The sequence below is a fragment of the Actinomyces sp. oral taxon 171 str. F0337 genome, from assembly GCF_005696555.1.
GTDB lineage: Bacteria > Actinomycetota > Actinomycetes > Actinomycetales > Actinomycetaceae > Actinomyces > Actinomyces oris_E.
Genome location: NZ_CP040005.1, coordinates 1,143,633 through 1,201,303, shown reverse-complemented (window position 1 = coordinate 1,201,303; position 57,671 = coordinate 1,143,633). Strand labels below are relative to the sequence as shown.

The 57,671-nt window shown below is 67.9% G+C and carries 46 protein-coding genes (2 of these 46 cut by a window edge); 24 read left to right on the top strand and 22 right to left on the bottom strand.

The window, feature by feature from the left end:
* From FBF36_RS05310 to FBF36_RS05300, 3 genes are all read right to left on the bottom strand, one after another.
* On the bottom strand, window positions 1–1,707 hold the 5' portion of the coding sequence (locus FBF36_RS05310) for a hypothetical protein (RefSeq protein ID WP_009394891.1). Its footprint begins 3 nt before the window's first position; 1,707 of the gene's 1,710 nt are visible here — the first part of the coding sequence; its start codon is at window positions 1,705–1,707; its stop codon lies beyond the left edge, outside the window.
* A complete protein-coding gene (gene nadD, locus FBF36_RS05305) occupies window positions 1,697–2,380 on the bottom strand; it encodes a nicotinate-nucleotide adenylyltransferase (protein ID WP_034491657.1) in 684 nt (227 codons plus the stop codon). Before nadD ends, FBF36_RS05310 begins: the two co-directional genes overlap by 11 nt.
* Window positions 2,381–2,559: 179 nt before the next feature.
* Complete coding sequence (locus FBF36_RS05300) at window positions 2,560–3,561, bottom strand: ROK family protein (RefSeq protein ID WP_225792472.1); 1,002 nt, start codon at window positions 3,559–3,561, stop codon at window positions 2,560–2,562.
* Between the two features lie 386 nt (window positions 3,562–3,947).
* On the opposite strand from FBF36_RS05300, the gene FBF36_RS05295 reads away from it, so the two are divergent.
* From FBF36_RS05295 to FBF36_RS05250, 10 genes are all read left to right on the top strand, one after another.
* A complete protein-coding gene (locus FBF36_RS05295) occupies window positions 3,948–4,724 on the top strand; it encodes a DeoR/GlpR family DNA-binding transcription regulator (RefSeq protein ID WP_138137246.1) in 777 nt (258 codons plus the stop codon).
* 110 nt (window positions 4,725–4,834) lie between these two features.
* Window positions 4,835–6,127 (top strand): glycosyltransferase family protein, encoded by a 1,293-nt coding sequence (locus FBF36_RS05290; RefSeq protein WP_009394900.1) that lies wholly within the window; start codon window positions 4,835–4,837, stop codon window positions 6,125–6,127.
* Window positions 6,124–7,410: a glycosyltransferase gene (locus FBF36_RS05285; RefSeq protein ID WP_009394901.1), complete on the top strand. Its 1,287-nt coding sequence runs from the start codon at window positions 6,124–6,126 to the stop codon at window positions 7,408–7,410. Before FBF36_RS05290 ends, FBF36_RS05285 begins: the two co-directional genes overlap by 4 nt.
* On the top strand, window positions 7,410–8,579 hold the full coding sequence (locus FBF36_RS05280) for a glycosyltransferase family 4 protein (RefSeq protein ID WP_009394903.1): 1,170 nt from the start codon (window positions 7,410–7,412) through the stop codon (window positions 8,577–8,579). Before FBF36_RS05285 ends, FBF36_RS05280 begins: the two co-directional genes overlap by 1 nt.
* A gap of 50 nt (window positions 8,580–8,629) precedes the next feature.
* Entirely contained in the window at window positions 8,630–10,405 is a 1,776-nt protein-coding gene (locus FBF36_RS05275; RefSeq protein WP_034491666.1) for an ABC transporter ATP-binding protein, read from the top strand.
* A complete protein-coding gene (locus tag FBF36_RS05270) occupies window positions 10,402–11,622 on the top strand; it encodes a phosphotransferase (RefSeq protein ID WP_009394907.1) in 1,221 nt (406 codons plus the stop codon). The genes FBF36_RS05275 and FBF36_RS05270 overlap by 4 nt, the downstream gene beginning before the upstream one ends.
* A gap of 32 nt (window positions 11,623–11,654) precedes the next feature.
* Window positions 11,655–12,725 carry a phosphotransferase gene (locus FBF36_RS05265; protein WP_138137243.1) on the top strand — a complete coding sequence of 357 codons (1,071 nt, stop codon included), beginning with the start codon at window positions 11,655–11,657 and terminating at the stop codon, window positions 12,723–12,725.
* Entirely contained in the window at window positions 12,722–14,047 is a 1,326-nt protein-coding gene (locus tag FBF36_RS05260; protein WP_009393642.1) for a UDP-glucose dehydrogenase family protein, read from the top strand. The genes FBF36_RS05265 and FBF36_RS05260 overlap by 4 nt, the downstream gene beginning before the upstream one ends.
* A gap of 74 nt (window positions 14,048–14,121) precedes the next feature.
* Entirely contained in the window at window positions 14,122–15,651 is a 1,530-nt protein-coding gene (locus FBF36_RS05255; protein ID WP_034491089.1) for a sensor histidine kinase, read from the top strand.
* A complete protein-coding gene (locus FBF36_RS05250) occupies window positions 15,648–16,307 on the top strand; it encodes a response regulator transcription factor (protein WP_009393645.1) in 660 nt (219 codons plus the stop codon). Before FBF36_RS05255 ends, FBF36_RS05250 begins: the two co-directional genes overlap by 4 nt.
* Before the next feature lie 68 nt (window positions 16,308–16,375).
* Here the strand turns inward: FBF36_RS05250 and FBF36_RS05245 are convergent, their stop codons facing one another.
* Window positions 16,376–16,885, bottom strand: coding sequence for a ubiquitin carboxyl-hydrolase (locus FBF36_RS05245; RefSeq protein ID WP_075376477.1), 510 nt, complete (start codon window positions 16,883–16,885; stop codon window positions 16,376–16,378).
* Between the two features lie 194 nt (window positions 16,886–17,079).
* A complete protein-coding gene (locus FBF36_RS05240) occupies window positions 17,080–18,375 on the bottom strand; it encodes a glutamate-5-semialdehyde dehydrogenase (RefSeq protein ID WP_009393652.1) in 1,296 nt (431 codons plus the stop codon).
* Window positions 18,376–18,489: 114 nt separating this feature from the next.
* On the opposite strand from FBF36_RS05240, the gene FBF36_RS05235 reads away from it, so the two are divergent.
* Entirely contained in the window at window positions 18,490–19,644 is a 1,155-nt protein-coding gene (locus FBF36_RS05235; protein WP_034491092.1) for an AAA family ATPase, read from the top strand.
* Between the two features lie 632 nt (window positions 19,645–20,276).
* Here the strand turns inward: FBF36_RS05235 and proB are convergent.
* The 5 genes from proB to FBF36_RS05210 all read right to left on the bottom strand — a co-directional run bounded on the left by proB (window position 20,277) and on the right by FBF36_RS05210 (window position 27,218).
* Window positions 20,277–21,365, bottom strand: coding sequence for a glutamate 5-kinase (proB, locus tag FBF36_RS05230; RefSeq protein WP_009393654.1), 1,089 nt, complete (start codon window positions 21,363–21,365; stop codon window positions 20,277–20,279).
* Window positions 21,366–21,452: 87 nt separating this feature from the next.
* Window positions 21,453–23,060 (bottom strand): GTPase ObgE, encoded by a 1,608-nt coding sequence (gene obgE / locus FBF36_RS05225; RefSeq protein WP_009393655.1) that lies wholly within the window; start codon window positions 23,058–23,060, stop codon window positions 21,453–21,455.
* Window positions 23,061–23,145: 85 nt separating this feature from the next.
* A complete protein-coding gene (gene rpmA / locus FBF36_RS05220) occupies window positions 23,146–23,403 on the bottom strand; it encodes a 50S ribosomal protein L27 (RefSeq protein ID WP_075376472.1) in 258 nt (85 codons plus the stop codon).
* A 69-nt stretch (window positions 23,404–23,472) separates the two neighbouring features.
* Complete coding sequence (gene rplU, locus FBF36_RS05215; protein ID WP_009393422.1) at window positions 23,473–23,793, bottom strand: 50S ribosomal protein L21; 321 nt, start codon at window positions 23,791–23,793, stop codon at window positions 23,473–23,475.
* 182 nt (window positions 23,794–23,975) lie between these two features.
* Window positions 23,976–27,218 carry an Rne/Rng family ribonuclease gene (locus FBF36_RS05210; RefSeq protein WP_138137241.1) on the bottom strand — a complete coding sequence of 1,081 codons (3,243 nt, stop codon included), beginning with the start codon at window positions 27,216–27,218 and terminating at the stop codon, window positions 23,976–23,978.
* A 611-nt stretch (window positions 27,219–27,829) separates the two neighbouring features.
* Between FBF36_RS05210 and FBF36_RS05205 the strand changes: the two genes are divergently transcribed.
* The 5 genes from FBF36_RS05205 to FBF36_RS05185 all read left to right on the top strand — a co-directional run bounded on the left by FBF36_RS05205 (window position 27,830) and on the right by FBF36_RS05185 (window position 36,404).
* On the top strand, window positions 27,830–29,401 hold the full coding sequence (locus tag FBF36_RS05205; RefSeq protein ID WP_009396671.1) for a cytochrome ubiquinol oxidase subunit I: 1,572 nt from the start codon (window positions 27,830–27,832) through the stop codon (window positions 29,399–29,401).
* A 21-nt stretch (window positions 29,402–29,422) separates the two neighbouring features.
* Window positions 29,423–30,556: a cytochrome d ubiquinol oxidase subunit II gene (cydB, locus tag FBF36_RS05200; protein WP_009396669.1), complete on the top strand. Its 1,134-nt coding sequence runs from the start codon at window positions 29,423–29,425 to the stop codon at window positions 30,554–30,556.
* 66 nt (window positions 30,557–30,622) lie between these two features.
* On the top strand, window positions 30,623–32,386 hold the full coding sequence (gene cydD / locus FBF36_RS05195; RefSeq protein WP_138137239.1) for a thiol reductant ABC exporter subunit CydD: 1,764 nt from the start codon (window positions 30,623–30,625) through the stop codon (window positions 32,384–32,386).
* Window positions 32,387–32,445: 59 nt separating this feature from the next.
* Complete coding sequence (cydC, locus tag FBF36_RS05190) at window positions 32,446–34,296, top strand: thiol reductant ABC exporter subunit CydC (protein ID WP_009396665.1); 1,851 nt, start codon at window positions 32,446–32,448, stop codon at window positions 34,294–34,296.
* Window positions 34,297–34,310: 14 nt separating this feature from the next.
* Window positions 34,311–36,404, top strand: a complete 2,094-nt coding sequence (locus tag FBF36_RS05185) for a GAF domain-containing sensor histidine kinase (RefSeq protein WP_009396663.1) — start codon at window positions 34,311–34,313, stop codon at window positions 36,402–36,404.
* Between the two features lie 49 nt (window positions 36,405–36,453).
* On the opposite strand, the gene FBF36_RS05180 is transcribed toward FBF36_RS05185, so the two are convergent.
* From FBF36_RS05180 to coaD, 6 genes are all read right to left on the bottom strand, one after another.
* Complete coding sequence (locus FBF36_RS05180; RefSeq protein ID WP_138137237.1) at window positions 36,454–37,113, bottom strand: response regulator; 660 nt, start codon at window positions 37,111–37,113, stop codon at window positions 36,454–36,456.
* 90 nt (window positions 37,114–37,203) lie between these two features.
* Window positions 37,204–38,244, bottom strand: coding sequence for a bifunctional DNA-formamidopyrimidine glycosylase/DNA-(apurinic or apyrimidinic site) lyase (mutM, locus tag FBF36_RS05175; protein ID WP_009396657.1), 1,041 nt, complete (start codon window positions 38,242–38,244; stop codon window positions 37,204–37,206).
* Entirely contained in the window at window positions 38,244–39,038 is a 795-nt protein-coding gene (gene rnc / locus FBF36_RS05170) for a ribonuclease III (RefSeq protein WP_009396655.1), read from the bottom strand. Before rnc ends, mutM begins: the two co-directional genes overlap by 1 nt.
* Window positions 39,038–39,616, bottom strand: a complete 579-nt coding sequence (locus FBF36_RS05165; protein WP_009396654.1) for a YceD family protein — start codon at window positions 39,614–39,616, stop codon at window positions 39,038–39,040. Before FBF36_RS05165 ends, rnc begins: the two co-directional genes overlap by 1 nt.
* Window positions 39,617–39,787: 171 nt before the next feature.
* A complete protein-coding gene (locus FBF36_RS05160; RefSeq protein ID WP_009396652.1) occupies window positions 39,788–40,339 on the bottom strand; it encodes a hypothetical protein in 552 nt (183 codons plus the stop codon).
* Window positions 40,336–40,923, bottom strand: coding sequence for a pantetheine-phosphate adenylyltransferase (gene coaD / locus FBF36_RS05155; protein ID WP_009396650.1), 588 nt, complete (start codon window positions 40,921–40,923; stop codon window positions 40,336–40,338). The genes FBF36_RS05160 and coaD overlap by 4 nt, the downstream gene beginning before the upstream one ends.
* Before the next feature lie 133 nt (window positions 40,924–41,056).
* Here coaD and FBF36_RS05150 point away from each other — a divergent pair, with 133 nt between their 5' ends.
* The 6 genes from FBF36_RS05150 to FBF36_RS05125 all read left to right on the top strand — a co-directional run bounded on the left by FBF36_RS05150 (window position 41,057) and on the right by FBF36_RS05125 (window position 47,266).
* A complete protein-coding gene (locus tag FBF36_RS05150) occupies window positions 41,057–42,055 on the top strand; it encodes a LacI family DNA-binding transcriptional regulator (RefSeq protein ID WP_075376463.1) in 999 nt (332 codons plus the stop codon).
* A 382-nt stretch (window positions 42,056–42,437) separates the two neighbouring features.
* A complete protein-coding gene (locus FBF36_RS05145; protein ID WP_034492437.1) occupies window positions 42,438–43,688 on the top strand; it encodes an ABC transporter substrate-binding protein in 1,251 nt (416 codons plus the stop codon).
* An 86-nt stretch (window positions 43,689–43,774) separates the two neighbouring features.
* On the top strand, window positions 43,775–44,605 hold the full coding sequence (locus FBF36_RS05140; protein ID WP_009396644.1) for a carbohydrate ABC transporter permease: 831 nt from the start codon (window positions 43,775–43,777) through the stop codon (window positions 44,603–44,605).
* Complete coding sequence (locus tag FBF36_RS05135) at window positions 44,595–45,431, top strand: carbohydrate ABC transporter permease (protein ID WP_034492434.1); 837 nt, start codon at window positions 44,595–44,597, stop codon at window positions 45,429–45,431. Before FBF36_RS05140 ends, FBF36_RS05135 begins: the two co-directional genes overlap by 11 nt.
* A gap of 3 nt (window positions 45,432–45,434) precedes the next feature.
* On the top strand, window positions 45,435–46,763 hold the full coding sequence (locus FBF36_RS05130; RefSeq protein WP_318655713.1) for an alpha-L-fucosidase: 1,329 nt from the start codon (window positions 45,435–45,437) through the stop codon (window positions 46,761–46,763).
* Window positions 46,764–47,008: 245 nt separating this feature from the next.
* Entirely contained in the window at window positions 47,009–47,266 is a 258-nt protein-coding gene (locus FBF36_RS05125; RefSeq protein WP_009396636.1) for a hypothetical protein, read from the top strand.
* Between the two features lie 136 nt (window positions 47,267–47,402).
* On the opposite strand, the gene fucP is transcribed toward FBF36_RS05125, so the two are convergent.
* Genes fucP through FBF36_RS05105 form a run of 4 tightly spaced genes read right to left on the bottom strand, consistent with a single transcriptional unit; the run spans window position 47,403 to window position 52,527 of the window.
* Window positions 47,403–48,731 (bottom strand): L-fucose:H+ symporter permease, encoded by a 1,329-nt coding sequence (fucP, locus tag FBF36_RS05120; RefSeq protein WP_009396634.1) that lies wholly within the window; start codon window positions 48,729–48,731, stop codon window positions 47,403–47,405.
* Window positions 48,731–49,159: an RbsD/FucU family protein gene (locus FBF36_RS05115; RefSeq protein WP_009396632.1), complete on the bottom strand. Its 429-nt coding sequence runs from the start codon at window positions 49,157–49,159 to the stop codon at window positions 48,731–48,733. The genes fucP and FBF36_RS05115 overlap by 1 nt, the downstream gene beginning before the upstream one ends.
* Window positions 49,160–49,215: 56 nt before the next feature.
* Complete coding sequence (locus FBF36_RS05110) at window positions 49,216–50,739, bottom strand: FGGY-family carbohydrate kinase (protein WP_225792470.1); 1,524 nt, start codon at window positions 50,737–50,739, stop codon at window positions 49,216–49,218.
* A gap of 12 nt (window positions 50,740–50,751) precedes the next feature.
* On the bottom strand, window positions 50,752–52,527 hold the full coding sequence (locus FBF36_RS05105) for an L-fucose isomerase (RefSeq protein ID WP_009396630.1): 1,776 nt from the start codon (window positions 52,525–52,527) through the stop codon (window positions 50,752–50,754).
* Between the two features lie 208 nt (window positions 52,528–52,735).
* On the opposite strand from FBF36_RS05105, the gene FBF36_RS05100 reads away from it, so the two are divergent.
* Both FBF36_RS05100 and rsmD read left to right on the top strand, forming a co-directional pair.
* Entirely contained in the window at window positions 52,736–53,404 is a 669-nt protein-coding gene (locus FBF36_RS05100) for a class II aldolase/adducin family protein (protein ID WP_009396628.1), read from the top strand.
* 50 nt (window positions 53,405–53,454) lie between these two features.
* Window positions 53,455–54,015 carry a 16S rRNA (guanine(966)-N(2))-methyltransferase RsmD gene (gene rsmD, locus FBF36_RS05095; protein WP_138137231.1) on the top strand — a complete coding sequence of 187 codons (561 nt, stop codon included), beginning with the start codon at window positions 53,455–53,457 and terminating at the stop codon, window positions 54,013–54,015.
* Window positions 54,016–54,051: 36 nt separating this feature from the next.
* On the opposite strand, the gene FBF36_RS05090 is transcribed toward rsmD, so the two are convergent.
* Together FBF36_RS05090 and FBF36_RS05085 are read right to left on the bottom strand one after the other, a co-directional pair.
* Entirely contained in the window at window positions 54,052–56,310 is a 2,259-nt protein-coding gene (locus FBF36_RS05090; RefSeq protein WP_009396625.1) for an ATP-dependent DNA helicase RecG, read from the bottom strand.
* Window positions 56,311–56,477: 167 nt separating this feature from the next.
* On the bottom strand, window positions 56,478–57,671 hold the 3' portion of the coding sequence (locus tag FBF36_RS05085; RefSeq protein WP_138137229.1) for a DAK2 domain-containing protein. 768 nt of this gene lie beyond the right edge of the window; 1,194 of the gene's 1,962 nt are visible here — the last part of the coding sequence; its start codon lies beyond the right edge, outside the window; its stop codon occupies window positions 56,478–56,480.

The window sequence follows — 57,671 nt, the reverse complement described above, 5'->3', positions numbered from 1 at the left end:
GACGAGCTGACGGATCCACTCCCCCGCACCGCTGGTGGCGGCCATGGCGCTCGTGCTGTCACCGATCTTGCCGTTGGCGATCAGCAGAGCCAGGACCACGCCGATGATGAGCAGCAGGAGGACGATGATGAGTGCGGCCATGAGCACCTTACCGATGCGCGAGGAGGAACGGGGCTGCTCCATCGGCAGGACGTGATCCGGGGAGGGAACCCTCCCGGTCACCTCGTTGACGGGGGCCAGGTAGGGCTCCTCGGGCGCCTCAGCAGCCGGGACCGCCACGGAGTCCCACTCGGAGGCCCCGAGCGGGCCGTTGCCGTTCTCGGCCTCGTCGCTGTAGAAGGCGTAGGGACTGACGGCCTCACCGGAGACAACGGTGGTCTCAGCCGCGCCGGCCACGATCGTCTCCTGGAAGCTGTCCGCCTGCGAGGGCTGATGCAGTGACCTCCACTGCGGAGCCCCGGGCGCACCGAGCTCGGGGGCCTGCTCAGCCTGAGACGAAGGCACCGACGTCGGCACCACCATGGTCTGTGCCTCGATGTCGATCTCGACCCCTGCGCCGTCCTGCACCATCGGTTCCTCGATAGAGGGGGAACCGTAGGCATCCTGACTGTCGACGGCCTCCGGGGCAGATGGTGAGCTGTCCACGGGCTGGACCGAGCTGAGCTCTCCCGTGGAGACGTTCACGGTGCGCACCCCCTGCGCAGCAGCGGGAATCCGCACGATGGGTCGGCGCACCGAGCCTGCGGAGGACGCCGACCCAGCACTCACACCGCTGCGGGCGGACTCGGAGTTCCGCGGGGCCCCGGCCTGCTCAAAGGCGGCGAAGTCGGCGGCACCGGATACAGTTGTGGAGACGGCAGGAACAGCGGAGGCGGCGGGGACGGCAGAGGCAGCGCTCACGGCGTCGGCCGATGAGGAGGAGGACCTCATGGAGGCCTCCTCATTGGCCTGGACCGTCGGCTCAAAACCCTCCCGGTAGTCGTAGGGACTGGTGGCGGGCCCCTCGGTCTCGGCGTCGTCGATCATCTCAACAGCGCCCTGAGGCTCGTTGCTCTGAGGGCTCTCCGGCTCGTCCTCCTCGGAGACAGGGCCTCCCTCAAGGCGGTCCTTGAGCGAGAAGCGGGTGGGCACCGGTGCCGGCTCGGAGCTGGCGTTCGCGGCCCAGTGAGCGTCGTAGTCAAGGGTGGCCACCGGCAGGTCGACGGCCTCCATCAGGCCTGTCTCGATCTCGGAGATCGCCACGGCCTCGGCGGCAGACAGCGAGCGCCAGCTCGGAGCGGAGACGGCCGGCCCTTCGGGCACGGACAGGTTCAGGGGTGGGTTCTGCCCTCCCTGCTCGAGATAGTCGACCCCGTCCACGACGGGAGGCTCGGTCGCCTCCCCCAGCCCGGAATCGACTTCATCACCCGACGTAGCGGAGGAACGGGAGGTGACCGACGCCGGATCGGCAAGAGGGTCCTGGAGCGCCTGGGCCTGCTCAGGGGTGATCTCGCCCGCCTCGACGGCAGCCCGCAGTGCCTTGGCCTCCTCACGCAGACGCCTCATCTCACGTCGGGTCAGGAGCGGCTGCTGGCCGGTCAGGATCGCCTCTCGCTCGGCGGCGCGCTCCGCCTGCCGGATCGCACGACGACTACCGCGTGGAGCGTGCTCATCCTGCGTCGGCTCCTCGGACGTGGGGGCATTGACGCCGGTCTGCTCAGTGCTCACCGTCGTTCTCCTTCCTCAGGGACTGCTCGCGGGCCACTCTCGCCGTCATCGACGTCGCCGACGCCGGCCGCAAGGCCATACGATAAAGCCCGTACTTGCGTATGTACTGCACGACACCGTCAGGAACCAGGTACCACACCGGGGCCCCTTCCCCGACTCGCTGACGGCAGTCCGTCGACGAGATCGCCATGGCCGGCACCTCCACCAGCGAGATCCGGTCACGGGGGACCCCGGAGTCACTGAGAACGTGCCCGGGACGCGTCACCCCCACCAGATGAGCCAGGTCGAAGATCTCCTCACTGTCCTTCCAGGTGAGAATCTGCGCCAACGCGTCCGCCCCGGTGATGAAGTACAGTTCCGCGCCCGGGTACTCAGCCGCGATGTCATGAAGGGTGTCGATCGTGTAGGTCGTACCACCCCGGTCGATATCGACCCGGGAGACTGTGAATCTCGGGTTGGAGGCCGTGGCGATCACCGTCATGAGGTAACGGTGCTCGGCCGGGGAGACCTTGCGCTCCTTCTTGAAGGGCTGGGCCCAGGTGGGCACGAAGATGACCTCGTCGAGAGCGAAGACGTTCTGAACCTCGCTGGCCGCGACCAGGTGTCCATGGTGGATCGGGTCAAAGGTTCCCCCCATGATGCCGATGCGAAGCGGACGAGCAGACAGGGTCACGCGCTGCGCCTCGCTTCTCTCCTGGGGGACACGATTGGTTCTCCTCAAACCGGCTTGGACAACTGCAGTTGGCGAACATACTGCCACGGCCTGCCCCCATTGTGGGTCTCCGCAACGCCATAAGCGAGTTGTCAGCCAACGGCGCAGAGACGCAAGGCAGTATTCGGGTGACCGTCAGACTACTTCCAGTCGGCGAGTGCGCGTCCTGCTGCTCCCAATGCCGGCGCCGACACCCCGAGCCGGGCCGCCACCAGCCGCGGTGCTGGCAGGTCGCCCACGAGGTCAGCCACCCGGCGTCGCAGAGGCTCAAGGAAGACAACCTCATCGGCCCGCATCAGCTCGGAGTTGACGACGATGTCGAGAGGGCCGAGCAGACCGACACCGTGAGCGACGAGCTCCGCCAGAGAGTCCAGACCGGTGTCCCAGACGCGACGCGCCTCCCGGTCCCCCGAACGCATCGCGCCGAGGAGAGCCTTCAGACCCGAGGCGCACTGAGTGGACGGCTCGTGGGAAGCATCATCGCGGCTGCGAGAGGTCGCCGCGACAGCGCCGGAGAAGGAGTCACCGGAGTCAAGGAAGCCTGCGGAGTCATCAACCATGCCGGCGGTGCGTCGCCTCACCATCGCGCCGACGGAGGCGACATCCTCCAGGCGGGCCCTCTCCCCGCTCCAGTCCGGATCGGGAACCAGGATCCGACCGACCTGACCGGCCCAGCCCTCACCCAGCACCAGGGCACCGCCCAGCAGGACGGCGGAGGAGATCCGCTCGCCAACCGCCAGATAGAGGCAGTCCCTCCCGGCCGCGCCCCACTGGCTCTCAGCCCAGGCGCCGCAACCAGCGTCCTGATAGAGCATCACCTCAAGGCCTCCGGAGAGCCCGGACGGCCCAGTGACCCACGACGACAGCGACTGCCTCACAAGACTCGCCAACGGGACGTCCTGCAACCCAAGGGTCTCACTGCGACGGACGCGCCCCTCGTCCTCGTCGACGACGCCCGGCACACAGACCCCGACGACGAGGGCCGCCGCCCCGGACGCCTCACCGCTGGGGTCGTCGGCGACGCCCGTGCACAAGGCTTCGATCGCGCTGCCGATCTCCTGGGCCAGTCGGTGAGCGTTGTTGGAACGACACTCCTTGGGCACTGGGCGTTCCAGGGAGGAGATGACGCTCCCCCCCACCATCTGCAACAACCGCGGTGATGCCGTCGGCACTGACGTCGACCCCTATGGCGACGACGCCCTCCTCGCGGTGGAGGCGCTCGGCAAGGTCAGCGGGAGATCCCATGTTTTCTCTGTTCTCGGGGGCGGGGCGGCGAGCCCACGGGACCACCACCCCACGCAATGGCGTGATTGATGTCGACGACAGTAGCAAGGTTTGTATCGCCATGTATCGCTCTCGGGAGGCAAATACGAGCACCACTGAACTATGCTGACGTCAGTACGACGACTACCTGCCGCACGGTCACTAGGATAAGGCAAGTAGTTGATGAACAAATCACATATGCGCTCCTTCCCCGCCCGCCCCCTCTCCGTCCCGCACCACCCCCTTGAGCCCCAGGAGGATCGAGATGTCTCGGCATGATCGCCATTCGGCCATCCTCGACATCGTCATGGACGAGGGCAGCGTCCATATCGATGACATCATCACGCGGTTGGGGGTCTCGGCGGCGACCGCACGGCGAGACCTCGACCATCTGGCGGACCAGCAGCTGATCAGCCGCACCCGAGGCGGCGCCATCGCCAACCCCACCTCCACCGAGCCGCCTCTACGTTATCGCACCTCCAAGATGGCCGATGAGAAGACCCGTATCGCCAAGGCAGCAGCCGCTCTGGTGCACCCGGGTGACTCCGTCGGTCTCAACGGGGGCACCACGACCACCGAGGTGGCTCGCGAGATTGCGCTCCTGCCGGACCTGACCGATCCGGACGTGCCGATCACCCTGGTCACCAACGCCGTCAACATCGCCAGCGAGATGGCCGTGCGCCAGTGCGTGCGCGTCGTCGTCACCGGAGGGATCGCGCGAGCCCGGTCCTTCGAGCTCACCGGCCCTCTGGCCGGGCTCATCCTGCCCTCGATCAGCGTGGGCACGCTCTTCCTGGGAGTCGAGGGCCTTGACGAGAGAGGTACCTACGCCCAGCACGACGGCGAGGCCGCCGTCAACGCCGCCCTGGTCGAGGCCGCCCAGCGCGTCGTCATCGTGTGCGACAGCTCCAAGCTCGGCCGGACGGCCTTCGCCCTCATCTGCCTCACCTCCAAGATCGACACGGTTATTACCGACGACGGCGCCCCCGCCGAGCATGTCGAGGCTCTGCGTCACGCCGGAGTCCAGGTGCAGCTGGTCTAGCCTCCGACAAACCTGAGAGCTTTCTCATCCGTCCTTAATCGTCATCTTCTCCTGACCGGTCAGGATCGTTTCAGAACGATCCACAACTGACACCAGGAGAAGAGACGATCATGACGACCGTTCCCCTACGTGTGGCCCTCTACAGCCACGACGCCAAGGGGTTGGGCCACCTTCGCCGCAACCTCGCTCTGGCCCATCACCTGGCCCGGGCACTGCCGGGGCTCACCGGTCATGACGTCACTGGTTTGGTCATCACCGGCCTGGCTCCGGGGCAGGACTACCGCCTTCCTGACGGTTTCGACTGGTTGGTGCTGCCAGGAGTCAAGAAGTCCGGGGGCACCTACCTGCCACAGCGGCTGCGCATCACCCGTGAGGACCTGAGCCTGATCCGGGGTGCCCTGCTGTCCGGCGTCCTGAGCACCTTCGCCCCGGATCTGCTCATCATCGATCGGCATCCCTACGGGGTGCACCAGGAGCTGCGCGAGCCCCTGACGCACCTGCGCCGGGCTCACCCCGCCGCGCGTGTGGTGCTCGGCCTGCGCGAGGTCCTGGACACCCCGGCAACCGTGCAGCGGGAGTGGGATGAGCTCGGCGACACCGACACGCTACGCCGGCTCATCGACGAGGTCTGGGTCTACGGGGACGCCGCGGTCCACGACCTGAGTGCCACCGGTGAGGCCCCGACCGCACTGGAGGAGCGGATGCGCTACACCGGCTACCTCGCCCACGGTCGCGATATCGCCGAGACCAGGGACGGCTCCGAGGCCTCAACCGCGCTGGCAGGTAACGCCCTCGATCCGGAGCCCTTCATCCTGACGACCGCCGGCGGCGGCTCCGACGGCATCACCCTGCTGCGGGCCGCCGCGAAGGCACGCGTCCCTGACGGCTACCGGCATGTCGTGGTCACCGGCCCGCAGCTCGATGCCGCCCTGTTCCACCAGGTCGCTCAGGCGGCCGGTCCCCGCACCGTCGTGCGCCGGTCCTGGCCGGGAATGAGTCGCCACATCCAGCAGGCCGCGGCGGTCATCTCGATGGCCGGGTACAACACGGTCAGCGAGATCCTCGCCTCCGACACCCCGGCTCTCCTCGTCCCGCGCGAGACGCCTCGCCTTGAGCAGTTCATCCGGGCCACCGCCCTGAAGGAGGCCGGAGCCGTCGATCTCCTGAGAGTCACGGATCTGAGTGCCGCGGCGCTGGAGAACCGGCTCACCGAGCTGCTGCGTGATCAGGACACCGCCCGCAACCACCTGATGGGGCGACGTCGTCTGCGCCTGGACGGTCTGGCGACCGTCCCTGTGCTCGCCGCCGAGCTCATTGGCGACCGGAGCGACGGCCCCACCACCCGCCTCAGTCATCTCAACAGCCACGACGCCAGCCTCACCAGGATGGAGATCCCCGCATGAATCCCTCACTCGACACCCCCCAGGGCGGTCCCCGTATCGGATACGTCCTGAAGGTCTACCCCCGCTTCTCGGAGACCTTCATCGTCACCGAGATCCTGGCCCGTGAGGCCCAGGGTGAGGACCTGAGCATCTATGCGCTGCGCCCCACCACGGATGCGCGCTTCCACCCCGAGATCGCCAGGGTCGCCGCCCGGGTCAACTGGGTGGGCCGGCCGCAGCGGGCCATCGACCTGTGGAACCAGCTCACCAACGGCCTGACCCGCCAGGAGGACCGCGAGCGCTTCGCCGCCATCATGCCGGTGCTGGCCGAGCTCCCCGGTGACGAGGTGGCTCAGGGCGTGGAGCTGGCGCGCCAGGCGCGCCGAGACTCCATCACCCACCTGCACGCGCACTTCGCGTCCCTGGCGGGGCGGGTCACGTGGATCGCCTCGGCCCTGACCGGTATCCCCTACACCGTGACCACTCACGCCAAGGACATCTTCCACGAGTCGGTGGACCCGAAGTGGCTGCGCCGGATCTGCACCGACGCGCAGCGGGTCATCGCCATCAGCCGTTACAACGAGGACTACCTGGGAACAGCGCTGGCGGGCACGGGCGCCACTGTGTCGCTGCGCTACAACGCCCTGGAGCTGGATCGCTTCTCCTACCGCGCCCCGAAGCAGGTGTCCGCCAAGAGGGCCGAACCGCTGCGGGTGTGCGCTGTGGGTCGGCTGGTGCCCAAGAAGGGCTTCGCCGACCTGGTCGAGGCGGTGAGGATCCTGGTGAGCTCGGGTGTCGACGTCGAGGCGGAGCTGGCCGGTGACGGTGACGAGCGTGAGCGCCTGACGGAGCAGATCGACCGCCTGGGGCTGGCCGGCAGGATCCGTCTGCTGGGTCCGCTCACGCAGGCGGAGGTGCGCGATCTGCTGGCGCGCTCGGACGTGTTCGTGGCTCCCTGCATCGAGGCGGCCGACGGCAACATCGATGGTCTGCCCACGGTGATCCTGGAGGCGATGGCCTGCGGGACGCCGGTCGTGGCCACGGCGGTCTCAGGCCTGCCGGAGGTGGTTCACGACGGCGTCACCGGGCTCCTTCTGCCCCCGGGCGACCCGGCCTCCCTGGCCGTGGCCCTGCGCGGGATCGCGCTGGGCGAGGTCGACACCGTCTCGCTGTCCCGTGGGGCGCGGGCGCTGATCGAGGAGCACTTCGACTCCCGAGCCCAGGCCGAGGTCCTGTCAGCCTGGCAGTCGGGTCCCGTCCCCGCCCCCAGCATGTACCTGGCCGACCAGGAAGGAGCCGCCTGATGCGGATCGCCTACATCTGCTGCGACCCGGGCATCCCGGTGTTCGGGACCAAGGGCGCCTCGGTGCACATCCAGGAGGTCGTTCGCGAGCTGCGGGCCGCCGGCCACGAGGTGGTGCTCTACGCCCTGCGCTCGGGTGAGCACGTCCCCGCCGACCTGACCGACCTCGAGCTGCACCTGGAGACGGTCTCCGATGTCGCTCCCGCTGAGCGGGAGCAGGCTCAGGTGCGTGCCGCGCAGAGGATCGCCTCACGGGTGGTCGCCGACGGCGCCGACCTGGTCTATGAGCGCTACTCCCTGTTCTCCACGGCGCTGGCCGACATCACGGCGGCCACCGGAGTACCGGGGGTCCTGGAGGTCAATGCTCCGTTGATCGACGAGCAGCGTCGTCACCGCTCACTGGTGGACGCCTCCGGTGCCGAGCAGGCGCTGCGCCGTCAGGTCGGGGCCGCTCGGGCCACGGTGTGCGTCTCGGACCCGGTGGCCGACTGGGTTCGTCGTCATACCGCCGACGTGCCGGATGCCGACGCTGTCGCCGACAGGATCCACACGGTTCCCAACGGTGTGAGTGTGCGCCGTATCCAGCCTCAGCCGGCGGACCCCGAGCGGGTGGTCGTCACCTTCGTGGGGACGCTCAAGCCGTGGCACGGGGTGGCCGACCTCATCACGGCAGCGTCCCTGGCGCGTCAGCAGTGGAGCCTGCGGATCATCGGGGACGGCCCTGAGATGGAAACGCTCCGGGCTCAGGCCGAGCGCCTGGGGGTGGAGGCGGACTTCCGGGGGGCGGTCTCTCCTGAGGAGATCCCCGCCCACATGGCGGGTTCGGCGATCGGGGTGGCCCCTTATCCGGATCTGGGAGGTCGCGAGCAGCAGTACTTCTCCCCCATGAAGGTCCTGGAGTACCTGGCCGCGGGTCTGGCGGTCGTGGCCTCCGACGTCGGGCAGATCCCCCAGCTGCTTGAGGAGGGCTCGCAGCTCCATGGTGTGCTCGTGACGCCCTCGGACCCCACGGCGCTGGCCGCGGCCCTGGATGATCTGGCGGCCTCGCCCCAGCGGCGGGCCCGGATGGGGCGCAACGGCCGTCTCCTGGCCGAGGAGCGCCACTCCTGGCGGCGGGTCGTCACCCGGATCCTGGAGCTGGCCGGCGTGCCTCAGGGGGGTGGGCGGTGATGGGCTCGCTTCCACGCCGTCACGGATGCAGTCGGATGCGCCACTCCCCCATGCGGCAGACCCTGCGGCTGGTGGGTCCTGATGCCGCACCGCAGTGGCGTCTCATGGCCGGAGGCACGGTGGTGCTCCTGGCGGAGGTGGTCTTCCGGGTGCTCGAGCCCTGGCCACTGAAGATCGCCATCGACTCGTTGGTGGCGGCTCTGGGCCGACACACGGGCAGTTCCCCCGCCACGGTCTCCTCGTTGGTGGGGCTCGGTGTCGCCCTGCTGGTGATCGTGGCCGGCCGGGCGGTGTGCAACTACCTGGCCACCGTGGCCTTCGCCCTGGTGGGCTCACGGACGGCGGCCTCCCTGCGCAGCCGGGCCTTCCACCACGTTCAGGGCCTGTCCCAGCAGTTCCATGCCCGCAACCGCAGCGCGGACACGGTTCAGCGGCTCATCGCGGACGTCAACCGCATGCAGGAGGTGGCTGTCACCGCCGGCCTGCCGATGGCCGCCAACACCTTGACCCTGCTGGTCATGGTCGTGGTCATGGTGTTCCTGGACCCGTTGCTGGCCATGATCGTGCTTCTGGCGGTGGTAGCCTTCCTGCTCGCGTCCTCGGGCAACTCACGGCGGATCTCCGCGGCCTCGTTGCGCAGCCGCAAGTCGGAGGGGAACCTGGCCAACACCGCCCAGGAGGCGCTCGGCGCCATCAAGGTGGTCCAGGCCTACGGTCTGGAGCCGCTGCTGCACGAGCGTTTCACGGGCGCCAACACGGTGTCGCTCAGTGAGGGGGTGCGCTCGCGCCGTATCGCCGCGCGCCTGGAGCGCTCCACGGACGTCATCGTCGGCGTGGCCACCGCAGTGGTCATGGTCGGCGGGGGCATCCGGGTCCTGAACGGCGCCATGTCCCCGGGAGACCTGGTGCTCTTCACGACCTACCTGCGCACCACCATGAAGCCGCTTCGGGACATGGCCAAGTACACCGGCCGCATCGCCCGGGCGACGGCCTCGGGAGAGCGGGTGGCCGACCTCATGGCGGTCAAGCCCGAGATCGTCTCCCCCAATAACGCCACCGTGCTGGACACGGTTCACGGCATGGTCCACTTCGACCACGTGCATGCCGCCTACGAGGGCCGCGAGGTGCTGCACGGAGTGAACCTGACGGTGGTCCCCGGCGAGCACGTGGCTCTCGTGGGGCCGTCGGGCTCAGGCAAGTCAACCCTGGTGTCCCTGGTGGTTCGGGCCCTGGATCCGACGTCCGGCACGGTGAGTCTCGACGGGCACAGCCTGGACGAACTGGATCTGCGCTTCCTGCGCTCGCAGGCCTCGGTCCTGCACCAGGAGGCGGTGCTGCTGACCGGCACGATCCGGGAGAACATCCGGCTGGGGCGGCCCGATGCCTCCGATGAGGAGGTGGAGGCGGCCGCGCGCGCCGCCCACGCCCACGACTTCATCACTCAGATGCCCGACGGCTACGACACGGCCGTGGGCGAGCGGGGCGGCACCCTCTCCGGCGGCCAGCGTCAGCGCATCGCCATCGCTCGGGCGCTGCTGCGGGACTCGCCGATCATCATCCTGGATGAGGCGACCACTGGGCTGGACCCGGCCTCGACGTCGGCGGTGCTCGAGGCGATCGATGAGCTGGTGGCCGGGCGCACGACTCTGACCGTCACCCACGACCCGCAGGCCGCCATGCGTGCCGACCGGGTGGTGTGGATCCAGGACGGGCGGATCCGCTTGGAGGGCAGTCCTGAGGACCTCATGGAGTCCTCGGCCGACTTCCGTCGGTGGGCGAGCAGTCACCTGACCGATTCCTTCGCCCTGGCGGGGAGCGGATCGTGACGTCTTCGACCATCAGCGCAACGACCACGGCCGACGCCGTCGCCATGGTGCTCGACGCCGACCGGCTCAGTGAGCTCCTCGAGCTCCCGGTGCGGGCCGACAGGCTGCGCGTCAAGCCGGGGGTGTCTGTCCTGGTGTCCCTGACGGAGCGGAGCACCGGGCTCACAGCGGGCTGGGCACGTCTGCTCTGGCCGGTCTCGCACTCCAAGGCCGTTCAGGCCGAGGGCCTGGCCGCCTCGCTGGGGCTGGCGCAGCCCCCCGTCACCCGCACCCTGGATGACGTTCTGCTGCTGCAGTGCGGTGAGGTTCTCACCGACCCCAAGCTCGCCGAGCCTCTCGCCCAGGCGATGGGGCTGGGAGTGCTCAGCGCCTGGGACGCCCGGGACGTGCTGCGATACAACCCCTCACGGCGCCTGATCCTGCGAGACGGCTCAGCGGTCCTGCGGTTGCGGACCGGTGCCGGAGGGCCGTCCGACGACGTCCACCGCCTCCTGTCCGGGCTCCTCCCGGTCCCCCGGTTCCTCGACTCGCAGGCCGTGGCCGGGTGCGAGGGCCGCGTCAGCATTCAGCAGTGGTGCGGGGACACCAACCTGGCCGACCTCTACGCGGACAACGCTGATGGTCCGGCCACCGCTCAGGGCCCCACGGAGGCCACCAGTCGCGTGGGGGCCCTGATGGCCGAGCTGCACTCCTGCGCCGGGCTGCTGCCTCCGGAGCTCGTCGACCGGCTGCCGCATCAGCATCCCACTGCTCGGGAGCTGGCTGAGGTCCATGCCCGTCAGCTCGACGTCCTGGCCCCTGAGCTGGCGCGCCGGGTACGGGCGGCGGGCGACATGCTGCCCGCCCGGATCCTGGGGTCACCGGTTCTCACCCACGGCGACGCCTCCCCCGATCAGGTGCTCTACGAGCACTCGACCGGGCGGGTCTGGTTGACCGACTTCGACCGGGTGCGCCTGGCACCGGCGGCGACGGATCTGGGCTCCTACCTGGCGGTCGCGCCGCCGTCTCAGGGGCGTGCCCTGCTGGAGGGTTACGCCGCGCACCGGCCGGTGCCGGGCGGCGAGGAGCTGGGGACGGCGATCGCACTGTCGAGGCTGGCGCGACTGGCCGATCCCCTGCGCCGTGCCCACCCGTCCTGGCGTGAGCGCATCGGCGCCGAGCTGGCCGCCATCGAGCGCATCGCCCGGTCCCCTGAGACGGAGACCACCTGGGCATGACGGACGCGACGAGTACGACACGAATGACTGAGATGACACAGACAACGGAGATGACGGACATGCTGAGCACTCTGCGCGCCATCCCCGGGCTGCGCCGGGCCTGGCCCGGCAACCGGGACTCGCGCACCGCGAGCGTGAGCATCGAGTGCGTCGATGGCCAGAGCCGTCTACGTGCCGGGCACGTCACCGTCGGGAGCACCCCCGACCTGCTGCCCTACGCCGAGGACCCGGCCCTGCCGGCCCTGCCGGCCCTGTCCGGGCAGCTGACCGGGGCGCTCGTCGTCCACCGCGCCGGCCGCCGCGCCGTCGTGATGGAGGCCTCCCGAGTCCGCAAGATCGTGCGGCCCCACAAGGCCGCCTCCCTGGTGCGGGCGCACACGACCGCCGCCTCGGTGCTGCGGGTCACCGGCCTGCGCACCCCCAGGGTCCTGGGCAACGGAGACGATGTCGTCGACCTCGAGCTGCTGCCCGGCCGCAGCCTCGACGAGCTCGGTGACGCCGGCCTGCCCGGGTGGCAGCGACTCAGGGACTCCTGGTCGCGCCTGGGCGACGGCGAGGCGGACCTGCCCCTCCACGGGCCGCGTCAGGAGGCCGAGGTGCTGCGACGTTGGCTCGCCTCCGCCCAACGCTACGGCGTCATCGACCAGCAGGATCTTCTGCACGAGCAGGTGGTGGACACCTGCCTGAGCCTGAGGGAGGGCAGCGGGGTGCACGTCATCACCCACCGCGACCTCCACGACGGCCAGCTCCTGTGGGACGGGACCGACCTGTCCCTGCTCGACCTGGATACCGCGGCCATGGCTGAGGCGGCCCTCGATCTGGGCAACCTCTGGGCCCACGCGGATCTCATGGCAGTTCGCGGCCGGCTCGGCCCTGAGACTCACGCCCGGGTCCGCGGACTGCTCGATGACCTGGCCCGCACGCTGCCCATGACGGCGCAACGTCTGGAGACCTACTACCGATCCTCGGCACTGCGGCTCGTCTTCGTCCACGCCTTCCGTCCCGCTGCCCACCACTGGCTGCCCGTCTGGGTGCGCCACTGCCTGGGGGACGCCTCCCCCTTCATGCCCCTGGACCTCACCAACGATTGGAACAACTCATGACCCCTCTCAAGCTCACCGTCATCGGCTGTGGATACCTCGGTGCCGTCCACGCCGCCGCCATGGCCCACCTGGGACACCACGTCCTGGGGATCGACACCCGTCCCGAGCAGGTCGAGGCCCTCGCTCAGGGCCGCGCCCCCTTCTATGAGCCGGGGCTGCCCGAGCTGCTGGTCACAGGGGCTCAGCAGGGCGACCTGCGCTTCACCTCAACGCCGACACCGGCCGAGCTGGCCGAGGCCGACGTCCACTTCATCGCTGTGGGGACCCCGCAGTCCGCCACCGGCGGGGAGGCCGACCTGAGCCAGCTGTGGAGCGTGGTCGACATGCTTCACGACGCCCTGCCCGAGGGCGGGCGCAGCCTGGTGGTGGGCAAGTCGACCGTTCCGGTGGGCACCGCCCAGCAGGTGGCCGAGCGCCTGGCAGGCCGTGCCCTGGTGCTGTGGAACCCCGAGTTCCTGCGCGAGGGCTTCGCCGTGGCCGACACCCTCCACCCCGACCGCATCGTCTACGGGGTTCCCGCCGATCCCCGTGACGCCCAGGAGGCCCAGACCGCGCTCGACGCCGTCTACCAGGACCTGCTGGAGGAGGGCATCCCCAGGATCGTCACCGACTACCCCACCGCCGAGCTGGTCAAGACCGCGGCGAACTCCTTCCTGGCCACCAAGATCAGCTTCATCAACGCCATGGCCCACCTGTGTGACACGGCCGGGGCCGACGTCACAGTCCTGGCCGACGCCATCGGCCACGACCCGCGCATCGGCAGGCGCTTCCTCCAGGCCGGCGTCGGCTTCGGCGGAGGCTGCCTTCCCAAGGACATCCGGGCGCTGCAGGCCAGTGCCGACCTTCACGGCGCCGTGCACCTGGCGGACCTGCTGAGCCGGGTCGACTCCATCAACCGTGAGCAGCGCGACCGGATCGTCGAGCTGGCCCGCACCCACGTGGGCGGTGAGCTGTCCGGTCGGTCGATCACCATCCTGGGGGCGGCCTTCAAGCCGCTGAGTGACGACGTGCGCGACTCGCCCGCCCTGGATGTCGCCTCCCGTCTGGCCGACCTCGGGGCGGAGGTCACGGTCTGCGACCCGCAGGCCCTGCCCGTCGTGGCCCGCTCCCACCCCCACCTCACCTTGGAGGACGACCCCCGCGCCGCGCTCAGGGGAGCCGAGCTCGTCCTGCTGCTGACCGAGTGGGACCAGTTCGTGGCGCTCGATCCCGCCGATGCCGCCGATGGCGTCGCCGAGCGCGTCATCATTGACGGACGTAACGCGCTGGACCCGGTGGCCTGGCGCGAGGCCGGGTGGACCTACGCGGGAGTAGGGCGCTGAGTCGGGCAGTCTCCGGCTCCGCCCGTGCCCGGATCCATCGGGCGGAGCCCGGCGGATCCGGGCACAATGGCGACGTGACCTCACCGCTGCCCACTCGTACCGTCACCATCGGCACTCGTGTCATGTGGGCGATCGTGCTGGTGGCCAGCATCGCTCTGGTCATGTGTGGGGCGATCGTGTGGGCACTGGGGCTCTCCAGCGTGTCGGCCGATGCCACCAACCGGCTCGAGCACAGCCGTGACCGGATCCGCCAGCTGGCCACCGAACGGCAGGACCCCTCCAGCGGTCGGCCCCTGGAGGACGTCTCCGCGGTTCTTCGCACCCATATCCAGCGCACCGCCGAAGGGCGCGGTGAGGCCGAGCTCGGCTTCGTGGGCACCGACGCCGGCATGGAGCTGACCTGGGTCTCCTCGGACAATGTCTCCTTCCGCCCCGAGGAGGACAAGGAGCTGCTCACACGGGTGACATCCCAGGCCGCCGCCTCGGAGTCCGTCATCGAGACGGTGCGCACCCCCGCATCGAACTACCGGGTCCTCATCGTCCCGCTGCAGGGCGGGTCCCAGCACGGCGCGCTCGTGCACGTCATCGACCTCAAGGTCGCCGAGTCCCAGCTCCGACGCACCATGGCCTTCTACGCAGCGGCGGCCGTGTTCACCGTCGCCCTGGTGACAGGTCTGGCCTGGTTCGCCGTCGAGCGGCTCCTTCGCCCCATCGAGCAGCTGCGCCGTGCCACCGAGTCCATCGGCGAGGACGACCTGACCACCCGGGTGCCGGTCAAGGGCCGGGACGATCTGACGGCCCTGGCCGCGGCCGTCAACCGGATGCTCGACCGGGTCCAGACCTCGGTGGAGGCCCAGCGCAACCTGCTCGACGACGTCGGCCACGAGCTGCGCACCCCGATCGCCGTGGTCCGCGGGCACCTCGAGCTCACCGACCCGGCAGACCCCGAGGACGTACGCCAGACCCAGCTGCTGGCCATGGACGAGCTCGACCGGATGGGGATGCTCGTGGGCGACTTGATCCTGCTGGCCAAGAGCATCCAGAGCGACTTCGTCACACCGTTGGACACTGATGTCGCCGAGCTGACCGAGCTGGTCTTCGACAAGTCCCTGGCCCTGGGCGAGCGCCGCTGGAAGATGGAGTCGACGGCCTTCACCCGGGCCATGATCGACCCCACTCGAGTCACCCAGGCCTGGCTCCAGCTGGTGGCCAACGCGGTGAAGTACTCCGAGCACTGCAGCACCGTGTCCCTGGGTTCGGCCGTTCGCGACGGCCACCTGCTGATGTGGGTGCGAGACGAGGGCATCGGGATCGCCCCTGAGGACATCGACCTGGTGCGCCAACGGTTCAAACGCACCACCGGGGCTCAGGAGATCGCCTCAGGAACAGGACTGGGGCTCAGCATCGTCGAGACGATCGTCGCAGCGCACGGCGGACGACTGGACATACGCTCTGAGGTGGGCCGAGGCTCGGTATTCACCATGGTGGTCCCTCTGAAGACCTCCATTCCGCAGTCCTCCTCCCGAGGCGGTGCCCTCGCACCTGCCGGGGCGTCAAGCCCTGATCAGCCTCCGACAGCCTCCCAAAGGAGTCACTCACCATGAGCAGCATCCTCATCGTTGAGGACGAGCCCCGCATCGTCGCCTTCCTCACCAAGGGGCTCAAGGCGGCCGGCTTCACCACGCACACCACCGCCGCAGGCAGGCAGGCCGTGGCCCTCGCGGTCCAGGAGAGCTTCGACCTCATCATCCTGGATGTGGGCCTGCCCGATATCGATGGCTTCGAGGTGCTCCAGCAGCTGCGCGGCCAAGGAGTGGGAGTACCGGTCATCATGCTCACCGCGCGTTCCTCGGTGGCCGACCGCGTCGCCGGTCTGGAGGGCGGTGCCGACGACTACATGCCCAAGCCCTTCTCCTTCGAGGAGCTCCTGGCGCGTATTCGGGTACGGCTGCGCCCGGATACCACCGGCCCCGACCAGATGCGGCTGACCCACCGCGACATGGTTCTGGACCTGCGCACCCGGACCCTGACGTTGGAGGGACGAACCGTGGAGCTCTCGGCCAGGGAGTTCGCGCTGGCCGAGGCCTTCATGCGCCACCCCGGTCAGGTCCTCAGCCGCGAGCAGCTCCTGAGCTCCGTATGGGGGCTGGACTTCGACCCCGGTTCCAACGTGGTGGAGGTCTACGTCTCCTACCTGCGCAACAAGCTGGGCAGGCAGCGGGTGGAGACCGTGCGCGGCATGGGTTACCGACTCACCTGATCCGCAACGCCTGCGTCGCCGGGAACCGGCCCGTGACCACGGTGTCAGCCATCTCGTCGGTCGTCCATTCAGTCATCGATGTCGCGGTCGTCGTCATCGGCTTCTCTTAGGCCGTTGTTCGCCGGCTTCCTGTCGTCATCAGCGTCGACCTCAGTGTGGAAGTCATCGGACCGTCCGGTAGCGGCCGGAGCGGCGGGGCCGGCCGGGGCAGCAGGGACGGCCGGCGCCGGTTGACGATCGCCATGGTCGACAGCGACAGGCGGGTCGGGGTCCACAGCCTGAGGCACATGGCCCTGCGTCGAGGAGCCCGATGAGGCTGCGGATCCCGCTTCGGAGCTGTCTGGCTCGTGCTGGGTACTGCTGGCACCGCCTGCGCTGCGGCTCGGCGTCGCCGTGGTCGAGGACTGGGAGGACGTGACCCGTGGGGTTGCCGTCAGGACGATTCCCGGTTCCTTCGCGGACTCGGCGGGGTGGGAGAACACCATGCGGGTGACCGTGAGCAGGAGGCCCGCTGTCACCACGACGACCGCGGTGGCAACGACGCGACCGCGACCGAAACGATGTAGCAGACTCGCCACTCCAGTGCCCCCTTCTCCCTGGCCTTGGCCCTCCTGGAGGCCCTCCTGGACCCACCCGACTTTCGTCGACCGTAACACGAATGAGATGACGAAACATCGGACCATAGCACTGGGGAGTCACAGAATTGATCCACAAGCTTGTCAGAATCAGCACGACTCCTGGGCGTCCCGGCGTCGCTCATAGGTGCGGCGACTCAGGGGCGGATGTGGCCGTCGCCCTCGACGATCCAGGTCGTCGTCGTCAGCTCGCTCAAGCCCATGGGACCGCGGGCGTGAAGCTTCTGGGTGGAGATGCCCAGCTCCGCCCCGAGCCCCAGCTGTCCGCCATCGGTGAAGCGGGTTGAGGCGTTGACCATGACGGCCGCCGAGTCCATGCTGGCGATGAAGCGGTTGATGACACTCACGTCCTGGGCGAGGACCGCCTCGGTGTGCCCGGTGGTGTGGGCGCGGATGTGGTCGATGGCCTCTTCCAGGCTCCCGACGACGCGCACGGCCAGGTCCAGCGAGCCGTACTCGGTGTCCCAGTCGGCCTCGGTGGCCTCGGTCAGGAGGTCATCACGCCCATCGGACGTCGCCGCCTCGGTCAGGATCCGGTGAGCAGTGGAGTCGACGTGCAGGACGGTGTCCTTGTCCCACAGGGCGCGGGCGGCGGCCGGAAGGTAGGCGGCGGCGACGTCGGCATGGACCAGGAGCGTCTCGGCGGCGTTGCACACGCCGACGCGCTGGGTCTTGGCGTTGACGATGATGTCCACCGCTGTCTCGAGGTCGGCGCTGGCGTCGACGTAGACGTGGCAGTTTCCCGATCCGGTCTCGATGACAGGGACGGTGGACTGCTCGACGACGGTGCGGATGAGTCCGGCCCCGCCACGCGGCACCAGGGCGTCGACCAGGCCGTGGGCGCGCATGAGGGCGCGGGCACCGTCCCGACCGGCGGCATCGACGCTCGTCACAAGGTCTGCTGGCAGTGCCTGTCCCTCCAGGGCGCTGCGCAGGGCCGCTACGATGGCGGCGTTGGAGTCCTGGGCGGCACTGCCCCCGCGCAGGACGATGGCGTTGCCGGACTTGACGGCGAGGGCGGCGGTGTCGACGGTGACGTTGGGACGGGCCTCGTAGATCATGCCGACGACGCCCAGTGGCACCCGCACCCGACGCACTCGCAGCCCGTTGGGCATGACCGAGCCGTCAACGACCTGGCCCACGGGGTCGGGCAGGGCGGCCACCTCGTGCAGGGAGTCGGCGATGGCCGACAGGCGGCCGGGGTCCAGGGCCAGGCGGTCGAGGAGACCGGCCTTCATTCCTGCCTGGCGTCCGCGCTCCAGGTCGGTGGCGTTGGCCGCGAGGATCGCTTCGCCGTGATCGGTGAGACCGCGGGCCATGGCCTCCAGGGCGGCATCCTTGACGGCGCGCGGGGCCCTGGCCAGGCTCCGTTGCGCCGCACGGGCTGAGCGGGCGGTTGCGGTGACGAGCTCGTGGGCGTCGACGTCGTTCATGGGGACACCATAGGAGAAGAAAGCAATCTAGCACAATCTAGCAAAAACGAAGTTGAAGCGATAGACTACTTAGGCCCTTGTAGACAGTGTTCACTCGATGGGAGCAAATCTTCCGTGAAGATAACCCACATTTCCGCCAACAACTGGCAAAACTTTAAAACAATAGACTTCAACCTTGAACGCAGACTTTTCATCGTCGGCCCCAACGCTGCCGGAAAATCCAACCTACTCGATCTCTTCCGATTCCTAGGAGAAGTTGCCGCACCCGGAGGAGGTCTCGCCAGCGCAATTTCCAGCCGAGGCGGCCTCAGCAAAGTACGCAGCCTGTTCTCCCGGAATTTTCGGAAAGGAAGGCTCATCATTGACGTCGATCTTATCGACGGTGATACATCCTGGAGGTACCGCTTATCCATCAAGGGGGAATCGGGGGGCCTCAATCGACCAATCGTCGACCAAGAACTTGTCGAACAAAACGGGAAGACAATCCTTAAGCGCCCCGACTCAATGGATGAGTCAGATAAAGAGCGTCTCACACAAACACACCTTGAGCAGATCGCAGCAAACCAGGATTTCCGCGACATAGCGGACTACTTCAGCAAAGTCCAGTATTTTCATTTAGTTCCACAGATCATTCGAGATCCAGGGCGAATCAACGCCACACCCCAAGACCCTTTCGGGAGGGACTTCATCGCCCAGATGAACGCCACCCCCAAACGCACAAGGGACGCACGGATGAGGCGGATGCAACGAGCTCTACAAGCAGCCGTCCCCGAGTTCGAGTCTCTTGAGATCGAAGTGGACCCTTCAGGCACCCCGCACCTCAAAGCCGGCTACAGGAACTGGCGTTCCACCTCCTCAACTCAGTATGAAACGGATTTCTCCGACGGAACCTTACGACTTATCGGCCTTCTCTGGACCATCATCAAGGCACCGAGCAACGCCGGCGTTCTTCTCTTAGAGGAGCCCGAATTATCACTTAACTCAGCCATCGTCAAGGTTCTGCCTTCAATGTTCGCCACAGCACAGCGCTCCAACGACCTTCAGATTGTTTTATCCACCCATGCCCCCGAACTGCTCGACGAAGAAGGGATCAGCCCGAAAGAGATACTTATTCTAAGGGTGACTGACGATGGCACAGCCGCCGACCTCCTCTCAGATCTCGATCACCCTATGGACAACATTGAGCTTGGACTGCCCACCTCGGACGTCATCCACCAACTCATTGCACCACACGAATTGCAGGGCCTCATCGACTCCTCCAGCCGATGAAGGTTTCATGAACATGAGCACTCCCTACGTCAGCATAGTATTTGAGGGCGCCTCAGACCAGGAGATGGCTAAAAAAATAGTCAGCCATTCCGGTCTACGCATCCAGCAAGCCCTGTCGAAAAGCGGCTCGGGCAACGTCGACAAACTGGTCCCTAAACTAGCAAAGACCGGACCATGGAATCCTTGGGTAGTTTTCCGCGATTCCGATACAGCATGTCCAGTCGAACTGTACAGAAAACTTATGTCATCGACGCCACCAAATCCAGCATTCCTTCTTCGCATAGTACATCCCATGAGCGAGGGGTGGCTTACGGCTGACGCTCAATCGTTTTCTCAGTACTTTAAAGTTCCCGTAAACAAGATACCCGCCGACACGGAAACTTTAACGCACGCTAAACGACACCTTCTTTCTCTGTGCATAAAATCACGTAGTGTAAATATTCGCAATGATGTAGTCCGCCCTGACGGAACCACAGGCCCCCTATACGCCCCGAGAATTAATGATTTTGCAGAGAAGTACTGGGATGTTCGAACAGCGGCTCAGAACAGCCCACGTCTCCATCGTGCTCTCGCACGTTTAGAGGAGCTGCGTTCATTTCTATTAACGCGGTAGAACAAGAACTGTCTTAGACTCAGGCGATGCGGGGCAGCTCGGCGAGATCGTCGCGGTGGATGACGGGAGCCACGTGATCGGGGGCAGGGGTGCCCTCGGCCCGGGCAGCCAGGACCTCGCGCAGCTCGGCGGCGGCGTAGCGGCATATCCCCCGGGCCAGGACGCCCTCGGGGCCGACGACGTCGACCACGGAGCCCGACTCGAAGTCGCCGTCGACACCGGTCAGGCCGGGCAGCAGGAGCGACTTCTTCCCCATGGTCAGGGCCCGGGCCGCCCCGGCATCGATGAGAACACGCCCTTCGGGCTGGGAGGCGTGGGCCATCCACAACCGGCGGCTGGGGCGGTGAGGCCCGGTGGGCTCGAACCAGGTGCCCAGTTCGGTGGGAACCCGTTCCTGGCCCAGGAGCCCGGCGGCGTCGTCGGCCCGGGCGATGAGGGTGGTGGTGCCCGAGGCGCAGGCGATGGTGGCGGCCTGGAGCTTGGTGGTCATGCCGCCGGTTCCCACGAAGGAGCCGCGCCCGGAGACGCTGACCCCCTCCAGCTCCGCTGAGGAGCGCACGTGACGGATGGGCGTGGCGCCGGGGGTCCCGGGGCGCGCAGTCCACAGTCCGTCGACGTCGGTGAGCAGCACGAGGACATCGGCGGTCACCAGGTGGGCCACGAGGGCGGCCAGGCGGTCGTTGTCGCCGAGGCTGAACTCACTGGTGGCCACCGCGTCGTTCTCGTTGATGATGGGGACGGCTCCCAGTGAGAGCAGGGAGTCGAAGGTGGCTCGCACCGTGCGGTAGTGGCTGCGGATGGCGACGTCGTGGGCGGTCAGGAGGACCTGGGCGGTCACCAGCCCGTAGGCGCTCATCGCGGTCTCCCAGCGGGCGGCGAGCCGCCCCTGCCCCACGGAGGCGGCCGCCTGCAGGAGACTGAGCTCGTCGGGGCGCCGGCTCAGCCCCAGGGGCACCAGGCCCGAGGCGACGGCCCCGGAGGAGACCAGGACGACGTCGTGACCACGACGCCGCATGCCTGCGATGAGGCCGGCGAGGATGTCGATGCGGTTGAGATCGAGCCCGCCGTCGGCGCGCGTCAGGGACGAGGAGCCGACCTTGACCACCACGCGGGCCCCGGCGGGCAGCCGTTCTGGGCGCTCCTGCCCGTGGGCGGAGCCGGTACCGATCGCTGCTGGAGTCACTGCTCCCTCCTGTCAGTCCTCGTCGTCCCCGTGCCAGGAGGCGGCGTCGGTCCACAGGCCCTCGGCGGCCTCGTCACGCAGCTGCTGGCGCGCGGCCTCCTTGGCATCCATCATCTCGTGGTACTGGCTGCGCCGCTCCACGTTGGTCCGGCGTCGACTGCTCTCCAGGCGCAGGTCGGTGCCTCGGGCACCCAGCAGCTCGGGGCCGGTGGCCATCGAGGGCTCCCAGGTGAAGAGCACTCCCCCGTCGACCTCCCCGATGAGGACGGTGTCGCCGGCGTGGGCACCGGCCTTGACGAGCTCATCCTCGACCCCGGCCGCAGCCAGGCGGTCGGCGAGGTAGCCGACGGCCTCGTCATTGGAGAAGTCGGTCTGAAGCACCCAGCGCTCGGGTCGCTGACCGCGGACCTGGTAGACCTGCCCCTCACTGGGATGGTCCAGCGGACGTACCCGGGCGACAGGTTCCTTCTCCCGGCGTCCGACCGCCGCTGGCCGGATGATGGGGCGCGGCTCGCCAGAGCCGTCGGTCCCACCGGACTCACCATCGCGCTGGACAGCCGCCGGAGCCATCTCGCGGGCCCGCTCGACCTCGCCGGCCAGGGCGAAGGACAGGGGTCGCAGCCCCGTGTGCGCGACCGCTGAGATGAGGTGGACGGGCAGTCCCCGGGCCTCGACGTCGGCACGCACGAACTCGGCGAGCTCGGCGGCGTCGGGAACGTCAACCTTGTTGAGCACCACGATGCGGGGGCGCTCCATGAGCGGGACCCGGCCGGTGAGGGCGGGATCGTCCTCCTGCTCGCCGAGGCGCTCGGAGTAGGCGGCGAGCTCGGCCTCGATGGTGTCCAGGTCGGACAGGGGGTCGCGACCCGGCTCAAGGGTGGCGCAGTCCAGGACGTGGACGATGACGGCGCAGCGCTCAATGTGCCGCAGGAAGTCCAGTCCCAGTCCCTTGCCCTGGGAGGCGCCGGGGATGAGGCCGGGGACGTCGGCGATCGTGTAGCGGACGTCGCCTGCCTCGACGACTCCGAGGTTGGGCACGAGGGTCGTGAAGGGGTAGTCGGCGATCTTGGGGCGTGCGGCGCTCATGGCGGCGATGAGGGAGGACTTCCCGGCACTGGGGTAACCCACCAGGGCCACGTCGGCGATGGTCTTGAGCTCCAGGGTGATGTCCCCGGCCTGCCCGGGCTCTCCCAGGAGGTGGAAGCCGGGGGCCTTGCGCTTGGAGGAGGCCAGGGAGAAGTTGCCGCGCCCACCGGTACCGCCCTCGGCGACGACGACGTTGGTGCCCTCCCCCACGAGGTCGGCGATGACCTGACCGCGTGAGTCCTTGACGACGGTGCCCTCGGGAACGGGCAGGACGAGGTCCTTGCCGTCGGTACCGCGGCGCCAGTCCCCCATGCCGGGGGTACCGTTCCCGGCCCGCTGGTGCGGGGAGCGGTGGTAGCTCAGCAGGGTCGTCACCCGGGGGTCAACGGTCAGGACGACGTCGCCGCCATGACCGCCGTCACCGCCGTCGGGCCCGGCCAGGGGCTTGAACTTCTCACGGTGCACGGACGTGCAGCCGTTGCCGCCGTCGCCGCCGGCCACGTGGAGGACCACTCGGTCAATGAAGCTGGGCATGGGGTCTCCTGTGAGTCCGGGATAGCGCGAGAGGGCGGACGGCAGGTGCCGTCCGCCCTCTCTCGACGTGTGATGTGCTCGGGGCTCAGGCCTCGGGGAGCACGACGTTGACGACCCGGCGACCGCGGAAGGTACCGAACTCGACGTTACCGGCAGCGGTGGCGAACAGGGTGTCGTCGTTGCCACGACCGACGTTGCGGCCCGGGTGGAAGTGGGTGCCGCGCTGGCGGACGATGATCTCGCCGGCCTTGACGACCTGGCCGCCGAAGCGCTTGACGCCGAGGCGCTGCGCGTTGGAGTCGCGACCGTTACGGGAGGAACCAAGACCCTTCTTGTGTGCCATGGTTGAAGGCTTCTTTCTTCTCGAGCGTGTGCGTTCAGGATGCCCGCGTACTGGCTGACGCCGGGGCGGTCACTTGATGGCGGTGACCTTGACGGCCGTCAGCTGAGCGCGGTGGCCCTGGCGCTTGCGGAAGCCGGTCTTGTTCTTGAACTTGAGGATGTTGATCTTGGGGCCCTTCTCGTCGCCGACGATCTCGGCGGTGACGGAGGACTTGGCCAGATCGGCGGCAGAGGTGGTCACCTTGTCGCCGTCCACCAGCATGACGGGGGCGAGGGCGACCTCGTCGCCGATCTCACCAGCAAGCTTGTCGACAACCACGACGTCGCCGACGGAGACCTTCTCCTGACGGCCGCCGGCCTTGACGATCGCGTAGACCACTTGAATGCTCATCTCTGTAGATTCTTCGAAAGGCTCTCACGCGCTGCGGGACCTTGAACGGCCTCGCCGGGAGGGCCCTGTCTGGGCAATGGCGCAAGAAGCACCGGCAGATAACTCTAGGCGATCATGTCGCCAGCACCAACCTCCGGTCCGTCCCGCCTCCTGTGTTCTTGGGCACGGAGCTGGAGCTCTCGTCAGGCCGATGCCTCCGGGGTGTCTGAAGAATTCTCCGGCGAGGGTGCGGTGCTCTTCGCAGTGGCCCGTCTCCTCGTTCTTCTTGCGGGCTTCTCCCCCGCCGGCTCCGAAGGCGCCTCGTCGGGCTGCGGCTCAGCAGGACCCTCAGACTTCTTGGCGGTCTTCTTCTCAGGCTTCCCACCGGCCTTCTTCTCAGGCTTCTTATCGGCCTTGTCTCCGCTCTTCTCAACGGCCTTCTTGGACGACTTCTTCTCAGTCGCCTTCCTTGACCGGGTCTTGACCGGCTCGTCCTCGACCGGGGGGACCTGAGCGTCTTGGCCGCTGGCAGGTCCCTCAGTCTCCACCACGTCATTGACACTGCCGCTCACGCCCGTGGCCGAGCCCTCAGCGTCCCCCTGCCGCTCATGGGAGCCCTGCCCTTCGATCTGGGCGTTGTGCGCCTGCTCGGCGGCGGCCGCGATCTGGGCCAGGGCGCCACGCACCGCCGCCCGGGCCTCATCATCAGCCCCGGACTCGGGCGATCCGGCGACGTCGCGCCCTGCGGACCCCTTGCCGTGGCCGGAGCTCTTGGAGCCCTTGGTCTCCTGGGAGTCCTTCTTGGCCTCCTTCCTACCGCCGCCGGCAGCAGCCTGCTCCTCACGGTTCTTGCGTCCGCGCGAGCGCCCACCACCGCGTGAGGCTGAGGCCGACATGTCGACCTGCTGGTTCTCCACGGGCTCATCGTGGACGATGAAGCCCCGGCCCTTGCAGTGCTCACAGGTGGTGGAGAAGGCCTCGACCAGGCCCTGCCCCACCCGCTTGCGGGTCATCTGGACCAGGCCGAGCGAGGTCACCTCGGTGACCTGGTGGCGCGTCCGGTCGCGTCCCAGGCACTCCACGAGCCGGCGCAGCACGAGGTCCCGGTTGGACTCCAGAACCATGTCGACGAAATCGATGACGACCATGCCGCCGATGTCACGCAGACGCAGCTGACGGACGATCTCCTCGGCGGCCTCCAGGTTGTTGCGGGTGACGGTCTCCTCCAGCGTGCCTCCCGCACCGGTGAAGCGCCCGGTGTTGACGTCGATGACCGTCATCGCCTCGGTGCGGTCGATGACCAGGGTGCCGCCGCTGGGAAGCCAGACCTTGCGATCGAAGCCCTTGGCCAGCTGCTCGTCGACGCGATGAGCGGTGAAGACGTCCTCAGGACCGACCCAGTGCTCGAGGCGCTCGGACAGATCCGGGCTGACATCGTCGATGTACTGGGAGATCGTGGACCAGGTGTTGTCGCCGGAGACGACGAGCTTGCGGAAGTCCTCGTTGAAGACGTCTCGGATGACCCTCACGGCGAGCTCCGGCTCCCCCTTGAGCAGGACGGGGGCCTTGCCGCTGCCCTTCATGATGGAGGACGCCTTCTTGTCGATGGCCTCCCACTGGTTCACCAGTCGCTCGACGTCGGCGGTCAGCTGCTCCTGTGTGGCCCCCTCCGCGGCGGTGCGCACGATGACTCCGGCAGAGTCGGGCACGATCCGCTTGAGGATCTTCTTCAGGCGGCTGCGCTCGGTATCCGGCAGCTTGCGCGAGATCCCCGTCATGGTGCCCCCGGGGACGAGGACCAGGTAACGGCCCGCCAGGGTGATCTGGCTGGTGAGGCGAGCACCTTTGTGACCGATGGGGTCCTTGGTGACCTGGACCAGGACGGTGTCGCCGCTGGAGAGTGCGTCCTCGATGCGACGGGGCCTGCCCTCCAGGCCGGCGGCGTCCCAGTTGACCTCGCCGGCGTAGAGCACGGCGTTGCGTCCCTTGCCCAGGTCGACGAAAGCGGCCTCCATGGAGGGCAGGACGTTCTGAACCCGACCGACGTAGACGTTGCCGACCATGGAGGTCTGCGTGTGCCGGGAGACGTAGTGCTCCACGAGGAGCCCGTCCTCCAGGACGGCGATCTGGTTGAGGCCGTCGGACTCGCGCACGATCATCTGCCGGTCCACGGACTCGCGGCGGGCCAGGAACTCGGCCTCGGTGACGATGGGGCGACGGCGTCCGGCCGCCCTCCCCTCGCGGCGACGCTGGCGCTTGGCCTCCAGGCGGGTCGACCCCTTGAGGGCGGTCACCTCATCACGCAGGTCGCCACTGTCCGAGCGGGTACGGGAACGACGCCGCCGACGGCGCGATCCGGACACGGTGCTGGTGGAGGACTCAACAGCGATGTCAGTGGAGGCATCGCGCGCCGAGGGCGCCGCATCGGTACCTCCCTCCTCCTCGGCCTGCGACTCATCGTCGGAGTCGTTGCGCGCCGAGTCTCCGCCTCGCGAGCGCGAGCGCCGACCGCGCCCACCACGGCGGCGCTTGCGACGAGCCCCGCCCTCACGGGCGTCATCCGACGAATCGGCCCGGGCCCCGTCGGCTCCCTCGGCTCCGTCGACGCTGCCGGCCTCTGAGCCATCGACATCCTCGGTGTCGGACTCATCAAGCGTGGAGTCCCCGCGGGCCTCCTGCGGAGCCCCAGTGTCGGCGATCGCCCGCCGGCGACGACGACCGCGACCACCGCTCCGGTCGGCTCGGGGCGACTCGGCCTCGGCACCCTCATCCCTTCTACCGGCGCCAGTCCGAGCGTCAGCGTCCTCCTCATCCGCCCAGTCCTTGGCGCCCTGGTGGCGCGAGGCGGTCGGCGCCTCCTGGGGCGCGGCGGTCGCCGCGGTGACCCGCCGGCGACGACGGGCCCGGCTGGGATCGGGGGCCTGGAACAGGAGTGAGGCGGCGGGAAGGCGGGGGGTCTCGAGGTCCTCCTCATCCATGTCCGCCCCAGTGAGCTCGTCGTCCTCCCGTGGCATGCCGGATTCCTCGCCGCCGCTCTCGTCGACCCCGATCCGCTCCCCAGCATCTTCCTGCAGGGCGTCGGCGCTCGGCCCGCCCTCCGTCGACTGCGGTTCGCCAGGCTCGTCCGCCTCGATAGCGGCACGGGGCTCAGCGACCGGAGCCGTCTCGGGGGCGGCGGAGGCCGCGACGGCCTTCCGTCGACGACGAGACGGGACCGACTCGACGGCCGGGGCCTGCGAGGACTGCTGCGCGCCGGGCTCTTCGGGCCCGGAGGCGGCGGCATCCGACGCCCCCACCGAAGCGGGCTGCTCGGCAACGGGGGCCTGGGCGGGGGCGGCCGCGGCTGCGGTGACCCTACGGCGGCGGCGCGGAGCCGGGGCGCTCACGGCGTCACCGTGTTCCTGCTCGTACGATTCTGTTGATTCTGATGTGGTGCGACGTGCCATGGGGCTTGCACTCTCCGGGGCTGACGCCGTCGTCGTACCCTCGACGCGCCAGCGCGGTTGTGCTCCCCAGCGGGAGCAGCGAGAAAGTCTTGAGCGCGCCCGTGAGGGCGCACGCCTTGCCTCTCGTCCACACGGACCGGGCTCGCAGCGGCGCAGCTCAGGCGGCGCAAGGTCCTCGGACAGGGTCGGTCGGAAGGCGTGGCTCCCGGTACCGGTACGAGGCACCCGAAGCCGGCTCGAAGTATCCCACACAAACGCCGATAAGCGCTCGTGCGACTCATGGTGTCCCCGATCTCTCTGCACGTTGATCTCATCACGCACCCAGCGATCGTCCACACTTCAGTCAGACACACGGCACCATCACCCACTTGTCACGGACTTTCGGCCTCACCTTGAGGTCGTTACACCTTCAACACTCGCCCGTTAAAGCGACACCTCACCGACGATGGTGCACGCAGAAAAATCCGGAAGTGCCGCACACAGCAATACCTTTGCCTCCCACGCATTTCACGACATCGCGTCACAGATGTTCTATAATACTCCTATTGACCTGTAGGACGTTCTACAGGACCTCCTATTGATCTCATCATCATCTCCGAAAGGTGGCACGGATGGCCATCTCTCCTATGGCGCTGGACTCTCTGGATCTGGCGCGCTGGCAGTTCGGTATCACCACCGTCTACCACTTCATCCTGGTTCCGCTGACCATCGGGCTGTCCCCGCTGGTGGCTCTCATGGAGACGCTGTGGCGCAGGACCGGCAACAAGCAGTGGCTGGTGGCTACCAAGTTCTTCGGCAAGATTCTGCTGATCAACTTCGCACTGGGTGTCGCTACCGGCATCGTTCAGGAGTTCCAGTTCGGCATGAACTGGTCGGAGTACTCGAGATTCGTCGGCAACATCTTCGGCGCCCCCCTCGCCTTCGAGGCCCTGCTGGCCTTCTTCATGGAGTCCGTCTTCCTGGGCCTGTGGATCTTCGGATGGGACCGCCTGTCGCCCAGGCTGCACAACCTGTGCATGTGGGCCGTGGCAGCTGGAACGAACTTCTCCGCCTTCTTCATCCTCACCGCCAACTCCTGGATGCAGCACCCGGTGGGCGCCGTCGTCAACCCCAAGACGGGGCGCGCCGAGCTCGACGGCGTGAGCGGCTTCCTCAAGCTCCTGTCCAACGAGCTGGTGTGGGCCACCGTGCTGCACGTCGTTTCCTCAGCCCTGCTGGTGGCCGCCGCCGTCGTCATGGGCGTCTCCGTGTGGTGGATGGTCAAGGCCGCCCAGGCGAAGCAGGACTTCGAGGCCCGTGAGCTGTGGCGACGGGTCGCCCGTTTCGGGGCCATCACCATGGTGGCCGCAGGCCTGGTGACCGCCGGCACCGGCCACATGCAGGGTCAGCTGGTCGCCGAGTACCAGCCGGCCAAGATGGCCGCCGCCGAGGGTCTGTGCCACAACGAGACCGGAGCCCCTTTCACCTTGGCCGCCTTCGGGGACTGCAAGAACGAGGACGGCATGGTCCGGTTCATCTCGGTTCCCGGTGTCTACTCCTTCATGGCCACCAATGACTTCAACGCCGAGCTCACCGGACTCAAGGAGGCCGGCGACACCTACACGAAGCAGTACGGCACCACAGATGCGCGCGGCAACGCCGTCGACTACAGCCCCAATGTCATGGTCAACTTCTGGTCCTTCCGCCTCATGATCGGACTGGGCATGGCCTCGATGGGCCTGGGGTTCCTGGCCCTGTGGCTGACCCGCTCCGACAGGCTCATCTCCCGCCCGATTCTGGGCAAGGCGGCGCTGGCCACCATGTGGCTGCCCTTCATCGCCTGCTCCTTCGGCTGGATCTTCCGTGAGATGGGCCGTCAGCCCTGGGTCATCGTCCCCAACCTGTCCGACCCGGTCTCCCAGGTCTACATGCTCACGGCCGACGGCGTCTCCTCCGTGGTCTCCTCGGGCACGGTGCTGGCCTCCATGGTCATCTTCACCCTGCTGTACGCCGCGCTCGGAGTGGTCTGGTTCGTGCTGCTGCGCCGGTACATCCGTGAAGGGGTGCGCACCCCGGTGCCGGACAAGACCGGCAAGTCCAAGCAGACGGACCAGGACAGCCAGGACAGCCAGGACACGGACTCCGGCGACGACGACTCCGTTGACTCCTCCGAGGCCGCTCCGGCCCTGTCCTTCGCCTACTGAGCCGAGGAAGGTAGAAAACCCATGACACTGAGCATCCTCTGGTTCATCCTCATCGCCGTCCTGTGGATCGGCTACCTCACCCTGGAGGGCTTCGACTTCGGCGTCGGCATGATTCTGAAGATCCTGGGCCGCGATGAGCGCGAGCGGCGCGCGACGCTGTCCACCATCGGCCCCCACTGGGACGGTAACGAGGTGTGGCTGCTGACCGCCGGCGGGGCGACCTTCGCCGCCTTCCCCGAGTGGTACTCCACCCTGTTCTCGGGGGCCTACATCGTTCTGTTCGTCATTCTGCTGTGCCTCATCGTGCGTGTGTGCGCCATCGAGTGGCGCCCCAAGGTCAACTCCCAGACCTGGCGCGATCGATGGGACTGGGTCCACACGGTCAGCGCCTGGCTGCCCTCCATCCTGTGGGGCGTGGCCTTCGCGAACCTGGTTCAGGGCATGCACATCGAGGTCGTCCAGATCTCCAACGGCGCCGTCGTCCCGGCCACCCAGGTGCCGGCCGACTCTCTGGTGCCCGGTGCCGCCCACCAGATCACCGGCGGCCTGCTCACCATGGTGACTCCCTTCACCCTGCTGGGCGGCGCCGTCACTTGCCTGCTCTTCCTCAACCATGGTGCGCTCTTCGTGGCGCTCAAGACCACTGGCGACCTGTCGCAGCGCGCGCTGCGGATGTCGCGCCGGCTCGCCCCCGCGGCCACCGCGGTCACCGCCGCCTGGGCCCTGTGGGCGCAGCTGGCCTACTCGGGCAGTGCCCTGTCCTGGATTCCGCTGGTCATCGCCGCTGCCGGACTCATCGGCTCCCTGCTCATGGGGCGCACCGGGAGCGAGGGACGGGCCTTCGCCCTGCACTTCGTGGGGATCGCCTTCGCCGTCGTCTTCATCTTCGCCGCGATGGCCCCCAACGTCATGCGCTCCTCGGTGGACCCGGCCTACTCGCTGACGATCCAGCAGGCCGCGAGCGCCGACACGACCCTGCTCATCATGACCGTCGCCGCGGCGGTGTTCGTCCCCGGGGTTCTGGCCTACACGATCTGGAGCTACAAGGTCTTCGCCTCGCGCATCAGCGTCGAGAGCATCAACCCCGACCAGGGCGGACTGCACCCCACGCTGGTGCGTGACTCCGCCCAGCCCGAGGCGCACTTCGGGTACTGACCATCAGCGCGACGCATCGGCCGGGGGTTTCCGGGCCCTTGGACCTACTCCCCTATCCTTGAGCAGGTGAAGCCCCTCGATCCCCGGCTGATGCGTTACGCACGCTCCGCCCGCCGATACATCGCCTCCACCGCCGTCACCGGGATGGTGACCGCCGCGCTGGTGGTGGTTCAGGCCTTCCTCATCTCGGGTGCGGTCTCCTCGGTCATCTCCGAGGGGGCCGCACCGTCGGCTGTCAGGGCCCTGGTGATGGCTTTGGGCGGTGTCCTGGCTGTCAGGGCCCTGGTAGTCCTGCTCCAGGAGGTTCACGCCCACCGATCCGCCACGGAGACGATCGTCGAGCTGCGCCGACTGGTTCTGGAGCACGCATCTCGACTGGGCCCCCGCTGGCAGGCGCTTCACGGGACCCAGACCGCCACTCTGCTGACTCGCGCGCTGGACGACCTCGAGCCCTACTTCACCCGCTATCTGCCCCAGCTGGTGCTGGCCTCCACGGTGACACCGGCCACGGTGCTGGTTCTCCTCACCCAGGACTGGTCGGCCGCAGTGGCCGTGGTGTGCACCCTGCCCCTCATCCCGATCTTCATGATTCTCATCGGCAGGATGACCCAGTCCGTCTCCCAGGAGCGTCTCAGGACCATGCAGGTTCTGGGCGATCAGGTGCTCGACCTCATCTCGGGGCTGCCCACGCTCAAGGCTCTCGGGCGCGAGCAGGGGCCGGCCGAGCAGGTGCGCTCCCTGGGCCGCTCCTACCGGCGCACCACCATGTCGACCTTGCGGGTCGCCTTCCTGTCGGGGGCGGTCCTGGAGTTCATCACGACGTTGTCGGTGGCGATCATCGCCGTTCAGATCGGTTTCCGGCTCGTGGCCGGGCGCATGGACCTGTTCACCGGTCTGCTCGTCCTCATGGTGGCCCCGGAGGTCTATCAGCCGCTGCGGCAGGTGGGCTTCCAGTTCCACGCCTCGGCCAACGGGGTGGCGGCGGCGAACGCCGTCTTCGAGGTTCTTCAGACCCCAGTGCCCGAGCACGGCGACCTGCCTGCCCCCGACCTGCGCTCATCGACGATCGAGCTCGATGCGGTGTCCGTCGCCTCTCGGGGCACGTGGGCCCCCGACGACCTCAGCGCCACGATCCCTCCCGGCAGCCTGGTGGCGCTGACGGGTCCGTCGGGTACAGGGAAGACCACGACGACCCTGGTCCTCCTCGGCCTGCTTACCCCGGACCGGGGGCAAGTGAGGGTCGTGCCCGACGGCGGTGAGCCCGGTGGTGGCCCCATGGACGCCGTCGACCTCGCTCTGATCGATCCGGATACCTGGTGGAAGCAGATCGCCTGGGTGCCTCAACGCCCCACCATCGCCCCTGGCACGGTACTGGATAACGTCCTGGATCGTGTCGAGCCGGACGCCTCCACGGCAGCGGGCGTCCCCGAGGTCCTGGTCGAGGCGGCCCGGGCCACAGGCTTCGATGAGGTGGTGGAGGACCTTCCCCAGGGGTGGCAGACCATGGTGGGCAGTGCAGGAGTCGGCCTGTCCGTGGGGCAGCGCCAGCGTCTTGCCCTGACGCGGGCCCTGTGCTCGACGGCGCCCCTGGTGGTCATGGATGAACCGACCGCGCACCTCGACGCCGCCAGTGAGGCCCATGTGCTCACCGCAGTCCGTGCGCTGCACGCCTCGGGGCGCACGGTGGTGGTCATCGCGCATCGTCCTGCACTCATGGCCCTGGCCGAGCAGACCATTGCCGTGACGAGCGAAGCGGTACCGCCGGCGGGCATCGAGCCTGACCAGGCGCCTGCCAATGAGACGACGACAGCGCAGGAGGAGGCCCAGTGAGCGCTGCAAGGACATCGAACCCCGAGAGCCCTGACATCCCTGTGAGCGCTGCGAGCCCGATGACATCCGTCCTCTCCCCCGCACTGTCCGTCGCTGAGCGACGCTCCCTGCGCCGGGCAGTGGGCCTGCTGAACCTGGACCGATCACGCTTCATCCTGGCCGTGCTCACCGGTACGGCGGCCATGGCCTCGGCGGTGGCCCTGTCCGGGGTGGCGGCCTGGCTCATTGCGAGGGCATCCCAGATGCCCGACGTCGTCGCTCTGGGGGTGGCGCCGGTGGCGGTGCGGCTCTTCGGCATCTCGCGCTCCGTGCTGCGCTACTGCGAGCGGCTCGTCTCCCATGACACCGCTTTGAGGGGCATGGGTGCGCTGCGTACCCGCCTCTACACCTCTCTGGCCTCGGCCCGCACGGACACGGTTGCGGGGCTGCGCCGCGGCGATGTGCTGGCGCGGGTGGGGAGCGACATCGACGCGGTCGGGGATCTCGTCGTGCGCGCCTATCTGCCTGCGGCGGTCGCAGCCGTCCTGGGCGCGGCCACGTGTCTCGGTGTCGCCCTGGTCTACTGGCCGGCGGGCCTCATCCTGCTGGCCTGTCTGCTGCTGTCGGGACTGGTGGCCCCATTGGCCACCATCCGCTCCGCAAGAATCGCCGAGCAGGCCCGTCAGAGGCAGGCCACCGAGCTGTCCGCGGAGGTCCTGGCGGTCCTGGAGGGGGCGCCTGAGCTGACTGTCTCCGGGCGTCTGGCCGGCTCGATGCGCCAGGTCGCCTCCCGGGAGGAGAGCCTGAGCCGTCTGCGGGACCGGGCTGCGGTACCAGCAGCGATCGCGGCGGCCGTGGACGTGGCAGCCATGGGGATCGCGGTCGTGGGCAACCTGCTGGTCGGGGTGAGCGCCGTGTCCGCCGGGCGGCTGGCCCCGGTCTGGCTGGCAGTCATCGTCCTGGTGCCGCTGGCGGCCTTCGAGGCCACCTCCGCGCTCGGCCCGGCCAGCGTGCAGCTGGTGAGGTCGGCCGGTGCCGCCTGCCGCATCGTGGAGCTCATCGAGGCGGCTGAGGCCAGTACCGGCACTAGCGGCACGGCGTCCTGTGCGAGTCGGGAGCTGCCGGAGCCCTCGCCCCGGGGCCCGTACCTGAGGGCGAAGGACCTGGCGGTGGGCTGGCCGGGTGGTCCGGTTGTGGCCGAGGGCATCAACCTGGATCTGAGGGTAGGTCGCCGAGTGGCGGTCGTGGGGCCATCGGGGATCGGCAAGTCGACGCTGCTGGCCACGCTGGCGGGACTGCTGGAGCCTCAGGGCGGCACACTGACGCTCGACGGAGTCCCCCCGTGGCAGGCGGCCCGCTCCGAGGTGGCGGCCAGGGTGTGCCTGACCGCGGAGGACGCGCACGTCTTCCACACCAGTGTCCTGGAGAACCTGCGCGTGGCGCGGGGGGACATCACCCCCGCCGAGGCCGGCGAGCTGCTGAGGCGGGCCGGGCTCGGGCAATGGCTCGAGGCCCTTCCCGACGGCGTTGACACCATCATCGGCACGGATGCCACAACGTTGTCGGGTGGGGAGCGGCGTCGGCTGCTTCTGGCTCGGGCCCTGGCGGCTCCGGCCCCCCTGATGCTGCTGGACGAGCCCGGCGAGCATCTTGATGCCGTCACAGCGGACCGACTCGTGACCGACCTGCTGACAGTGGGTGACCAGGGCCGCGGTACTCTCCTGGTCACCCATCGCCTCAGCGCCCTGGAGCACGCCGACGAGGTCCTCGTCATGGGGCACCGGCCGCAGGCCACCGGTGAGCGGGGGCCTGCGACTATCCTGCACAAGGGCAACCACCATGAGCTCCAGGATGTCTCCGAGACCTACCGGTGGTCGCTCTCCCAGGAGGATCAGGACAGGCAGCAGGACCACGTATCCGGTACGAGCTGAACGAGCTGAGCACGATGACGACACCCCACCCGCAGCACGCAGCAGACACCCTCGGCGACGGTCTTGGCTTCCCCGGTGTGCCCGAGGACGCCCCGGAGGAGCTCGACGGCCCCCCGGCGCCACGTGAGGAGGCGCTGGCGACCTCTTCGGAGGAGAACGCAGCGGCGGGGCGTCTGGCCTACGCCGTCCACGCCGACCAGCTGGTCTCCACCCGTGGCCGCCAGGCGTCGGCCCTTCAGCCGAGCCTGGACGAGGCGACTGTCGCTCTCATCCAGGCGGCCCTGAGCCTGACCAGCTCCCTGCGGGTCCCCGACGCGCTGCGCCGTCTGGTGGAGTCGGCCTGCTCCATCACGGGTGCCTCGTGGGGAACCATCGCCGTGCTCAACCACGCGGACATGGACGTTGACCCGGCCGGCCCCCTCTCGCCCGATCCCTCCGACGCGAGCTCGCGCACCGGTCTGTGCAGCGGGGTGCCCACGGCGACCCTCGATGAGCTCGCCCAGATGGCCGGCGCCCCCGATACCGCCGGCTCTTCGCACGCCTCCTCTGAGTCCCTGCTCAGCGGGCTCGAGGGCACCGGGATGGTCATCGACAACGACCTGGGCAGGACATCGGCCTTCACCGGGGCCATCGAGGGTGAGGAGACCGGCAGCCTGCTCTCAGCCCCGCTGCGCCTTCACGACCAGGTCTACGGGCATCTATACCTGTGCGACAAGCCGGGGGGCTTCACCCGCTCGGACGCCGACGCCGTCCTGACCCTCGCCCAGGCCGCAGCCGTCGCCGTGGAAAACGCCCGCTTGTACCGCGAGGCCCGTAACCGCGAGCAGTGGATGGTCGTCTCCCAGGAGCTGACGACGCTGCTGCTCTCGGGCGCCGAGGAGGATGACGCGCTGACACTCATCGCCCACCGCGTCCGCCAGGTCGCTCACGCCGACACGGCCGCCCTCATCCTGCCCAGCATCGGCAAGCGCTGGATCTGCGAGATCGCCGACGGCGAGCACGCCAAGGAGCTGATCGGCACCTTCTTCCCACCCGAGGGTCGAGCCCTGACCACCCTGGACCACCAGACCGGCCTGGTCGTGGACTCCCTGGAGAACGCCTGGAGCGACGGCGATCTCCTGGTCCCCCAGCTGGCCCGGTTCGGGCCGGCCCTCTACGCCCCCATGATCCACCGGGGGCGGGGCGTGGGGGTCATGCTGCTGCTGCGCTCCCCGGGTGCGACGCCGTTCACCGCCCAGGACCTGGAGATCGCCGAGCTCGTGGCGGGGCAGGCCACGATGGCCTTCGAGCTGGCCGATGCCCAGCACGCGGAGGAGATGGCCACGTTGCTCGATGAGCGGGCCAGGATCGGCCGGGACCTGCACGACCTGGCCATTCAGCAGCTCTTCGCCACCGGCATGCAGATCTCCGCAGCCCGGGAGCGGCTGGCCTGCAGCACACAGGCGGACCTGGACGCGGTGTGCTCCGTGCTGAGCACCGCTCTGGAGGCGGTGGACGACTCCGTGGGCCAGATCCGCTCCATTGTGCGCTCACTGCGCGATCGTGACGAGGAGGTCGGCGTTGTGGAGCGACTGCGGCGCGAGGCCTCCCTGGCCCGTAACGCCCTGGGCTACGCCCCCTCGCTGCTGCTGAGCGTCGACGGCCGGGGCCTGGCCCAGGTGGACCGCGACGAGGAGGACCGGCTCATCACCTCGGTCGACGCCGCCGTGGCACCGGATATCGCCGACGACATGGTCGCCGTCGTGCGTGAGGGGCTGAGCAACGTGGCCCGGCACGCTCACGCCTCCTCGGTGACGGTGGACGTCAAGATCGAGGGGGTGCAGCCGGGCTCGGAGCTGTGCTGCGGCCCGGGGGACGACGAGGGCCACGCCTCGGGCGACGCCGAGCCCTTCCGAGGCAGCCCGGTGGTGGAGATCGTCTGCCGTGACGACGGCGTCGGGGTGAATCCCTCCGTGACGCGCCGCTCGGGGACGGCCAACATGGCCGAACGGGCCCGCCGCCACGGTGGCAGCTTCGTCATCGGTCCGCGGGCCCGCTCCGACGGCGAGCGGCGAGGCACCTGCTTCACCTGGCGGGTGCCCTTGGACGGGGGCGTTCGGTCGCGCTGAGTCCGCTGCGCCCCTCTCAGTGGCGGGCTCCTGCCTCAGGCAGGAGCCGTCAGCTGTTGCGCCAGCCCGAGGCCCGCTGGCCGGCAACCCAGGCGGCGACCTGGGTGCGCCGCTGCAGCCCCATCTTGGCCAGCAGGGAGGTGATGTGGTTCTTGACCGTCTTCTCGGCGACTCCGAGCCTCTCACCGATCTCCCGGTTGGACAGACCGTCACCGATGAGGTCGAGCACCTTGCGCTCGGCGTTGGTCAGGTCGGCGGTGGGGTCGTCGTGGTCCGCCCGGCGGCGCGTCACGGTGCGCTCGTCGAGCAGGACGCGCCCGGAGGCGACGGCACGTACGACGTCGCTGATCTCGGCGCCGTGAACCGTCTTGAGCAGGTAGGCCCGGGCGCCTGCCGCCAGGGCCTCGGCCAGGGCCTCGTCGTCGTCGAAGGAGGTCAGCACGATCGGCAGGGCCTGGGGCACGGAGTCTCGCAGCTCCTGCATGAGCTCGATACCGGTGCCGTCGGGCAGCTGGAGGTCCACGAGGATGACGTCGGGGCAGACCAGCTCGGCCCGACGCACCGCCTCGGCCCGAGAACCCGCCTCGGCGACGACGTCGAGCCCATCGGCGCGGTCAATGATCTCGGCGATGCCGCGACGGACGATCTCGTGATCGTCCACGATCATGACGCGGACGATCTCCGAGGAGGGGGTGTGTGCCATAGTCATGACATTACCAGGGCATGGAAACCTACGTCACACCCGTGGCGGCGCTGTGGCGATGCTGTTGCGGAGGCTCCCTGTGCGCACTGGCGGCGCCTATCGGCGCCGGCGCGGACGGGGCTGGCAGCGGGGGCAGTAAGTGTGGGAACGTCCTCCCAGAGCCTCGCGCGCCATGGTGGCGCCGCAGCGGCGGCACCCCAGCCCTTGGCGTCCGTAGGCGCCGAGCTCGCGGGCGAAGAATCCGGCGGCGCCCTCGACGTCGACGTAGAGGGCGTCGAAGCTCGTGCCGCCGACCTCCAGCGCACGGCGCATGACCTCGGCGGTGGACTCAAGGATCCGGGCCACCACCCGCGGGCAGAGTCCGGTTCCCGGGCGCAGGCCGTGCACTCCGGCCTCCCACAGGCCCTCGTCGGCGTAGATGTTGCCGATGCCCGAGACGAGCCCCTGGTCGAGCAGCTGGGTCTTGATGGCGCGCCTCGAGGCGCGCACCCGGACGACGACGCCCGTGGGACCGGTCAGATCCAGGGCCGGATCGAGCAGGTCCCGGGCGATATGGGTGGCATCAGTCGGCAGCAGCGGCCGCGGGTCGCCCATCCCTCCTGGAGCGCCGTCGTCGGTGGGGGTCAGGTCGACGACGTGCAGACCGCCGAGCATGCGCTGGTCGACCAGGTCGAGCACCGCCCCGCCGGCGTCGCCGCTGAGGTGAAGGCGCACTCTCAGGTGGCGGGCGGAGGTGGAGATGTCCCGCACGTAGCGGGGCTGCTCGGTGGCGCTCAGGTCCACGGGGCGCCCGCCGGGGAGGGTGTCCGGGTCTGCCAGGAAGGCGGTGGCACGGTTGGACTCCGGGTCCGCGCCAGGAGTGGTCACGGAGGTGGTGCCGCGCACAAGCAGCTGGCCGCTCATGCCCAGGTGGGCGGACAGGGCGCGTCCGTCGTCCAGGGGCAGCCACAGGAACTTCCCGCGGCGGACGGCCGCGGTGAGGGTGCGCCCGGTGAGCTGGTCGATGAAGGCCTGCGCTCCCCCGTCCTGGCGGCGCAGAGGACGCGGGTCGAGGACCTCGACGCGGGTGACGGTGCGTCCGGCCACGTGCTTGGTGAGGCCGGTGCGCACCACCTCGACCTCGGGAAGCTCGGGCATCAGCTCTTCCGGGGGGTCTGCCGGGTGAGCAGGTCGGCGCGCAGGGCCTCGTTGACACCGGGCAGGTCGAGTCCGCCGTCGCCACGTGCGGCCAGGATGGCGGCGTAGGCGGCCTCGGCGGCGTCGTGCTCGGCGACCTTCTTCGAGCTGCCGGTTCCCTGCCCCAGCACCTCGCCGTCGACGATGGCGCTGGCGGTGAAGACCCGCTGGTGGTCGGGTCCGGTGCCGGCCACCTCGTACACGGGGTTACCGAGCTGGTGGACGGCGGCGAGCTCCTGGAGGCTCGTCTTCCAGTCCAGGCCCGCGCCGCGGGTGCGGGCCGAGTCCAGGAAACGGGAGACGAGCCGGGTGACGACCGTGCGGGTCTCCTCCAGGCCGTGGGTGAGGTAGGTGGCACCGATGAGGGCCTCGACCGTGTCGGACAGGATGGAGTCCTTGTCCCGCCCGCCCGAGAGCGCCTCCCCCTTGCCGAGCTTGATGAACTCCCCCAGCCCCAGGTCGCGGGCGACGGCGGCCAGGGCCGGCTCGGAGACGGTGGCGGCGCGCATCTTGGCGAGCTGGCCCTCAGGGACCTCCGAGTGGGTGCGGTAGAGGTACTCGGTGACGATGATGCCCAGCACGGAGTCACCCAGGAACTCCAGACGCTCGTTGGTGGGCAGGCCACCGTTCTCGTGGGCGTAGGAGCGGTGGGTCAGGGCCAGGTCGAGCAGCTGAGTGTCGATGCTCGGCCCCCAGCGGTAGACGAGGGCCTCGGTGTCGGTGCGCGCGGGCGGGGCACTGCGGCGCTTGGCCATCAGGACCGGTCCTCCTCGGGGTCCTCGCTCTCCTGACCGGTCTCGGTCCCCAGCAGTCCGGCCAGGGCCGACCAGCGCGGATCGATGACCTCGTGGTGGTGGCCGGCGGGCAGATCCTCGAACCGCTTCCCGCAGTCGGGGCACAACCCGGGGCAGTCGGGACGGCACAGAGGCTGGAAGGGCAGCGTGGGCACCAGGGCGTCGCGCAGCGCCGGTTCAAGGTCCAGGCTGGTCTCCCCCACAGCCAGGAGATCCTCGACCTCCTCATCACCTTCGGCCCGCTGGGCCTCGATGACCTCAGGGAAGAGGTAGAGCTCGTCGATCCTCACGCTGCGGTCCTCGTCGAGGTCGCGCAGGCAGCGCACGCACTCGCCGTGGACGTGCAGGTCGGCGTCGGCGTGCGCCAGGACGCCGTCGTCCATGGAGGTCAGGGTGACGTCGAGGGCGAGGCCGCTGCCCTCGGGCACGCCGATGACCTCGGTCCCCAGGTCGGCGGGGGCGGGGGTACGGATCTGCAGGTTCTTGACCGAGCCGGTGGCACGGGGCAGGTCGACGATATCAACGACGAGTCCTGACATGGGTTCCTCCACAACGGGTTGACCGCGCCGCATCCAGCGATGACCGAGGGGCTCAAGCGACCTCACGTGATGTCCACATGATGTCCCTGTGAGGTACCCGGCGCTGGTGGGCGAGGCGATGGACGAGGTTTCTGGCGCGAGCGTACCCGGTGGGACGGCGACGCCACCGGGTCAGTGGGCGGAAGGGTCCACGGACCAGGCCGAGCGGCGGCGGACGGGCTCCTGGATCTCCACCGGCTGGCTCGATCCATCCCCCAGGCGGCCGGCCAGGACCTCACGGCCGGCGCGGATCTGCTCGGCAACTTTTGCGACCTCGGCCTCCAGTGAGGCCAGGGTCCGGTCGGAGTACTCATCGGCCCCGTGGCGCAGGGAGGCGGCCTTGTCCTCCGCCGCGGCCACGATGCTGTCGGCCCGGTCATTGGCCATGCGCACGATGTTCTCACCCGCCACGAGGCGCTCGGACTCCTCCTGGGCGTACTGGACGAGCCGCTCGGACTCGGCCCGCCCCTCAGCCAGGACGGCGTCGGCATCGGCGACGATCTTCTCAGCTCGATGCACAGCGGTCGGGACCGCGTCGCGAGCCCGGTCAATGAGGTGCTGGGCGCTCTCCCGGTTGACGATCACAGAGGCGCTCATCGGCATGGAGCGGGCGTTGCTGATGAGGTCATCGAGCTCATCAAGAATGCGCAGCAGGTCGTCCCCGGCATCGCGGCTGGTCGTCACGGTAGGTCCTCTCGAGTGTGGTCGGCGCCGACGGAGCGGCCTGGCGGGGTCCCGGGCGGGACGAGTCCTGGTCCGACGCCGTCGTGGGCGGCTGACCTGGGGGCCTCGGTCAGCCGGACCTCCAGGGCGCGGGCTACAGCCGGCGGGACGAGGGCGGAGACGTCCCTGCCGTAGCCGGCGACGTCCTTGACGAGGGAGGAGGAGATGTGCGCGTGGGCGGAGGAAGCGGGCAGAAAGACCGTCTCGGGCGCCCCCAGGTCGCGGTTGAGCAGCGCCATGGGCAGCTCGGCGTCCAGGTCGCTGCCGTTACGCAGTCCTTTGATGATGGCGTTCGCGCCGCGCTGGCTGCAGTAGTCGGCCAGCAGCCCGGGAACGATGTCCACCTCGACACCGGGCAGGTGGGTGGTGGCCTCCCTGGTCAGGCGGAGGCGTTCGTGGACGTCGAGCAGGTGGTGCCCGGCCTTGACTGCGTTGTGGGCGATCCCGATGACGACGATGTCGAAGAGTGTGGCCGCACGTGCGGCGATGTCGACGTGCCCCAGGGTGAGGGGATCGAAGCTTCCGGGGTAGACGGCCAGACTCATACGGCCACGCTACTGGCTGGGCCTGGCGCTGTGCGGGACGCGCGCCGCACCGCCGACAGCAGCACGCCACCATTGCGCCCCGCTGTGCACCGGACGTCCCGGAGTCCTGGGGACGCGCTGGTATATTTCCCTTGTGTCCACACGCGTGACCCTCAGTGACGTGGCCGAGGCAGTCGGAGTCTCGTCTCAGACCGTCTCCCGCGTACTCAACAAGCACCCGTCGGTCCGTCCCGAGACACGTCAGAAGGTTCTGGCGGCCGTCCAGGCGCTGGGTTACGAGCCGAACCTCGCCGCCCGCTCACTGGCCTCGGGCTCCTCCGGGGCTGTGGGGATCCTGCTGACTGCCGGGCTGTCGCACGGGATGGCCTCGACCTTCTCCGCGATCGCCAGGGCGGTGCGCGAGCGGGGGGACACGTTCGTGCTGGCCACCGCCGATGGCCATGCACCGGAATCGGTCAAGGCGGCACTCGCCCATCTGCACGGCCACCGCGTCACGACCATCGTGGTCCTCGCCCAGCGCGCCGACGTCCTGGCCATCCTCTCGTCCCAGCGCCACCGCGGTCCGGTCGTGGCCATCATCTCGGGTCAGCACGAGTTCTCCGAGCTGTCCACCGTCTCCATCGACCAGGCCCTGGGATCCAGGTTGGCAACAGAGCACCTCCTGGCTCAGGGACGCAGCCGCCTCCTGCATGTCACCGGTGACCTGTCCTGGCAGGACGCCTCGGAGCGGCTAGCCTCCTACCAGTCGGTCTGCGCGCAGGCCGGAGTTCCCGGCCGCTGGGTGGGCACGGACGCCTGGACGGGAGAGGCCGGAGCCATGGTTGCCAGACGCCTGCTCGACACCGGCCTGCCCGACGCCGTCTTCGCCAGCAACGATGACATCGCCCTGGGGCTGTGCCACGTGCTGCTCGCCGCCGGCGTCAAGATACCCGACGACGTCGCCGTCATCGGCTTCGATGATATTCCGCTGGCACGTTGGGCCACTCCATCGTTGTCCAGCATCACACAGGACTTCGACGCCCTCGGGCGGGCAGCACTGAGCCTTTCCGACGAACTCGTCGAGGGTGCCCCTGCCCACAGCATCCACCTGGAGCCTCAGCTCGTCGTCAGGGCCTCATCGACCAGGGCATAGCGCCGACGACCACCTCTCCGGGTGAGCGGTTCTCGACGACCGCCCCACCTGGAGGGCGACTGCCGTCCCCCGAGCACCCGACACTGCCCCCAGTGCACGCCCCAACCAGCAGCAATCTCCGGCAAAGGCAACGGCAACCTATATGTCAGCGCTCACTCAACCCTCCTCACCCCACAGACCACTCCTCCGCGACCCACACCTCCCGACACCTCGACGCACCCACTATTTCGCTTCATTTCAGGGCATTCAGCAAGTCCCAACGGTTGACACCCTTTTGTGACCAAGTTAATGTTACCGCCATCATCCACTGCTTCCGACATCGCCGTCGGACCCCAGCGGCTGCAACGAGGCACCCCTACGCACTCACTGAAGAGAGAAGACCATGACCCCACCTTCATTTCCCCGACGCGCCTTCATCTCGGCATCGCTCTTGAGTGGGACGGCAGCAGCACTGCTGTCAGCATGCTCATCAGGGAAGAGCAAGAACAACAACGCCCCAACTCAGATGTTCACGTGGGTGTCCAGCGAGTCGGACCGCGCCCAGTGGCAGGCCTTCGTCGACGCAGTCAAAGAAACTGACTCCAGCTTCAAGCTCGACTTCTCAGGTCCCAGTTACAACGACTACTACACCAAGGCCAAAACCCGAATGACGGCAGCCGACGCTCCAGGGATCCTGACCACACAGGCAGCCCGAACCAAGGAGCTCGTCGGCATCATGGAACCGCTGAACGATCTCATCAAGAAGCACGGGGTCGACACGTCAGTCTTCAACAAGGCCATGATTGAAGGCATGACGGTGGACGGAAAAATCTACGCATTGCCGTACGACGCAGAGCCCTGCGTCATGTTCTACAACCGGCAATCCTTCAAGGCAGCAGGGTTGAAGGAGCCGACAACCAAGTACACCTACGCACAATTCCTGTCGGACATGAAGGCCCTGACTGCTGGTGGGAAGGTCGGCATGGCCATCAAACCAAATCTTATGGACAACGCTCCTGGAGCATTCGCATACGCCAATGGCGCCACCGCCCTCGACGACAAGGGAAACCTTTCGTTGACCTCCAGCGCCTTCGTCTCGTCCGTGCAGAAAGCGTTTGACCTTGCCGCAGTCAACGGCTACGCCAAGGCTCCTTCCGCTTCAGACGGCGACGAGGTCGCACAAGGCGCATTCACCTCTGGTCAGGCTGCCGCCATCATTGACGGCCCGTGGATGTACGCGACCTTCGCCGAGCAGCTCAACGACAACCTGGGTGTGTGCGTCATCCCCAGTGACTCCGGACAGGCCATCGGAGTCATTCAGGGATCGGGCTTCGGGATCGGCAAAAACTGTCCGGACAAGGATGCCGCGTTTAAAAACATCATGAAGCTGGTCAGCCCTGAGGTCATTGGCAAGGTGGCACGCACCCGCGGGACGGTACCATCCATCGGCTCCCAAATCGACGGATGGGCAGAAGGTAAACCGGCCGGAAATGTTGAAGCCATCAAATTCCTCCTGGACCACGGGACCGCTCTGGTAACCCCAGCAAACTGGAATCAGATCGTGACGTCCTTCACCCAGTACTGCCCAGAAGGCTACCGTGGCTCACGTACCGCGGCAGACATCCTCAAGGACCTGCAAGAGAGTGCAGGATGATGGGAGCCGCAACCACCGCTGAGAATCGAAGGCGCCACAGAGCTCCCCGAGACACACTGCGCATCATCGCCTACCTGACACCCGGCATGACAGGGTTTCTGGTTTTCATCATCATCCCCCTGATCGCGTCACTGATCATCTCGTTGTTTTCATGGTCGCTTCTGGGAACATCAGAGTTCGTCGGCCTTGACAACTATCGACGAATGATTTCGGGGGAGGACCCAGCGTTCTACACCATCCTTAAGAACACCGTGGTGTTCGCCCTTCTGTACACAGGTGCCAACCTCATCATCTCTACCGGTATCTCCTACTGGCTGCAGCACCTCCCCAACAGGTTCTCTCGAGTGCTGCGAATCATCTTCTTCATCCCCGTCGTCACCCCAATGGCAGGGAATGCGTTGATCTGGCGCCTCCTCCTCAATGACGAAGGGGTGGTGAACTCTGCCCTTAACAGCATAGGGCTCCCCTCGCTGCCCTGGCTGAACAACTCCAGCCTTGCCATGGGGTCGCTCGTCATCATGAGCTTATGGCAGGGTCTTGGCTACAACATCGTGGTCCTTACTGCCGGTCTCAACGGCATCAACCCGTCCATACTGGAGGCCAGCGAACTCGACGGCGCAACTGGATTCAGACGATTCTTCCAGGTCGTCTTCCCTATCCTGTCTCCGACGTTCTTCTTCTGCACCGTCATGACCGTCATCGGAGCATTCAAGGTATTCGCACAACCATTCTTTCTCACAAAAGGAGGACCAGGTGAGTCGACAAACACCATTGTGCTCGCACTGTACCGCAACGGATTCTCCTTCGACAAGCTGGGCTACGCCTCCGCCCTGGCCTGGATACTATTCGTAATCGTTATGCTGCTGACGGCCCTTCAATTCAGCCAGCAGAAGAGGTGGGTGAACTATGACTCTTGAACACCGATCCAAAATTGGCAAATTTCTCTCCTACTCGCTACTCACACTGATAGCGATAGCATTCCTCTTCCCATTCGCCTGGATGTTGGCTTCTTCCCTCAAGCCGACATCTGAGGTGTTTTCCTCAGGAGCCTCACTCACAGGCACCCGCCTTGCATGGGACAACTACACCGAGGCGACTCAGCAGATTCCCCTGGGACGCATCATCTTGAACTCTATTCTTGTCTCGACCTGCGGAGCAGCCCTGACCATGGCAGTCTCACTGCTGAGCGCCTACGCCTTCGCCAGACTTCGATTCCGATTCCGAGACCACTTGTTCATGCTGTTTCTGGGAACTCTGGTGCTTCCCCAGGAGGTGCTTGTCATCCCTCTATACATCGGATTCCAGCACCTCGGACTGGTCAACAGCTACACGGCCCTCATTCTTCCCTTTGCCTTCGGAGCCTTCGGGGCGTTCCTCATCCGACAGTTCATCCTGAGCCTGCCCCTTGAGTTCGAGGAGGCGGCCAGAATCGATGGGGCCGGCGACCTCAAGATCCTCTGGCACATCCTCATCCCGCTGCTCAAGGCTCCGATACTCGTCGTTGGCGTCTTCTCCTTCATCGATTATTGGTCAACATTCCTGTGGCCTCTGATCGTCGTCAATGATGCGGACCTGGCCACAATCTCGTTGGGACTTCAGATGTTCTCAGGAGAGAGAGGCACGGACTGGGGACCCATGATGGCCGCCGTGTCCATGTCGGTCATCCCTTCCTTTTTCATCGTCGCCTTCCTGCAGAGTCAGTTGGAGAAGGGCGTCACTCTCGGCGCCTTTGGAGGTCGCTGAGTGATGAATCGACCACCTATATCGCAGCACCGAGATCGCCTGGGAACCCATCAGCCTGAGTGGCTGGACCACACCCCCCTTGGGATCTTCATTCACTGGGGAGCGTATTCGGTACCAAGTTGGGCAGAACCTCACGGAGAGCTCGGCACCGAACCCGATGAGAGGACGTGGTTCACTCATAACTCCTACGCCGAGTGGTACTTCAACACCATACGAATTCCGGATAGCCGCGCCTCCCAGTACCACCACGAGACCTACGGCTCCCTGCCGTATGACGGTTTTCTGGACATGTGGCATGCTGAAAAGTTCGACCCTGACGACTGGACCGAGCTGTTCAAAGAAGCCGGAGCAGGGCTGGTTGTCCTAACGACCAAGCACCACGACGGCATCACCCTATGGGAGGCCCCCGAAACCTATGGTCGCAACACGGTTCAACGCGGCCCCCGACAAGACCTCGTCGAAAAAATCTCACGGGCGACACGTCGGGCAGGACTACGTTTCGGCGCATATTATTCGGGAGGACTGGACTGGCATTACAGACCTTTCCCCGTTATCCTGAGCGAAAAAGACCTTGAACTGCTCGCCAGATCTGTGGACCCCGAGTATGGGCGCTATATCTTCAATCACTGCCTTGACCTGTTTGAGAGGTATCACCCCGATATTTTCTGGAACGACATCGAGTGGCCGGACTGCGCGAAGAATTTCGACGCCCACGGACTGGGAACACTGCTTGAGCACTACTACAAATTATGTCCGGAGGGCGTCGTCAATGACCGCTTCGGTGAGTTCCACTCCGATTACGAGACTAGTGAATATCAGGCAATGCGCGACTCGGAGGCTGCGGACCGGTGGGAGAACTGTCGCGGCATCGGATTATCCTTCGGCTACAACCGGATGGAGGGCAATGAGCATTACCTCACCGGCCCGTCCGCAGCTCGACACCTGGTCGACGTCGTCTCACGGGGAGGACGTCTCCTGCTCAACGTCGGCCCGCACGCCGACGGAACCATTCCTGCCCCTCAACGCGCCTGCCTGAAGGGACTAGGCGCGTGGATGCGAGCAGCGAGAGCGGAACTGTCTCACCCCTCTGCGGAGCTACTGGAGCAGGCTTGTTCACTACCGGGTGCGCGACTCATGTCTCACGGAGACCATGCGGTTCTCTTTGCCCTGGAGAATGTCGCAGTCCCGCTTGACCGCCTGCCTGCGGAGTTCGACTGGAGATCGTCGAGACCGGGAGATGGACAGACACAGGTGAGTCATGACCATGGAGTCCTCACGACTGCTCCCACTCAACTGGGACCTGGAATCATCCTTGCCAAGCGGTTCCACTGAGCATTCTCTCCGCCCACTCGCTACGAAGTGGGCGGAGAGAATGGTGTGAGTGCCTTCCGTCAGGCAGCGCTGACGGGCCTGGGCGCGCGCAGTGTGTAGAGCCCGTAGGCGGCCACCACCACGAAGCACCCAGCAGTCCAGTCTGATCCAACCACCCAAAACGGACATCAACGCTGAAACAGGTCAAGCCGCCGAGGTCGTCTCCTCCTACCACGAGCTGTGGCACATCGAGCAGTCCTTCGCCGATGCGCAAGCACGACCTGCGAGCCCGCCCCGTCTTCCACAACACTCGCGATGCCATCGAGGCCCACCTGACGATGGTGATGGCTGCTCTGGCCGTAGCCCGATACCTCCAGGACACCACCGGGATGAGCATCGCCAGGATCGTACGCGAACTGCACGGCCTGCAGGAGGTCGTCATCAACATCAACGCCGCCCCACGACAAACCCCCAAGGCCGAGCAAATTCTCACCACTCTGAGCACCCCACCCCCAGCACACTAAGCGTCATGAGTCAGGCCCTCACGACTGCTCCCACTCAACTGGGATCTGGAATCATCCTTGCCAAGCGGTTCCACCGAGCATTCTCTCCGCCCACTCGCTACGAAGTGGGCGGAGAGAATGGTGTGAGTGTCTTCCGTCAGGCAGCGCTGACGGGCCTAGGCGCGCGCAGTGTGTAGAGCCCGTAGGCGGCCACCACCACGAAGCACCCAGCTACCGTGATGTAGGACACTGCAGGAGACGTCTTGTCCATGATGTAGCTCTGCACCAGAGGCATGGTGGCTCCGCCGATGATGGCCATGACCAGGCCGGCGGCCCCGTACTTGGTGTCCTCCCCCAGCCCCAGCAGGGCCTCACCGTAGATGGTGGGGAACAGCAGAGAGATGCACGCCGACAGGGAGACAATGGCCAGTACCCCCAGGATGTTCACGCTCACCATGGCGAACAGGGACAGGCCGACCCCGAGGGAGCACATGAGCAGAAGCAGCTTGCGTGCGTCATACCGCCCCATGAGACCCACCATGAGGAACCGGAAGACCAGGAAGACGATGAGACTCGCCTGCAACCAGTATCCGGCGATCTTGTCCGACACCCCCAGGGCGTCTGTGACGTAGTGCAGGGTGTAGGTCCAGATGCAGGTCTGGGCCGACACGTTGAAGTACTGCGCCACCACTCCGAAGCTGTAGCGCTTGTTCCGCAGCAGGCGCATGAGCCTGCCCGGTCCGCCGCTCTCGCCCGCGGTGGATTCCACCGGCCGTTCCACGACCTTGACCCGACCGATCATGACGGCCAGCAGGATGTAGAGGAGCCCGAGAGCGACGTACGGGCCCATGACGGCCTTGAGCTCTTCGCTCTGGGTGGCCAGCAGCGTCTCCTGACTCATGGCTGCGCGCTGCTCGGCGGTGGCCGGGTTCACCTTGGGCAGGATCAGCAGGGCAGCCAGAAGCACCCCGAGATTGGAGCCGATGGGGTTGAAGGCCTGCGCGAAGTTGAGACGCCGCGTGGCGTTGTGCTCCGGCCCCATGGACATGACGAAGGGGTTGGCGCTGGTCTCCAGAATGGACAGGCCGGCGGCCAGGGTGAACAGGGCTGTCAGGAACACCGAGTAGGTCATGACGTAGGCCGCGGGGATGAACAGGAGCCCGCCGGTTCCCGCCAGCACCAGCCCGATGAGGACACCGCCCTTGTAGCCCAGGCGGCTGTTGATGAAGGCCGCCGGGATCGCCAGGCAGAAGTAGGCCCCGTAGTAGGCCGACTGCACCAAGGAGGACTGGAAATTGTTCATGGAGAACACGGATCGGAAGACCTTGACCAGAGGATCGGTCATGTTTCCGGCCAGGCCCCAGGCGGCGAAGCAGGAGACCAGCAGACAGAAGGGCAGCACCATGCCCGGATACAGGAACCCCCGCCCGGATGTCCCCTTCCGGACCGGGGCCTCCTCAGCCACGGAGTCACGGATCGCAGTCATCACAGCACACCCTTCTTGAGAATGAGGTTGCCGTACAAGGCGGTCTCGCCGGTGAGGACGACGGCGTAGACGCTGGGGGTGTAGTCGTAGAAGGCCATGCGCTCAATCGTCTTGACGCTCACCGGTCCGGCTTCTTTCTCGGCCTCGTTCCAGATCTGCTCATAGACGTCCCACACCGGGGGCCGAGGGTCGTCGCCAACCGTTTCCATGAGGGCCACCTGGTAGCTGCTGTACCGATCCAGGGGCATGAGCGTGAGGATGGACCTCAGCAGGTCGGGGATCCCCAGACCGTCGGCTCGCACCGTGTTGGGGTGGAGGTGGTGCCCGGGGAAGTTCGCATCGGCCAGGAGAATCTCATCCCCATGCCCCATCTCGAGCAGGATCTTGACGAGTTCGGGTGACAGGTTGGCGGGAATATTGCGGAGCATCGTTGCTCCTTTCGTGTGGTGGGTGTTCAGTTGAAATGGTGTGATGAGGCTGGTGGTCAGTCGGCAGTGGCGTTGAGCAACCGTTCCCGCATGGCGTCGAAGGCACCGGGATCGGCGATGGCCCCGGAGGCGTCGACCTCCACGGAGCGGATGCTGCGCCGCAGCACCTCGCCGCGAGCGCTCGGGTCGAGGACACCGGCCGCCTCGAGCTGGGCGAGGATGTTGCCCAGGGCACTGGCCTCCGGCGTGCCCACAATAACCCGGCGGTGGCAGGCCGCCGCCGTCATTGCCGGCAGGAGGCTGTTGCGCGCCCCGCCTCCCACCAGGTGGATCGGTGCCGCCGGGTCCAGCTGGTCGCCGACGACGTCCTGCAGCCCCTGGGCGTAGGCGGCATGGGCGCAGGCGAGCGACTCGAGGATGAGCCGGACCGTCTGCGCCGGTCCCTCGGGAGCGATCTTGTAGTGGAGGCGGCACCAGTCGGCGATCTTGTCGGGCATGTCACCAGGGCTGGCGAAGAGCTCGTCGTCGGGGTCGATGACGACCCCGAGCGAGGCACTCTCCCCCGCCGCCTCGACCAGCGCACCGGTGTCGGGCTCGTTCCAGGAGCGCTGGCACTCCTGGAGCAACCAGAAACCGGTGAGGTTGCGCAGCAGCCGGATGCCTCCGTCGGTACGGACCTCGTTGGTCAGTCCGGCCCGCAGCGCCGCCCCATCCAGGATGGGGCTGGGAACGGCGGCACCGATGAGGCTCCAGGATCCTGAGGAGATGAACAGGCGCACCTCGTCACCGGCCAGACCGAGCGCGTGGACGGCGCAGGCGGTGTCGTGCCCGCCGGGCCGCACGATGCTGATCCCCTCCGGCGTCGTACCGGCCACCGTGGCGTCGTCAACGAGCGGAGGCATCCACTCCTCGGGGATCCCGGCGGCCTGGAGCACACGCGCCGACCAGCCGCGAGCCCCGGGCGAGGCGAGCCCGGTGGTCGAGGCGATCGCCCGCCCCGACTGCGCGGGGGCCCCGAGCAGGTGAGCCACGAGATCGGGCAGGGGCAGGAAGCGATCCACCCGCCCGATGAGGTCGGGCTCCTGCCTCAGGTCCGCGTAGAGCTGGTAGACCGTGTTGATCTGCTGAGGCAGGATGCCGGTCTCCTGCCAGGCCGTCCCCTCGGGGAGTGCCCGGTCCAGGTCAGCGGCCCAACGGGCCATGCGCCGGTCCCGGTAGGCGCGCGGGGCGTGCAGCAGCTCCCCTTGGGCGTCGAGCAGGCCGTAGTCGACTCCCCAGGTGTCGATGCCGATGCTGTCGGGGGCGCGCCCCAGGCGCTGCGTCGCCATGGCGATGCTCCGACGAACACCATCCATGATGCGCTCGAGGTCCCAGGTGAGGGTGCCGTGGTCGTCCACCGCCTGGTGGTGGAGCCGGAAGACCTCCTCGGTGCTGACAACGCCCTGTCGGTAGCTTCCCAGGACCGCCCGCACGGAGCTGGAGCCGAGGTCGAGGGCGAGCGCGTGGAACTCGGCCTTCTGCTGACCCTCCCCAGCGCCGCTCGGACTCATGATCTGACGGTGCTCGTCTGTGCTCGTCATGACTGCGATCCTTCAGCGGTAGAGAGGACCGAAGGTGGCGCAGGCCCTGAAGTCGGCGCTCTCGGGCTCAGCGGTGCCGAAGGGCACCCAGGCCTTGGGGCGCAGAATCCTCTCGTGCTCGACGTTGTGCATGTAGACGGGGATGCGCAGCATCGAGGCCAGGGTGATGAGGTCGGCACCGAAGTGTCCATAGCCGGTGGCCGTGTGGTTGGCGCCCCAGTTGGCCATCCAGTCGTAGACGGAGGTGAAGGCGCCCTCGCCGGTCAGGCGCGGGACGAAGAAGGTCGTCGGCCACGTCGGGTCGGTACGGTTGACGATCTGGTCGCGCACCTCGTCGGGCAGCTCCACGGTCCAGCCCTCGGAGATCTGGAGGACTGGCCCCTGGCCGGCCACGAAGTTCAGGCGGGTCGCGGTGACGGGCATGCCGCCGGCGGTGGTGAAGTGCGTGGAGAAGCCGCCTCCGGGGAAGTACTCGCGGGTGGCGGCGTGGAAGGTGGAGGCCTTCAGATCCGCCTCAATGTCCGCCTCGGTGATCTCCCACCAGTGCTTGATGATGGGGTTGCCCTCGGCGTCCTTCTCCTCACCAGTGGCGTTGAGGGTGGTGGCCCCGGAGTTGCGCAGGTCGATGAACCCGTTCTCGGCGCGACCCTCGAGCTTGTATCCGGTGACCCGCTCAACGGCCTCGGGGCTCCAGTAGGTGCGCACGTCGCTGAAGAGCTGGGGACGGTGAGTCAGGACGGAGTTGAAGAGCATGGCGACGGCGTTGCCGGCGTCGCCCTCCGTGGCGAAGACCTTCTCAGGCCGCTTGCCGCTCCAGTCGAAGGTGGTGTTGAGGAAGGTCTCGAGGATATCGCCGTTGGGCTTGTAGTCCGTCCACTGACGCTGCCCCTGGAAGCCCGCCGCGATGGCGTCGTGCCCCTCGGCCTCCTCGACGAAGCCCAGATCGGCCAGGGCGGGGTTGCCCTCCATGAGGTCGCGGCCGATGAGGAGCATCTTGATGCAGTAGTCGAACTGCTCGTCGTACTCCTCCTGGGTGAAGCGGTTGGCCTCGGGGTTGCGGTTCTCCCCGATGGTGAGGTTCTCCCGGGCCCAGGCCAGGGCGGTCTCGTACTCCTTGTGGTCGTAGATGCCGTGGGCGATACGGCGGTCGATCTCGATCATGTCGATGTACTCGGCCCGCATGCCCAGGTAGTCGACGAAGAACTGCTCGGGGACGCGGCAGCCGGCGATCCCCATGGAGACGGTCCCGATCGAGAGGTAGCTGCGCCCCTTCATGAGGCCGACCCCCAGGGCGGCGCGCACATAGCGCAGGATGTTCTCAACGACGTCGTCGGTCAGGCCCGAGTCGTCGGCGTCCTGCACGTCGTGGCCGTAGATGCCGAAGCAGGGGATGCCCAGCATGTTGTAGGCGGCGGCCGCGGCTGCCAGGGTCACGGCCCCCGGGCGCTCAGTGCCGTTGAAGCCCCAGATGGCGTGCGGGATCGAGGGATCGAGGTCGAGAACCTCGGTGATGTAGTTCCAGGAGGCGGTGACGGTCAGGTCGGCGCACACGTTCTCGGTGCGGAACTGCTCCTTGCAGCGGTTGGCCTCGGCCACGCCTCCGATCGCGGTCTCGGAGACGACACAGCGCACCGGGCTCCCGTCGGGATAGGTCAGGCGGGAGGAGATGAGCTCGGCGACATCCTTGGCCAGCTGAGCGGTCTTGTCCTCGAGGGACTCCCTCACACCACGACGGCGTCCGTCGATGAGGGGGCGGATTCCGATGGCGGGGTATGACGCGGTGGGCATGACAAGTTTCCTTTCACTGGGCGACGATGACCAGGACCCACATCAATGTGAGCGCAAACAAAGCATGACCCCGACCAAGTGGTCATGTCAAGCCCGAAAACAGAAAGATGAAACCGTAGACATGAGAGCGCCAACATGAGACGATGCCGCGGTACCACTTCTGACGCAACGGGGCGCGCAGCGGTACGCCCCGGGGAAGGAGCCCATCATGCTTCTCAACGACGCTCGACAGCAGATCGCCGATGCCTGCTCACACCTGTCCGACGACGGCCTGGTCGTCGGAACCGCAGGCAACCTGTCCGTTCGGGAGGGGGACCTGGTCGCCATCACCCCCTCGGGACTGCCCTACCAGGAGATGCGCCCCGACCTGGTCGCCGTGGTCGAGTACGCCACCGGCAAGCAGGTCGAGGGGCCGCTCAAGCCCGCCAGCGAGCTGGACCTGCACCTGACCGCGCTGCGGGCGACCGGACAGATGGCGGTCGTGCACACCCACTCCTACGCTGCCACCGCCGTGGCCAGCCTCGAGGGCGTGAGCGTGCTGCCGGCCGTGCACTACTACATCTGCATGTTCGGCGGCAGCGACGTGCGGGTGGCCGACTACGCCATCTACGGCTCTCCCGAGCTGGCCGCCAATGTCGAGAAGGCCCTGAAGGGACGTACCGCGGCCCTCATGAGCAACCACGGCTCCGTGGTGACCGGCCCGGACCTGGCCGCCACCTACGTCCTGGCCCAGGAGCTGGAGTGGGTCTGTGAGCTCTACCTGCGCACGCTCGCCGTCGGCAGCCCCAAGATCCTCTCCAATGAGCAGATCGAGGCGGTCGCATGCAAGATCCGGGACACCGGCTACGGTCAGCACGCCCCGGCCGAGGAGGGCTGAGCGCCTCGTCCGGAGGAGACTCGGGTTCCAGGCCGGGTAGGGTCTGCCCCATGACGAGGATCGTGGCCGGAACCGTGGGCGGGCGCAGGATCGAGGTGCCCCGGTCCGGGACGCGCCCCACCTCCGAGCGCGTCCGTGAGGCTCTTTTCGCCCGCCTGGACCACTACGGGGTGCTCGACGGCGCTCGGGTGCTGGATCTGTGCGCGGGCTCCGGGGCGCTGGGCCTGGAAGCCGCGAGCCGAGGAGCCGGCGACGTCACGCTCGTGGACTCCTCGCGAGGCGCATCGGAGACCTGCCGGCGCAACATCCGGGCACTGGGCCTGCGCGGGGTGTCGGCGGTGACCGCGAAGGCGGCCGCCTTCCTGGCCGGCCCGGCGGGCGCCCCGATGGACCTGGTGCTGCTCGACCCTCCCTATGAGCTGAGCGAGGAGGAGCTCACCGCGATCCTCACCCCCCTGGCCCGGGGTGAGGACCCGTGGCTGGCACCGCACGCCGTCGTCGCCGTCGAGCGCTCGACGCGCTCACCGGAACCCACCTGGCCGGAAGGGCTGGGGCGCTTCGCGGACAAGCGATACGGCGAGACCACGATCTGGTTCGCCGAACCCACCTGAGCCGGGGACGCGTTCCGGCACAGGCCTCCCGACCCTTCACGCTCTTTCGAGGAAGGCCTGAGACTCCTCATCGAGGCGCTCAACGATCGCCGCGGCCAGGGCGCGGTGCTCACTCAGCTGCGGGTCGGCGGCCACGATCCGTTCGGCCTGACGCCTCGCGGTGGCGATGAGGCGGGCATCGCGGGTCACGCGCAGCAGGTCCAGCCCGGAGGCGCGGCCCGACTGCGAGGCCCCCAGGACGTCACCCTCGCTGCGCAGCTCGAGGTCGGCCTCGGCCAGCGCAAATCCGTCCGTGGTGGAGGCGAAGGCCTTGAGCCGGTGAAAGGCGGTGGAACCGACCTCCGCGCCGGTGACCGCCACGCACAGGGACGGTCTGCTGCCGCGCCCGACCCGTCCGCGCAGCTGGTGGAGCTGGGACAGGCCGAAACGGTCGGCGTCCAGGATGACCATCATGGAGGCCTCGGGCACGTCCACCCCCACCTCGATGACGGTGGTGGACACCAGGACCGGGGTGGCGCCGGAGGCGAAGTCCGCCATGGAGGCGGCCTTGCCCTCACTGCTCATGCGTCCGGTGAGGACCCCGACGCCGATACCCTCCAGGGCGGGCTCACCATCCAGTCGCCGCCTCCACTCCTCGACGGCGGCCAGCGGGCGGTCCGGATGCGAGCCGCTCCCCTCGTCCGTGAGCGGCTCCGGCCCCTGCCCGTCTTCGGTCTCGAAAGCCGCTGCGCCCTCCGTCTGCACCTGCCGGGGCTCATCGTCGACCTCGATCCGTGGGCAGACGACATAGACCCGCCCTCCGGAGGCGACCTCCTTGGCTGCACGCCGCCAGATTCCCTCCACCCAGGAGATGCGTGACCACGGGACGAGGTGGGTGGGAACGGCGCTGCGTCCGGCGGGCAGCTCATCGAGGACGGAGGTGGCCAGGTCGCCGAAGACTGTCATGGCGATGGTGCGCGGAATCGGGGTGGCGGTCATGACCAGCAGGTGGGGCGTGTGGCTCTGACCGGTGGCCGGGTCGGTGAGGCCGCCGCGCTCGCGCAGGGCGTCGCGCTGGGCGACGCCGAAGCGGTGCTGCTCGTCGACGACGACCAGGCCGAGGAAGGGGATCTGCACCGTGTCGGACAGCAGGGCGTGGGTGCCCACGACGATCGCCGGCTCACCGGCGGCCAGATCGGCGAGGATCTGACGGCGCTGAGCGGTGGGGGTGGAGCCGGTCAGCAGGTGGACGCGGGTGGCACGCTCGGCGCCACCGAGCATCCCGAGTCGGGCCATGGGGCCGAGAACCGCTTCCAGCGAGGAGTGGTGCTGGGCGGCGAGAACCTCGGTGGGGGCCAGGAGGGCGGCCTGCCCTCCCCCTCCAATCACCTGGAGCATGGCGCGCAGGGCCACGAGGGTCTTACCGCTTCCCACGTCGCCCTGAAGAAGGCGCTGCATGGGAACGGTGCGGGCCAGGTCGGCGGAGATCTCCCGACCGACCCGTTCCTGTCCGGCGGTGAGGTCGTAGGGCAGGCGGGCATCGAGATCCGCCCTCAGGGAGTCCTCCGTCTCCGGTACGGGCCAGGCGACCGCGGTACGGGTCGCCTCATGATGGGCTCGGCGCTGAGCCAGGGCGACCTGCAGGATGAGGGCCTCCTCGTGGCGCAGTCGACTTCGAGCGGCCTTCCACTGGCGAGAATCCTCGGGCCGGTGCACCCAGCGGTAGGCGGTGTAGGCGTCGACCAGCCCCATCTCGCGCCGCAGCTCCTCGGGGATGGGGTCGGCGACGTCACCCGGCTCGAGCTGGTCCAGGACGATCCGCACCGCCTTGGCCACCAACCAGGACGGGAGGGCCTCCGTGCCCGGGTAGATGGGCATGGGGCGGGCCAGCAGAGCCTCACGCTCGGCCTCATCGAGCTCGTCAAGGACGTACAGGCGCGGGTTGGACAGCTGCTTGCGTCCGCGGTGAAGTCCCACCTTGCCGCTCAGGAGGACGGTGGTTCCAGGAGCCAGCTGACTGGCGCGGGCACGCATCTGGCCCGTCGCGCCGAACTGGACGAGGTCCATGGTGGAGGCGCCGTCGGTGACGGTGGCCTCCATGAGGGCCGGCACCCGGCCGGAGCGGGTGCGCCGGGAGGAGGCCCGCACGACCTGCGCCTGGATGGTGGCCTGCTCGCCCTCGACGAGCGTGCGCATGTCGGTCAGCTCCCCCCAGGTGTCATAACGCCGGGGCAGCAGGCGCAGCAGGTCCGCCCCGGTCTCCACCCCCTGCTTGGCGAGCTGGGCGGCCGTGCGCTTGCCCACGAGCCGGGTCACAGGACGCTCGAGAAGTCCGACGCTGCCGGGGCGGGGCGTACGGGTTGAGCGATCAGACGAGCCGGGCACGACCCCACCCTATGACGAAGGAGCCTCGGAGCCGTTCATGACCCGAGCCGCTCGCAGCCGCTGGCGATCTCATGGCCGCCCAGCGGGCCCGGAGACGGCTACTCGATGGCGATGAGAACGTCAGGGTGCTCCTGGCCGCCCGCGTGGACGGCGACCTCCACGTCCTCACCGATCACGTGCCCTCGGGCTCCTACCGCTGCGCTGGCGGCCAGGGCGCCGACGTCGCGGCCGGCGTTGCGGCCGGTGATGACGGTGAGCAGCTCATCGGAGGGCCGCAGCGCCGAGGCCACGGCGCGAGCCACGGCCTCGGCATCGGCCTGGGCTCCGTTGAGGGCGATGGTGCGCAGCCCTGCGGCGGCGCTCCAGGCGCGACGGGCCAGCTCGGTCAGCTCGGCCTCCTCGCCCCTGCCGGCCAGGGCGACTGCAGCTGCCAGGACCCGGGCCTCGTCGTCGGTGTCACATACGAGGAGCTGAATGCCCTCGGCCGCGTAGCGCTCCGACTGGGTCCCCGTCTGCACCCCGGCACGGGCGGTCTCACGCGCGGTGCTCGACTTCCGGGTCCCCACCGGCGGGCGGACGGTGGAGACGGCGGAGCGAGCCGCCAGGAAGCGGGCGGCGTCGTGGGCCGCCTCGGTACAGGCGGCGTCGCAGGGCAGCACGATGACCTGGGAGGCTCCCAGGTCCGCGGCAGCACGGGCGATCCCCTCCCGGTCGGGGTTGAGGACGACAGCGGCATCGGAGCGGGCGAGCTGCTCGATGAGCCCGGGAGCCCGGGTGCAGGCGATGACACCGACACCGGACTGCCGCGAGCGCACGGCCAGACGCGGGGCCTCCTCCGGCGTCGGGCGGGGCACGGCCGCCTGGGAGGGGTGCATGCGCACCGACTTCGCCTTGCGCTCGGCCCGACGTGCGGCCAGGCGCTCGAAGGAGACCACGTGCCCCGTGGGGTCGGAGTCGAGCGCTCCCCACGGGGACGGAGGCTCGTCTGTGGAGCTCACCAGGGCGGTGGGGTGGAGGTGGTGGATGCAGATCTGGCGGGCGCGGCCCGCGTGCGGCAGAGCGGCGCGCGGCGTGTCGGTGTGGACATGGACCTGATAGAGCCCCACGCCCAGGGCGTCCGGGGTGCCGACGACGCCCACGGAGTCACCGATGAGCTCCAGGTCTCGGCGCAGCTGACCCGCCTGGACCGCGGTCGCCTCGAGCAGGTACATCACCTCGAACTCACCGGTGGACATGCCCAGGGGCTCGGGACCCACGCTGTGCGGCACCCCGCCCGCGGCCAGATCGGTGAG

Excerpts from the sequence above, each read along its gene's own strand:
- FBF36_RS05300 (WP_225792472.1), bottom strand. The coding sequence starts at position 3,561 with ATGGTGGGGGGGAGCGTCATCTCCTCCCTGGAACGCCCAGTGCCCAAG.
- FBF36_RS05295 (WP_138137246.1), top strand. The coding sequence starts at position 3,948 with ATGTCTCGGCATGATCGCCATTCGGCCATCCTCGACATCGTCATGGAC.
- FBF36_RS05290 (WP_009394900.1), top strand. The coding sequence starts at position 4,835 with ATGACGACCGTTCCCCTACGTGTGGCCCTCTACAGCCACGACGCCAAG.
- FBF36_RS05285 (WP_009394901.1), top strand. The coding sequence starts at position 6,124 with ATGAATCCCTCACTCGACACCCCCCAGGGCGGTCCCCGTATCGGATAC.
- FBF36_RS05280 (WP_009394903.1), top strand. The coding sequence starts at position 7,410 with ATGCGGATCGCCTACATCTGCTGCGACCCGGGCATCCCGGTGTTCGGG.
- FBF36_RS05275 (WP_034491666.1), top strand. The coding sequence starts at position 8,630 with ATGCGGCAGACCCTGCGGCTGGTGGGTCCTGATGCCGCACCGCAGTGG.
- FBF36_RS05265 (WP_138137243.1), top strand. The coding sequence starts at position 11,655 with ATGACACAGACAACGGAGATGACGGACATGCTGAGCACTCTGCGCGCC.
- FBF36_RS05260 (WP_009393642.1), top strand. The coding sequence starts at position 12,722 with ATGACCCCTCTCAAGCTCACCGTCATCGGCTGTGGATACCTCGGTGCC.
- FBF36_RS05250 (WP_009393645.1), top strand. The coding sequence starts at position 15,648 with ATGAGCAGCATCCTCATCGTTGAGGACGAGCCCCGCATCGTCGCCTTC.
- FBF36_RS05240 (WP_009393652.1), bottom strand. The coding sequence starts at position 18,375 with ATGAACGACGTCGACGCCCACGAGCTCGTCACCGCAACCGCCCGCTCA.
- obgE (WP_009393655.1), bottom strand. The coding sequence starts at position 23,060 with ATGCCCAGCTTCATTGACCGAGTGGTCCTCCACGTGGCCGGCGGCGAC.
- rpmA (WP_075376472.1), bottom strand. The coding sequence starts at position 23,403 with ATGGCACACAAGAAGGGTCTTGGTTCCTCCCGTAACGGTCGCGACTCC.
- rplU (WP_009393422.1), bottom strand. The coding sequence starts at position 23,793 with ATGAGCATTCAAGTGGTCTACGCGATCGTCAAGGCCGGCGGCCGTCAG.
- FBF36_RS05210 (WP_138137241.1), bottom strand. The coding sequence starts at position 27,218 with ATGGCACGTCGCACCACATCAGAATCAACAGAATCGTACGAGCAGGAA.
- FBF36_RS05205 (WP_009396671.1), top strand. The coding sequence starts at position 27,830 with ATGGCCATCTCTCCTATGGCGCTGGACTCTCTGGATCTGGCGCGCTGG.
- cydB (WP_009396669.1), top strand. The coding sequence starts at position 29,423 with ATGACACTGAGCATCCTCTGGTTCATCCTCATCGCCGTCCTGTGGATC.
- cydC (WP_009396665.1), top strand. The coding sequence starts at position 32,446 with ATGACATCCGTCCTCTCCCCCGCACTGTCCGTCGCTGAGCGACGCTCC.
- FBF36_RS05185 (WP_009396663.1), top strand. The coding sequence starts at position 34,311 with ATGACGACACCCCACCCGCAGCACGCAGCAGACACCCTCGGCGACGGT.
- FBF36_RS05180 (WP_138137237.1), bottom strand. The coding sequence starts at position 37,113 with ATGACTATGGCACACACCCCCTCCTCGGAGATCGTCCGCGTCATGATC.
- mutM (WP_009396657.1), bottom strand. The coding sequence starts at position 38,244 with ATGCCCGAGCTTCCCGAGGTCGAGGTGGTGCGCACCGGCCTCACCAAG.
- rnc (WP_009396655.1), bottom strand. The coding sequence starts at position 39,038 with ATGGCCAAGCGCCGCAGTGCCCCGCCCGCGCGCACCGACACCGAGGCC.
- FBF36_RS05165 (WP_009396654.1), bottom strand. The coding sequence starts at position 39,616 with ATGTCAGGACTCGTCGTTGATATCGTCGACCTGCCCCGTGCCACCGGC.
- coaD (WP_009396650.1), bottom strand. The coding sequence starts at position 40,923 with ATGAGTCTGGCCGTCTACCCCGGAAGCTTCGATCCCCTCACCCTGGGG.
- FBF36_RS05145 (WP_034492437.1), top strand. The coding sequence starts at position 42,438 with ATGACCCCACCTTCATTTCCCCGACGCGCCTTCATCTCGGCATCGCTC.
- FBF36_RS05140 (WP_009396644.1), top strand. The coding sequence starts at position 43,775 with ATGACAGGGTTTCTGGTTTTCATCATCATCCCCCTGATCGCGTCACTG.
- FBF36_RS05135 (WP_034492434.1), top strand. The coding sequence starts at position 44,595 with ATGACTCTTGAACACCGATCCAAAATTGGCAAATTTCTCTCCTACTCG.
- FBF36_RS05130 (WP_318655713.1), top strand. The coding sequence starts at position 45,435 with ATGAATCGACCACCTATATCGCAGCACCGAGATCGCCTGGGAACCCAT.
- FBF36_RS05125 (WP_009396636.1), top strand. The coding sequence starts at position 47,009 with ATGCGCAAGCACGACCTGCGAGCCCGCCCCGTCTTCCACAACACTCGC.
- fucP (WP_009396634.1), bottom strand. The coding sequence starts at position 48,731 with ATGACTGCGATCCGTGACTCCGTGGCTGAGGAGGCCCCGGTCCGGAAG.
- FBF36_RS05115 (WP_009396632.1), bottom strand. The coding sequence starts at position 49,159 with ATGCTCCGCAATATTCCCGCCAACCTGTCACCCGAACTCGTCAAGATC.
- FBF36_RS05110 (WP_225792470.1), bottom strand. The coding sequence starts at position 50,739 with ATGACGAGCACAGACGAGCACCGTCAGATCATGAGTCCGAGCGGCGCT.
- FBF36_RS05105 (WP_009396630.1), bottom strand. The coding sequence starts at position 52,527 with ATGCCCACCGCGTCATACCCCGCCATCGGAATCCGCCCCCTCATCGAC.
- FBF36_RS05100 (WP_009396628.1), top strand. The coding sequence starts at position 52,736 with ATGCTTCTCAACGACGCTCGACAGCAGATCGCCGATGCCTGCTCACAC.
- rsmD (WP_138137231.1), top strand. The coding sequence starts at position 53,455 with ATGACGAGGATCGTGGCCGGAACCGTGGGCGGGCGCAGGATCGAGGTG.